The organism is Pseudomonas sp. PDM32 (assembly GCF_019219225.1).
Lineage (GTDB): Bacteria > Pseudomonadota > Gammaproteobacteria > Pseudomonadales > Pseudomonadaceae > Aquipseudomonas > Aquipseudomonas laurylsulfatiphila.
In genome coordinates this window covers 230,045-281,488 of record NZ_JAHUWE010000011.1, presented here as the reverse complement: position 1 = coordinate 281,488, position 51,444 = coordinate 230,045, and the positions used below count along the sequence as shown (strand labels likewise).

General features: G+C 60.3%; 35 protein-coding genes (1 of these 35 running past the window's edge). 9 read left to right on the top strand and 26 right to left on the bottom strand.

Going from position 1 to position 51,444, the window contains the following annotated elements:
- A partial coding sequence (locus tag KW846_RS21780) for an RHS repeat domain-containing protein (RefSeq protein WP_218485139.1) occupies positions 1–2,215 on the top strand: 2,215 nt, incomplete at its 5' end.
- Between the two features lie 16 nt (positions 2,216–2,231).
- Here KW846_RS21780 and mapR read toward each other — a convergent pair.
- From mapR to KW846_RS21765, 3 genes are all read right to left on the bottom strand, one after another.
- Positions 2,232–3,641 carry a GntR family transcriptional regulator MpaR gene (mapR, locus tag KW846_RS21775; RefSeq protein WP_218485137.1) on the bottom strand — a complete coding sequence of 470 codons (1,410 nt, stop codon included), beginning with the start codon at positions 3,639–3,641 and terminating at the stop codon, positions 2,232–2,234.
- A 219-nt stretch (positions 3,642–3,860) separates the two neighbouring features.
- Positions 3,861–5,273, bottom strand: a complete 1,413-nt coding sequence (ccoG, locus tag KW846_RS21770) for a cytochrome c oxidase accessory protein CcoG (RefSeq protein ID WP_218485136.1) — start codon at positions 5,271–5,273, stop codon at positions 3,861–3,863.
- Between the two features lie 195 nt (positions 5,274–5,468).
- A complete protein-coding gene (locus tag KW846_RS21765) occupies positions 5,469–5,702 on the bottom strand; it encodes a DUF3203 family protein (RefSeq protein ID WP_015095303.1) in 234 nt (77 codons plus the stop codon).
- 120 nt (positions 5,703–5,822) lie between these two features.
- Here KW846_RS21765 and KW846_RS21760 point away from each other — a divergent pair, with 120 nt between their 5' ends.
- A complete protein-coding gene (locus KW846_RS21760; protein WP_007974382.1) occupies positions 5,823–6,323 on the top strand; it encodes an MgtC/SapB family protein in 501 nt (166 codons plus the stop codon).
- A 6-nt stretch (positions 6,324–6,329) separates the two neighbouring features.
- On the opposite strand, the gene KW846_RS21755 is transcribed toward KW846_RS21760, so the two are convergent.
- Together KW846_RS21755 and KW846_RS21750 are read right to left on the bottom strand one after the other, a co-directional pair.
- A complete protein-coding gene (locus KW846_RS21755) occupies positions 6,330–6,566 on the bottom strand; it encodes a hypothetical protein (protein ID WP_218485133.1) in 237 nt (78 codons plus the stop codon).
- Between the two features lie 246 nt (positions 6,567–6,812).
- Complete coding sequence (locus KW846_RS21750) at positions 6,813–6,980, bottom strand: hypothetical protein (protein ID WP_218485131.1); 168 nt, start codon at positions 6,978–6,980, stop codon at positions 6,813–6,815.
- A 203-nt stretch (positions 6,981–7,183) separates the two neighbouring features.
- Between KW846_RS21750 and KW846_RS21745 the strand changes: the two genes are divergently transcribed.
- The 3 genes from KW846_RS21745 to glgB all read left to right on the top strand — a co-directional run bounded on the left by KW846_RS21745 (position 7,184) and on the right by glgB (position 14,975).
- Complete coding sequence (locus tag KW846_RS21745; RefSeq protein ID WP_218485128.1) at positions 7,184–9,181, top strand: alpha-1,4-glucan--maltose-1-phosphate maltosyltransferase; 1,998 nt, start codon at positions 7,184–7,186, stop codon at positions 9,179–9,181.
- Positions 9,182–9,399: 218 nt separating this feature from the next.
- On the top strand, positions 9,400–12,741 hold the full coding sequence (gene treS / locus KW846_RS21740; RefSeq protein ID WP_218485127.1) for a maltose alpha-D-glucosyltransferase: 3,342 nt from the start codon (positions 9,400–9,402) through the stop codon (positions 12,739–12,741).
- 2 nt (positions 12,742–12,743) lie between these two features.
- A complete protein-coding gene (gene glgB / locus KW846_RS21735) occupies positions 12,744–14,975 on the top strand; it encodes a 1,4-alpha-glucan branching protein GlgB (RefSeq protein ID WP_218485124.1) in 2,232 nt (743 codons plus the stop codon).
- Between the two features lie 122 nt (positions 14,976–15,097).
- On the opposite strand, the gene KW846_RS21730 is transcribed toward glgB, so the two are convergent.
- The 12 genes from KW846_RS21730 to glgA all read right to left on the bottom strand — a co-directional run bounded on the left by KW846_RS21730 (position 15,098) and on the right by glgA (position 38,505).
- Positions 15,098–17,908 (bottom strand): RHS repeat domain-containing protein, encoded by a 2,811-nt coding sequence (locus KW846_RS21730; protein ID WP_256356819.1) that lies wholly within the window; start codon positions 17,906–17,908, stop codon positions 15,098–15,100.
- 400 nt (positions 17,909–18,308) lie between these two features.
- Positions 18,309–21,188, bottom strand: a complete 2,880-nt coding sequence (locus KW846_RS21725; protein ID WP_256356818.1) for an RHS repeat-associated core domain-containing protein — start codon at positions 21,186–21,188, stop codon at positions 18,309–18,311.
- 81 nt (positions 21,189–21,269) lie between these two features.
- Positions 21,270–22,337, bottom strand: coding sequence for an autotransporter outer membrane beta-barrel domain-containing protein (locus KW846_RS21720; RefSeq protein WP_218485121.1), 1,068 nt, complete (start codon positions 22,335–22,337; stop codon positions 21,270–21,272).
- Positions 22,338–22,636: 299 nt separating this feature from the next.
- A complete protein-coding gene (locus tag KW846_RS21715; RefSeq protein ID WP_218485120.1) occupies positions 22,637–25,234 on the bottom strand; it encodes an autotransporter outer membrane beta-barrel domain-containing protein in 2,598 nt (865 codons plus the stop codon).
- Between the two features lie 273 nt (positions 25,235–25,507).
- Positions 25,508–26,308, bottom strand: coding sequence for an endonuclease/exonuclease/phosphatase family protein (locus tag KW846_RS21710; protein WP_218485118.1), 801 nt, complete (start codon positions 26,306–26,308; stop codon positions 25,508–25,510).
- A gap of 243 nt (positions 26,309–26,551) precedes the next feature.
- A complete protein-coding gene (locus tag KW846_RS21705; RefSeq protein WP_218474145.1) occupies positions 26,552–27,310 on the bottom strand; it encodes a PIG-L deacetylase family protein in 759 nt (252 codons plus the stop codon).
- A gap of 215 nt (positions 27,311–27,525) precedes the next feature.
- Positions 27,526–29,688: a glycogen debranching protein GlgX gene (gene glgX, locus KW846_RS21700; protein ID WP_218485116.1), complete on the bottom strand. Its 2,163-nt coding sequence runs from the start codon at positions 29,686–29,688 to the stop codon at positions 27,526–27,528.
- Positions 29,689–29,904: 216 nt separating this feature from the next.
- Complete coding sequence (locus tag KW846_RS21695; RefSeq protein WP_116579320.1) at positions 29,905–30,225, bottom strand: DUF2934 domain-containing protein; 321 nt, start codon at positions 30,223–30,225, stop codon at positions 29,905–29,907.
- A gap of 21 nt (positions 30,226–30,246) precedes the next feature.
- Complete coding sequence (locus KW846_RS21690) at positions 30,247–33,042, bottom strand: malto-oligosyltrehalose synthase (RefSeq protein ID WP_218485113.1); 2,796 nt, start codon at positions 33,040–33,042, stop codon at positions 30,247–30,249.
- Positions 33,039–35,117 (bottom strand): 4-alpha-glucanotransferase, encoded by a 2,079-nt coding sequence (gene malQ / locus KW846_RS21685; protein ID WP_218485111.1) that lies wholly within the window; start codon positions 35,115–35,117, stop codon positions 33,039–33,041. Before malQ ends, KW846_RS21690 begins: the two co-directional genes overlap by 4 nt.
- The gene (gene treZ / locus KW846_RS21680) at positions 35,110–36,909 is read right to left on the bottom strand and encodes a malto-oligosyltrehalose trehalohydrolase (RefSeq protein WP_218485109.1); all 1,800 of its coding nucleotides are present in this window, start codon (positions 36,907–36,909) and stop codon (positions 35,110–35,112) included. The genes malQ and treZ overlap by 8 nt, the downstream gene beginning before the upstream one ends.
- A gap of 12 nt (positions 36,910–36,921) precedes the next feature.
- Positions 36,922–38,505 (bottom strand): glycogen synthase GlgA, encoded by a 1,584-nt coding sequence (glgA, locus tag KW846_RS21675; RefSeq protein WP_095967073.1) that lies wholly within the window; start codon positions 38,503–38,505, stop codon positions 36,922–36,924.
- 559 nt (positions 38,506–39,064) lie between these two features.
- On the opposite strand from glgA, the gene KW846_RS21670 reads away from it, so the two are divergent.
- Both KW846_RS21670 and nudC read left to right on the top strand, forming a co-directional pair.
- Positions 39,065–39,877, top strand: coding sequence for a crotonase/enoyl-CoA hydratase family protein (locus KW846_RS21670; protein ID WP_007974277.1), 813 nt, complete (start codon positions 39,065–39,067; stop codon positions 39,875–39,877).
- Between the two features lie 6 nt (positions 39,878–39,883).
- A complete protein-coding gene (nudC, locus tag KW846_RS21665; protein WP_104448286.1) occupies positions 39,884–40,714 on the top strand; it encodes an NAD(+) diphosphatase in 831 nt (276 codons plus the stop codon).
- Here nudC and KW846_RS21660 read toward each other — a convergent pair.
- The 3 genes from KW846_RS21660 to KW846_RS21650 form a co-directional block, all read right to left on the bottom strand.
- A complete protein-coding gene (locus KW846_RS21660) occupies positions 40,682–41,461 on the bottom strand; it encodes a TSUP family transporter (protein ID WP_007974280.1) in 780 nt (259 codons plus the stop codon). The two genes, nudC and KW846_RS21660, sit on opposite strands and share 33 nt — an antisense overlap.
- Positions 41,462–41,666: 205 nt before the next feature.
- Positions 41,667–42,143 carry a nuclear transport factor 2 family protein gene (locus KW846_RS21655; RefSeq protein ID WP_218485108.1) on the bottom strand — a complete coding sequence of 159 codons (477 nt, stop codon included), beginning with the start codon at positions 42,141–42,143 and terminating at the stop codon, positions 41,667–41,669.
- A 55-nt stretch (positions 42,144–42,198) separates the two neighbouring features.
- Complete coding sequence (locus KW846_RS21650) at positions 42,199–42,762, bottom strand: TetR/AcrR family transcriptional regulator (protein WP_033047828.1); 564 nt, start codon at positions 42,760–42,762, stop codon at positions 42,199–42,201.
- 218 nt (positions 42,763–42,980) lie between these two features.
- Here KW846_RS21650 and pssA point away from each other — a divergent pair, with 218 nt between their 5' ends.
- Positions 42,981–44,324, top strand: coding sequence for a CDP-diacylglycerol--serine O-phosphatidyltransferase (gene pssA, locus KW846_RS21645; protein ID WP_218485105.1), 1,344 nt, complete (start codon positions 42,981–42,983; stop codon positions 44,322–44,324).
- Positions 44,325–44,487: 163 nt separating this feature from the next.
- The gene (locus KW846_RS21640) at positions 44,488–45,504 is read left to right on the top strand and encodes an AraC family transcriptional regulator (RefSeq protein ID WP_218485102.1); all 1,017 of its coding nucleotides are present in this window, start codon (positions 44,488–44,490) and stop codon (positions 45,502–45,504) included.
- 27 nt (positions 45,505–45,531) lie between these two features.
- On the opposite strand, the gene KW846_RS21635 is transcribed toward KW846_RS21640, so the two are convergent.
- The 6 genes from KW846_RS21635 to KW846_RS21610 form a co-directional block, all read right to left on the bottom strand.
- Positions 45,532–46,002, bottom strand: coding sequence for an LEA type 2 family protein (locus KW846_RS21635; protein WP_218485100.1), 471 nt, complete (start codon positions 46,000–46,002; stop codon positions 45,532–45,534).
- Between the two features lie 67 nt (positions 46,003–46,069).
- A complete protein-coding gene (locus KW846_RS21630) occupies positions 46,070–47,533 on the bottom strand; it encodes a nucleobase:cation symporter-2 family protein (protein WP_218485098.1) in 1,464 nt (487 codons plus the stop codon).
- A 97-nt stretch (positions 47,534–47,630) separates the two neighbouring features.
- Entirely contained in the window at positions 47,631–48,338 is a 708-nt protein-coding gene (locus KW846_RS21625) for an HPP family protein (protein WP_218485095.1), read from the bottom strand.
- 170 nt (positions 48,339–48,508) lie between these two features.
- Entirely contained in the window at positions 48,509–49,708 is a 1,200-nt protein-coding gene (locus tag KW846_RS21620; RefSeq protein WP_256356816.1) for an MFS transporter, read from the bottom strand.
- Positions 49,709–49,762: 54 nt separating this feature from the next.
- Positions 49,763–51,346 (bottom strand): ArnT family glycosyltransferase, encoded by a 1,584-nt coding sequence (locus KW846_RS21615; RefSeq protein WP_371321769.1) that lies wholly within the window; start codon positions 51,344–51,346, stop codon positions 49,763–49,765.
- Positions 51,347–51,351: 5 nt separating this feature from the next.
- Positions 51,352–51,444: the end of a UDP-glucose/GDP-mannose dehydrogenase family protein gene (locus tag KW846_RS21610; RefSeq protein WP_218485089.1), read on the bottom strand. Its footprint extends 1,287 nt past the window's final position; 93 of the gene's 1,380 nt are visible here — the last part of the coding sequence; the start codon falls outside the window, past its right edge; it ends in the stop codon at positions 51,352–51,354.

Sequence of the window (51,444 nt, the reverse complement as noted above, 5' to 3'; positions counted from 1 at the left end):
CTTTGCCCCTATCGACTGGCCAACCCAGGAAGCTGACCGCGACGGCTTGCTGGAGCCGGGCGACGGCGCGCAGTCGTTGTGGACCTACGCGCCCACCGGCGAAGTGCTTAAGCAAACCGACGCCAAAGGTCATACCCGACATTTCACCTATGACCGCGCCGGGCAACTGCATTCGGTCGGGCTGCAACGCTCCGGCCAATCCACCGCCGACACGCTGGTCAATGCCATCGAGTACAACGCCTTTGGCCAGATAGAACAGGAGCGGGCAGGCAATGGCATGCGCACCTCCAGCGGTTATGACCCGGCCAATGGACGCCTGACGAACCTCGATACCCACGGCCCCGCTCAGGGATTTTTGCAGAAACTCAGTTACGGCTACGACCCGGTTGGCAACATCAGCGAAATCGCCGATGCGGCGCTGCCCATTCAGTACTTTGCCAATCAGCGCATCGAGCCGGTGCGGCGCTTCGCCTACGACACGCTCTACCAGCTAATCAGCGCCACCGGCTGGGAAACCGCCAAGCCGTCGTTGGGGCCGGCATTGCCCGAGTGGCAGGGATTCGGCCCGCCGGACGCCAGTCGCTGGTGCAATTACACAGAGACCTATTATTACGATGAAGCGGGCAATCTGCTGCAGCGTCTGCATCACGGCGCGGTAGACGACACCTTGATCATGCGCGTGGCATCGCACAGCAATCGCAGCGTGAAATACCGAGCCGGCCAGCCGGCCATTGACGAACTGTTCGATGATCGCGGCAATCTGCTGGAGCTGCAACCTGGGCAGGCTTTGCAGTGGAATGGGCGTAATCAGTTGGCCCAAGTCACTCAAGTGGCACGGATTGAAGGCGCCGACGACATCGAGAGGTATGTCTACGACAGCGAAGGCGCTCGTCTGCGCAAATACCGGGAGGTTACCGCGAAATCCATCGTGCATACGCCCGAGGTGCGTTATTTGCCGGGCATCGAACTGCACGTCAATAGCGCCACCGGAGAACGGCTCCAGGTGATCAGCGTTCAGGCCGGGCGCTGCAGCGTGCGCCTGTTGCATTGGGACAGTCCGCCACCTGCGGGGCTGGACAACGATCAGTGGCGTTACTGTTTTGACGATCACTTGGGGTCGAGTGCATTTGAAGTCGATGCGCAGGCTAAAACCATCAGCCAGGAAGTGTATTACCCCTTCGGCGGAACGGCTTGGTTGGCGGGGCGGCACGAAGTGGAAACCAGTTACAAGACCATTCGTTATTCGGGTAAGGAACGGGATGTTTCAGGGCTCTATTACTATGGCGCGCGGTATTACGCGCCGTGGTTACAACGCTGGTTGAATCCGGATCCGGCGGGTGATGTGGATGGGTTGAATTTTTATCGGTTTGTTAGGAGTAGCCCGGTAAGTTATTTTGACGGTTTAGGTGACTGTTCGATTTTAGCTGATTTCAATGATTTTGTTATTGAACAATATGATGGAATTAGAGGGTTGGTTGTTGCGCGTGGATTTGAAGAGATAAGGTTGAGGCAACCGGAGGTGGCGAAAAATTTGGACTCGGCATTTTTCAGGGTTAACAATATTTTGGTAAATGCAGTTGCGGAAATCCAACATCCTTTATTTGAAAAAAATATTGTTGAAGAGTATGTTGGGGAGGTATCTTCGCAAGACATATTTATGCTGGAAAATGATTTGCTAAAGATGAAAGGCTTCATGAGTAGATATGAGTCCGACTCGCAAAAAGTGGTGCTTTTGGATGGGGGTAAATGGGCGGACTCTAATGCAAGAATGTTTAGAGGTGATAGAAGAAGTAAGATTTATTTAAATGATGATTCTGTAAGGGTAAAAACGGATGAAGCCAATGCTCTGATCTTAATTCATGAGATTTCGCACTTGGCTCTTGATACAAAAGATTATTGGTATCTTATGGACTTTGCGGAGAAAAGTGACTCTGACAATTATACCGATCAGTATGGCTTGACTCCTAACGATAAATTTGAGCAGTCAGAGTTTATCTATGAGTCGAAAAGAATGATGCGTGGGGATGTCGAGGCGGACGATGTGGAGCCTGAGTTTATGCGCGCCCTAAAAACTAAAAAAGTAGACAAGTCTATTTCTAAATTTAAGGCGAGTTCTGAAGTAAGGACAAAGATGGCACTGAAGAATGCAGACACTTTTGCATCAATTTCGAGCGCTCTAAGTAGAGTGTATTCCAAGAGGAGTATGGATGCATAATAGGTTAATATGTGTTTCAAAACGACCGCACAATCCGCCCCAACGTCTCCATCGCCTTCTCCGCAGCCTCATCCCACGGGCTCCCATAATTCAACCGAATACAATTCCTGAACCTTTGCGTCGGCGAAAAAATCGGCCCCGGCGCAATGCTGATCCCCTGCGCCAGCGCCATCTGAAACAACTTCAACGAATCCATCAGCTCCGGCAATTCCAGCCACAAAAAGTACCCGCCCGCTGGTTGGCTGACCCGCGTCTGCGCCGGGAAGTAGCGGGCGATGGCGGCGAGCATGGCGGCTTGCTGGTCTTCCAGCGCATGACGCAGTTTACGCAGGTGCCGGTCGTAGCCGCCGTGTTGCAGGTAATCGGCGATCGCGGCCTGCGCCGGCATGGACGCGCACAGAGAGGTCATGAGTTTCAGGCGTTCGATTTTCTGTGCGTAGCGCCCGGCGGCGACCCAGCCGATGCGGTAGCCGGGGGCCAGGCTTTTGGCGAACGAGCCGCAATGCATCACCAGGCCTTCGGTATCAAAGGCCTTGGCCGGTTTCGGGGCTTGTTGACCGTAATACAGTTCGGCGTAGACATCGTCTTCGATCAGCGGCACCTGGTGGCGACGCAGCAGTTCGACGAGCTGCTGTTTCTTGGCTTCGGGCACGGTGGCGCCCATGGGGTTCTGGAAGCTGGTCATGCACCAGCAGGCCTTGATCGGATGACGCTCCAGGGTTTGCTCGAGCACGCCGAGGTCGATGCCGTCGCGCGGGTGCACGGGGATTTCCACGGCTTTGAGTTTCAGGCGTTCTAGCACTTGCAGGCAGGCGTAGAACGCAGGGGCTTCGATGGCCACCAGGTCGCCAGGCTGCGTCACCGCTTGCAGGCACAGGTTGAGGGCTTCCAGGGCGCCGTTGGTGATCAGCAGTTCTTCCATGGGCAGCATCAGTCCGCCGACCATGTAGCGCAGGGCGATTTGCCGGCGCAGCTGCGGGTTGCCCGGCGACAGGTCAGTGACCACCATGCGCGGGTCCATCTCGCGGGTGGCGCTGGCCAGGGAGCGGGACAAGCGTTGCAGGGGGAACAGCGTCGGGCTGGGGAATGCCGAGCCGAAGGCCACGGTGTTTGGGTCCTTGATCGAATCGAGTACCGAAAACACCAGTTCGCTGACGTCGACTTCCGTGGATTCGTTGACCTGGCTGCTGATCACCGGCTCGGAAAACGGTCGCGGCGCATGGGCATTGACGAAATAGCCGGAGCGCGGACGGGCGCGGATCAGCCCGCGACGCTCCAGCAGGTAGTAGGCCTGGAACACCGTCGACGGGCTGACGCCGTAGGTCTGGCTGGCGTAGCGCACTGACGGCACACGCTGGCCGGGTCCGAGGACGCCGGAGCGGATCAGTTCTGCGATGTCGTCGGCGAATTTTTCGTAGCGTTTCATCGGTGTCCCGTCATGGAAATCATTCAATCAGCTTTTGTGGCGAGGGAGCTTATCTGTGGCAAGGGGCTGGCCTGTGGCGAGGGAGCTTGCTCCCGCTGGACTGCACAGCAGTCCCATTTTGGGGCCGCTTCGCGACCCAGCGGGAGCAAGCTCCCTCGCCACTTTGGATTGCATTGCCAATCCAAGTCCGCATCCCACAAAGGTCAACATCTTAAAGGCTCAGCGATTCATTGGCGCAACAAACCGGCTCTTCGCCACGCTGTAGACGCCGGGCTCATCGCTGTCGACCACTTCAAAGCCGATGCTCTGCGAACCGCTGGCCGGACGCTCCTTGAGCATCACCACCGACACCGGCACGTCGACAATCTCGCCCGGCGCCAGGCTTAGCAGGGTCTTGCCCTGCAACTCGAAATCATCGGCATCGACCAGACTAAATTGATAGTCCTGACGCTGCTGGGTCTTGTTGATCACCTTCAGGCTGTAGATGTTTTCGATCTGCCCCTGGCTGTTTTCGCGGAACAGGCCCCGGTCCTTGCTGACGTCGAGCGAGACCATCGGCCGTTCCACCAATGCCACCACCAGGGCGGTGATCATCACCAGCAGCACGGCGGTGTAGCCGATCAGGCGCGGACGCAGCAGGTGCGTCTTGCCACCTTGCAACTGATGCTCGGAGGTATAGCTGATCAATCCTCGGGCGTAGCCCATTTTGTCCATGATCGAATCGCAGGCGTCGATGCACGCGGCGCAACCGATGCATTCCATCTGCAAGCCATCGCGGATGTCGATGCCGGTCGGGCAGACCTGTACGCAGAGCTGGCAATCGATGCAATCGCCCAAACCGACCTCGGCGGGTTTGACCTCGCGCTTGCGCGGGCCACGGTTTTCGCCACGGGCCACGTCGTAGGAAATGGTCAGGGTGTCTTTGTCGAACATCACGCTCTGGAACCGCGCGTAAGGGCACATGTGCATGCACACCGCTTCACGCAGCCAGCCGGCATTGATGTAGGTGGCACCGGTGAAAAACAGCACCCAGAACAGGCTGACGCCGCTCATTTGCAACGTCAGCAGTTCTTCGGCCAGTGGCCGGATCGGGGTGAAGTAGCCGACGAAGGTCAGGCCGGTCAATAGACTGATGGCCAGCCACAAGGTGTGTTTGGCCGAGCGACGCATCAGCTTGTTGATGCCCCACGGCGCGGCTTGCAGCTTGATCCGCTGGTTGCGCTCGCCCTCGGTGATTTTCTCGCACCACATGAAGATCCAGGTCCACGAACTTTGTGGGCAGGTGTAGCCGCACCAGACCCGGCCGGCAAACACGGTGATCGCGAACAGGCCGAACGCGGCGATGATCAACAGCGCCGACAGCAGGATGAAGTCCTGCGGCCAGAAAGTTGCGCCGAAGATATGGAATTTACTTTCGGAAAGATCCCAGAGCACCGCCTGGCGGCCACCCCAGTTCAACCACACGGTGCCGAAAAACAGCAAAAACAGAAAACCCGCGCCGCTGATGCGCAGGTTGCGGAAAAGCCCGGTGAAGCTGCGGGTGTGGATCAGGTTATCACTGGTTTTGGCCTTCGTCTTTGGACGCGCAGGCTCGAATGTTTCTACGGTTCGGACGGGGATTCTCTCGCTCATGGTCTTTCGCTCATCAGCCTCCATCAGGCATGAGCACTATGAGCGGCGATCTGTTTGCATAACAGACTCAGGTATTGCATTAAAAAGCGGATCAGATGGCCGTGTTCGCCCGGACTGCGACAACTTGAAGCAGCCATCGCACAAAGGTGCAAGCGCCTATGCACAACAGCTGCGGCGGGTGTTGATCAGCATCAGTCAAATCACCGAATCACTGTCGCTGGCTTTCAGGTGTCGGCGTCCATCCACCGCGCCTGCGACGGTCAAGGCGTCGGCTTCCGCTTCGGTGATGTAGATGCGTTGGCCCTCGATGTCCACCGCAGACATGGCTTTGCGCCCATCGGTGACGATGGTCACGTCAGGACACAGACGAATCTGTTCGCCATTTTCAGTGGTGAAAAAACAGGTCTGGTTCTCGATGCGAACGGTCATGGCGGCATCCTTTTTCAGGGGTATCTGAAGTTTCAGGCCGCAACTGCCGGTCATCGTTCTGTGCGACCGATTAATGGTCGCTGCGGTCCACTCTCCATGGCTCCTCACAAGGACAACACTATGAACGCCTGGTGGCATGAAGTCTGGGTGACCCTGCAAGCCGAGTTCGCCGACATCACCGATGCCTCGCAATTGACGCGGATGACCGTGCGTCTGCTGATGGCCGCCGTGCTGGGCGGAATTCTCGGGTTCGAACGTGAACACCAGGGCAAGGCTGCTGGCGTGCGCACCCACATGCTGGTGGCGATGGGGGCGGCGCTGTTCGTGCTGGTGCCGCAGATGTCCGGTTCACAGGCCGATGCCATGAGTCGGGTCGTGCAGGGCGTGATTGCCGGTATCGGTTTTCTCGGGGCCGGCACCATCCTGAAAAACCGCGACGGCGACGAAAGCGACGTCAAGGGCCTGACCACCGCCGCCGGCCTGTGGATGACCGCCGCCATCGGCGTCGCCACCGGGCTGGGCCGGGAGGCGACGGCAGTGCTCAGCACGCTGTTGGCGCTGGGGGTGTTCAGTGTGATGCCGAGGATTGTGAAGCTGATTGACAAGGATCATCGACCCTAGGAGCTGTCAGGGATTCACCCTGTCTGCGCAAGTCGCTTCACAGTCTGAATCCTGCTCGTCGCTCTGCGTTTCCGAGAGTTCGTGCTGGCTGTAGTCCATATCGCTGTGCAGCAGATGTTTCTCCAGTTCCCTGATGATCGAGCTTTTGGTTGATTGTTCAGAGAGATTGCGTTCGGCTTTGAAGCAAAGAAATTCGTAGTTGAATATTTTCACGGAATGGCCAGCCGTCGAGTGGTCGTTCACGGTTTAGCGCGTGGTGCTGGGCGCTACCTCTGTTTGTGAATTCGCTGACGCTGGAAAAAAACGTTTTCATGGCTAACCACCCTCAAGGCTGAAGAAGTGGTGGCTATATAAGGCGCGAGATGTAAGTTTCGTAAAGTGTCGGACGGGCAGAATTGGCGCTTTAGGATCGGTACTACAGGTACTTGGGAAGTGTCATTCATTTTTGATGATCGTTCCTGGTGTCGAGGCAGGAACGATCAACTGTCTTCATTCAGGATTCACAATCACCGGCGGCATCGTCGCTGACGGTTCTTCCCTTGGCGGCGGGGTTGTGCCAGGTGGGTCCTGTTCGGGCACCGGTTGTGGCTCGCTCGGCGGTATCACCGGGTTATCGATGTTTGGATCGGGGGTTTCTGCCGGGAATGGATTGGTCATGGTTCAAGCCTCCAGTGGCACATGGCGTGAGTCGTGCTTAAGTAGGTGGACTGCTGCGCGAACGATTTGATTCCGCAAATTGCTGATGAACTTTTCCCGCCAGCCATCGCTCGGAACCTAAGTGAGTACGTCCCGGGGCGGATGGCCCGTTGGGGTAGCGACCAGACACAAGCGCGTCCATGGGGCGTAAGGAGAGAGGCTCGATGACGGCTGAAAAACCGACTGAGTTGAGCTACAACCCGCACATGCCGCTGTCGCAGGCGCTGTTGCTGCCGCGCATTGTCATAGAAAACATCATGCCGACCCTTGAAGGCGGGCAGTTCGCGGTCAAGGCGGTGGTGGGGCAGGATGTGGTGGTGACGGCCAAGGTCTTTGCCGACGGGCATGACAAGCTGGCGGTACGCGTACGTTGGCGGGCCGAGGACGAGGACGTCTGGCAAAGCGGGGTCATGCAGGATCTGGGCAACAACGGCTGGCAGGGGCAGTTCCGGGTGAACAGTCAGGGCCGTTACCTGTTCTGTATCGAAGCCTGGATCGATCAGTTCGCCAGTTTTCGCTACGAACTGGAAAAGAAGCATTTGGCAGCGGTGCCCGTCAGCCTCGAATTGCAGGAAGGGCGGATCCAGGTGCAGCAAGCCGCCGAGCGCAGTGAAGGGCAACTCAGCGAGCAATTGGCGGCATTGCACCATGAACTGGCAGGACTGCTCGAAACCGAGCAGGTCGCACTGTTTTTGCACCCGCGTAGCGTCGACCTCATGGCCCGCGTTGATCATCGTGCCTACCTGAGCCTGAGCCCGGAGTACCCGGTGGATGTGGAGCGCGAGCTGGCGCAGTTCGCCAGTTGGTATGAGTTGTTTCCGCGTTCGATCACCGACAGCCCGGAACGCCACGGTACTTTCAACGACGTGCATTCACGGCTGGCGATGATCCACGACATGGGCTTCGACGTGCTGTATTTCCCGCCGATCCACCCAATCGGGCGCAGCTACCGCAAAGGCCCGAACAACTCACTGACGGCAGGTCCCGATGATCCGGGCAGTCCTTATGCGATCGGTAGCGAGGAGGGCGGGCACGAGGCGATTCACAAACAGTTGGGGACTCGCGAAGACTTCCGCCGACTGGTCTCGGCCGCTGCGGCCCATGGCCTGGAAATCGCCCTCGACTTCGCCATCCAGTGCTCCCAGGACCACCCGTGGCTCAAGCAACACCCCGGCTGGTTCAACTGGCGGCCCGACGGCACGATCAAGTACGCGGAGAACCCGCCGAAGAAATACCAGGACATCGTCAACGTTGACTTCTATGCCCCCGAGGCGATTCCGAGCCTGTGGGTGGAGCTGCGCGACATCGTGGTGGGCTGGGTCGAGGAGGGCGTGAAGATCTTTCGCGTCGATAACCCGCACACCAAGCCGCTGCCGTTCTGGCAATGGCTGATCGCCGATGTACGGGCGCTGTACCCCGAAGTGATCTTCCTGGCCGAGGCCTTTACTACTCCGGCGATGATGGCGCGCCTGGGCAAGGTCGGTTACTCCCAGAGCTACACCTACTTCACCTGGCGCAACACCAAGGCCGAACTGGCGACCTACTTCAGCGAACTCAACGAGTCGCCGTGGCGCGAGTGCTACCGGCCGAATTTTTTCGTCAATACACCGGACATCAACCCGGCGTTCCTGCATGAATCCGGGCGTCCCGGGTTTCTCATCCGTGCTGTGCTGGCGACCATGGGTTCGGGCCTGTGGGGCATGTATTCGGGTTTCGAGTTGTGCGAGTCGGCACCGGTGCCGGGCAAGGAGGAGTACCTCGACTCCGAGAAGTACGAGATCCGCCCCAGGGACTTCAATGCGCCGGGCAACATCATTGCCGAGATTGCCCAGCTCAACCGCATCCGCCGGCAGAACCCGGCGCTGCACACGCATCTGGGCCTGAAGGTCTACAACGCCTGGAACGACAACATCCTGTACTTCGGCAAACGCAGCTTTGACGGCAGCAACTTTATTCTGGTGGCGGTCAGCCTTGATCCGCACAACGTGCAGGAGGCGAATTTCGAGTTGCCGCTGTGGGAAATGGGTTTGCCTGACGACGCCAGCACCCAGGGCGAAGACCTGATGAATGGCCATCGCTGGACCTGGCATGGCAAGCATCAGTTCATGCGGATCGACCCGGCGTACCAGCCGTTCGGGATCTGGCGCATTACCGCCTCTTGAGCACACCACAACCTCTGTGGCGAGGGAGCTTGTCTGTGGCGAGGGGGCTTGCCCCCGTTGGGTCGCGAAGCGACCCCCGCTTTTTCTTTCAACAACACCGAGTCGCTGTATTGACGACTGCTTCGCAGCCGAACGGGGGCAAGCCCCCTCGCCACAGGTAAGCCCTTCACCACTGGGGTTCAACCTGTGGCCAAAGTTGAATTCACCAGGAGTTTCACATGGCGAAGAAACCCAAGGCAGCCACGTTCATCAAGGACCCGCTCTGGTACAAGGATGCGGTGATCTATCAAGTACACGTCAAATCGTATTTCGACTCCAACAACGACGGAATCGGCGACTTTCCCGGTCTCATCGCCAAGCTCGACTACATCGCCGACCTGGGCGTCAACACCATCTGGCTGTTGCCCTTCTATCCCTCGCCACGGCGCGACGACGGGTATGACATCGCCGAGTACCGCGGCGTGCACAGTGACTACGGGACCATGGCCGATGCCAGGCGTTTCATTGCCGAGGCTCACAAACGCGGCCTGCGGGTGATCACCGAACTGGTCATCAACCACACCTCCGACCAGCATCCGTGGTTCCAGCGCGCACGCAAGGCCAAACCCGGGTCGGCGGCGCGGGACTTCTACGTGTGGTCCGACGACGATCAGAAATACGACGGCACCCGCATCATCTTTCTCGATACAGAGAAGTCCAACTGGACCTGGGACCCGGTCGCCGGCCAATACTTCTGGCACCGTTTCTACTCCCACCAGCCGGACCTGAATTTCGATAACCCGCAAGTCATGAAAGCGGTGCTGTCGGTGATGCGTTACTGGCTCGACATGGGCATCGACGGCTTGCGCCTGGATGCGATTCCCTACTTGATCGAGCGCGACGGCACCAACAACGAAAACCTGCCGGAAACCCACGATGTCCTGAAACAGATCCGCGCCGAAATCGATGCCAATTACCCCGACCGCATGCTGCTGGCGGAAGCCAATCAGTGGCCGGAGGACACCCAGCTGTACTTCGGTGACACCGACAGGAAAGGCCTGAACGGCGACGAATGCCACATGGCCTTTCACTTCCCGTTGATGCCGCGCATGTACATGGCGCTGGCCCAGGAAGATCGCTTTCCGATCACCGACATTCTGCGCCAGACTCCGGATATCCCCGCCAACTGCCAATGGGCGATCTTCCTGCGCAACCACGATGAACTGACCCTGGAGATGGTCACCGACAAGGAGCGCGATTACCTGTGGAATTACTACGCCGCCGACCGCCGGGCGCGGATCAACCTGGGGATTCGCCGGCGCCTGGCGCCGCTGGTGGAGCGTGATCGACGCCGGGTCGAACTGCTCAACAGCCTGTTGCTGTCGATGCCCGGCACGCCGACCCTGTATTACGGCGACGAGATCGGCATGGGTGACAACATCTACCTCGGCGACCGCGATGGCGTGCGCACGCCGATGCAATGGTCCATCGACCGCAACGGCGGTTTCTCCCGCGCCGACCCGGCCAGCCTGGTGCTGCCACCGATCATGGACCCGCAATACGGCTATCTGTCGGTCAACGTCGAAACCCAGGCTGGCGACCCGCATTCGCTGTTGAACTGGACCCGGCGCATGCTCGCCGTGCGCAAGCAATCCAAGGCCTTCGGGCGCGGTACATTGAAGATGCTGTCGCCGAGCAACCGGCGAATTCTGGCCTACACCCGTGAATACACCGGGGCGGACGGCAGACACGAAATCATCCTGTGCGTGGCCAACGTCTCGCGCAGTGCCCAGGCCGCCGAGCTCGATTTGTCGGCCTACGTCGGCATGGTGCCGGTGGAGATGCTCGGGGGTAACGCGTTCCCGCCCATCGGCCAGTTGAATTTCCTCCTGACCCTCGCGCCCTACGGCTTTTACTGGTTCGGCCTCGCCGCGGAAAACCAGATGCCCAGCTGGCATGTGGAACCCGCACAAAGCCTGCCGGACTTCACCACGCTGGTGCTGAAAAAGCGCATGGAGGAACTGCTCGAAGCGCCGTCACGCCACACCCTTGAGCAGAGCATCCTGCCAAGCTGGCTGCAGAATCGTCGCTGGTTCGCCGGCAAGGATGCCGCCATCGAGCAGGTCGATCTGGCCTACGGCGTGCGCTTCGGCGATGCGCAACATCCGGTGCTGTTCAGTGAGATCAATGTCACCAGCGCTGGCCAGAGCAGTCGCTATCAGTTGCCGTTCGGCTTTATCTCCGAGGATCAGGTCGGTACGCCGTTGCCGCAGCAACTGGCGCTGTCGCGGGTACGGCGCGGACGCCAGGTCGGCCTGATCACCGATGCCTTCAGCCTGGAATCCTTCGTGCATGCCGTATTGCAAGGGATTCAGGCCGGTACCGTATTGGCCTGCAGCGATGGCGACATTCGTTTCGAGGCCACCGCCGAACTGGAAAAACTCGGCCTCAATGCCGAGTCACCGGTGCGCTACCTGTCGGCGGAGCAGTCCAACAGCTCGGTGGTGATCGGCAACAGCATGGTACTCAAGCTGATCCGCAAGGTCGCCAGTGGCGTGCATCCTGAGCTGGAAATGAGCGCCTGTCTGACCGCAGCCGGGTTCAGCAATATCTCGCCACTGCTGGGGGCCGTGGTGCGCCGGGACGGGGCGGGTGAAGACAACCTGCTGATGATCGCCCAGGGCTACCTGAACAATCAGGGCGATGCCTGGGAATGGACGCAAAACAACCTCGAACGGGCGCTGCGCGATGAACTGGCCGACGCCATGTCCGAGCAGGAGCAACACTACAACGCGCTCGGCGAACTGAAAGATTTTGCCGGTATGCTGGGCCGGCGCCTGGGGGAAATGCATCAGGTGCTGGCGGCGCCCAATGCCAACCCGGACTTCTTGCCGCAGGTCACCACGAAGAAGGACGCGCTGGCCTCGGCCAAGGATGTCGCAACGCAAATCGAGCACGCGCTGAACTTGCTCAAGCAGCATCAACATCAACTGACCTCGGCGGACCAGACCCTGGTCAGCCATTTACTGGACAACAAAAAAGCCATTCTCGGACATGTACAAGCGTTGGGTAAAAAGACTGCGGGCGGCTTGCGCATTCGCGTGCATGGCGACCTGCATCTGGGCCAGGTGCTGGTGATCAAGGGCGATGCGTACTTGATCGACTTCGAAGGGGAACCGGCGCGGCCCTTGCATGAACGTCGGGGCAAACACAGCCCGTACAAGGATGTCAGTGGCGTGCTGCGTTCCTTCGACTATGCGGCGGCAATGGCGATCAACGTGCACAACGTCGATAACACGGCGGCGGCCGATGCCGCGCGTGTGCGGGTCACCGAGCGCTATTTGAGTGAAGCGCGAACAGCATTTGTCGACGCCTATCGGCTGGCGGCAGCTAGTCTTGCCCATGCATGGCAAGATCCCGAAGGCGAGGACGCTGCGCTGGCGTTGTTCGGTCTGGAGAAGGCGGCGTATGAAGTGGCCTATGAGGCGGAAAATCGCCCCACCTGGTTGCCCGTGCCGTTGCACGGTTTATATGGATTATTGAGTGGGCTTAAACCCTTTTCCGATCTTGGTGGAGAGTAGTCATGAGTGTCTCGAACAAGGAACAGGGTCATCACAAAGAAGCGCTGCTGCCCGGCGCACGGGATATCGATGCCTTGGTGCGTGCCGAGCATATCGATCCCTTTGCCATACTTGGCCCCCACGGTGATGGTGCCGGTGGACAGTTCATCCGCGCCTATCTGCCAGGCGCCCTGAGTGTGGAAGTTCTGGCCAGGGACTCGGGCGAAGCGCTTGGGAGTCTTCAAGCCACAGAAACGCCGGGGTTGTTTGTCGGGCATTTCGACCGCGCACAAGCGTATCTGCTGCGCACCCGTTGGGCCGGTGGTGAGCAGACGGCCGAAGACCCTTACAGCTTCGGCCCGTTGCTGGGCGACATGGATTTGTACCTGTTTGCCGAAGGCAATCACCGCGACCTCAGTGCGTGCCTCGGTGCCCAGTTCAAGACGGTGGACGGCGTCGACGGTGTGCGTTTCGCGGTGTGGGCGCCGAATGCCCGGCGGGTGTCGGTGGTGGGTGATTTCAACGTCTGGGACGGGCGCCGCCATCCGATGCGCCTGCGGCATCCCACCGGTGTCTGGGAGTTGTTCATCCCGCGCCTGCAAGCGGGGGACGCCTATAAATACGAAATTCTCGGTGCCCACGGCATTCTGCCGCTGAAGGCCGACCCGATGGCGCTGGCCACCAGCCTGCCACCGGACACCGCCTCGAAAGTCGCCTCGCCGCTGAAAATCGACTGGCAGGACCAGGACTGGATGCTGTCCCGTGGCGACCATCAGCGGGTGACGGCGCCCTTGTCGATCTACGAATTGCACGCCGGTTCGTGGCAATGTGAGCTGGACGACCTGGGTGAAGTGGCCCGCCAGTACACCTGGCCGGAACTGACCGAGCGACTGATTCCCTATGTCAAAGACTTGGGCTTCACCCACATCGAACTGATGCCGATCATGGAACACCCGTTCGGCGGTTCGTGGGGTTATCAGTTGCTGTCGCAATTCGCGCCGAGTGCGCGTTATGGCACGCCGGACCAGTTCGCCGCGTTCGTCAACGCCTGCCACCAGGCCGGCATCGGGGTGATTCTCGACTGGGTGCCGGCGCATTTCCCCACCGATACCCACGGCCTCGCCCAGTTCGACGGTACGGCCCTGTACGAGTACGGCAACCCGCAGGAAGGTTTCCACCAGGATTGGGACACGCTGATCTACAACCTGGGGCGCACCGAAGTGCACGGCTACATGCTGGCGTCGGCGCTGCACTGGCTCAAGCATTTCCACGTCGATGGCCTGCGCGTCGATGCCGTGGCCTCGATGCTGTACCGCGACTACTCGCGCAAAGCCGGCGAGTGGGTGCCGAACCGCCATGGCGGGCGGGAGAACCTGGAAGCCATCGACTTCCTGCGCCACCTCAACGATGTGGTCGCCCTGGAAGCACCCGGTGCCCTGGTGATCGCCGAGGAATCCACCGCATGGCCAGGCGTCAGCCAGGGCACGCAACAGGGTGGCCTGGGCTTTGCCTACAAATGGAACATGGGCTGGATGCACGATTCGCTGCATTACATTCAACAGGACCCGGTGTACCGCGCCCATCACCACAACGAGCTGAGTTTTGGCCTGGTGTACGCCTGGTCCGAGCGCTTCATCCTGCCGATCTCCCACGACGAAGTGGTACACGGCAAGCACTCGCTGATCGACAAAATGCCCGGAGACCGCTGGCAGAAATTCGCCAACCTGCGGGCCTACCTGAGTTTCATGTGGGCGCATCCGGGCAAGAAGCTGCTGTTCATGGGCTGTGAATTCGGCCAATGGCGCGAGTGGAACCACGACCAGCAACTGGACTGGTACTTGCTGCAGTACTCCGAGCACAAGGGCGTGCAGAAACTGGTCGGCGACCTCAATCGCCTGTACCGCGAAGAACCGGCGCTGCATGAGCAGGACGATGTGCCGCAGGGTTTCCAATGGCTGATCGGCGATGATGCGATCAATAGCGTTTATGCCTGGCTGCGCTGGAGCAAGGACGGCCGGCCAGTGTTGGTGGTGGCGAACTTTACGCCGGTGCCGCGTGAGGCTTATCGGGTTGGGGTGCCGTTTGCCGGGCAGTGGAGCGAGGTGCTCAACAGTGATTCGTCGATCTATGCGGGGTCCAATTACGGCAATAGCGGTGGGGCGATGGCCGAGGAAACGCCGAGCCATGGGCAGGCGTTGTCGCTGGTGTTGAATTTGCCGCCGTTGGCGGTGTTGGTGTTGAGGCCGGAGGGGTGAACAAGTCATAGGCTTTATAGTAAGTACCGACTTATTCCCAAATTAACTTTGAGCTGCTAGTAGGCGCTAGCAGCTCAGTTTTTTGGTTGATATGAAATAACTAAATTTAATATGTGCTGCTTTTAATAGTCTGGCGGTGGGCTTGGCGGTCCGCTTCTCGCTGCAGGAGAGGGAGAGCGAGTACGGTGATCTTGAGGGGATGACCAATTGGAGAATAATTGGAACGCTTGGGTAGCAGCAGCGGCCACTTCTGGAGTGCCATCAAGCGTAAGCTTATCTGGGTGTATGAGACGAACGACTTGCAAGTAAGTTATTCTTTTTTCGGCTGCGTCTTTCGTGGGGAATATGTCATCCAGATTTTTTTGGTTGTTGATGATTTTTATAGCTAGTTGATAACCCTCGACAATCACACTGTCGGTACCTTGTGGAAGTGTTAGGGGGTGGATGGTGGCAAATGACTGCTCAGTGCGACTCCTTCTACTTGAGCGGGAGTGCCTGGCACCCTCGCTCCTAGCGCCGTGATGGGGTTTTTCTGAGCTTTGTGGGTTTTCACTTCTATAAGTAAAACCAGACCTATTTGTACTTCCGTGCCTCGGATCCGGATTCAGTGGAGGCACTGGAATTTCATCAAATGAATGGAAGTTTTTGGCGGTCGTTAAAATGTCATGAAGCCTTATAAATGCCTTTCTGTGTGCGTAAAATATTCTTGACTCCGCAGAGCGAGGAAATAATTTTTCAGTTAGATTTTGAATTGTGGCCTGAAAATTCCACTGATCCTGGCTAGTGGATAGGTTTTCGAAGTTTTCTAATTCTTCGAGATAGTAAGAAACTGCCTGCCTATTGGCGTCACGGTAGAAAAAATGGTTGCGATTAAGGTCTTCTTTCATGACGTATTTGAAGTTTTCTAGGTATTGTTGTGGGTTGAAGTTCTCTGGAATTTTTCCTTTTTTATCAAAGTAAGTAATTGGGTTGTTTTTGACCATTCTGAATAAATTCATCCCATCTACATTCCCCGCCGGATCCGGATTGATCCACCGCTGCAACCACGGCACGTAATACCTGAACCCATAGTAATAAAGCCCCGTCGCGTCCCGCTCCTTACCCGAATAACGCACGGTCTTGTACTTGGCTTCGGTGTCCGATCGGGCAGCAAAACACGCCGTACCACCAAACGGGTAATACCATTCCTGGCTGATCAGGTCGGCGTTCTGGTCCAGTTCCAGGGCGCTGGACTGCAAGTGGTCGTTGAGGCTGTAGCGCACTTGATTGTTGGCGATGTCCTTGGGCTGTCCGGCGACCCAATGCAGCACCTGCACGCTGTTGCTACCGGCGCTGGCAGTGATCACATGAAGGATTTCACCCGTGCCGCCATGACTACGGATCTCCACGCCGGGCAGGTAGCGCACTTCGCTGATTAGCGTGCGGGCATTGGTCTGGTTCGCGCGGAGCTTGCGTACACGTTGTCCGCCGCCGTCGTAGACATAGCGTTCGTAGTCGTCCTCAGCTTCCTCGCGCACCACCGGGCGCACGACGGTCAGTTGATTGCGCAAGTCCCACTCCATCACCTGGCCAGCTTGCAGTTCCCGCAGGTTGCCATTGGCATCGAACCCGGCAGCGATTTCCGCTTCAGTCGGTGGCCGGCCGTTGCGTTCGGGCAGGCAGCGGTTGCTGTATTTGGCGCGAGTCAAAAGGCGGCCGGGGGCCTGGGCGCCGACGTGCACCAGATCCAGCAGATTGCCGCCAGCGTCGTAGTGGTAGGTCTGGGTGTAGTTGGCGATTTGGTTGGGGTCGGGGGGCAGGGGTTGCAGGTCGGGCAGGGCGGGGCCGCCGTGGCCGGTTTTGGCTTCCCAGCCGCGGGCTTCGATCAGTTGATCGAGGGTGTCGTAGCGGTAGGTCTTGAGCGGTTCGATGCGCTGGTTGTTGAAGTAGCGGATCGGTTGAGCGGCGTCTTCGAGGCTTAGCACGTTGCCGACGGCGTCGTAGCTGTAGCTCAAGTCTTGAAGGGGCGTGCCATCGGCTTTGTGCGCGCTCAAGCCAATCAGGCGTCCGTCCGCGAGGTCGTAGCGATGGCGGGTGATGACGCGGTTGCCGGCGGTTTCCGACTCGATCTGGCCGGAGGCGTTGTAATGGAGAGCGCTGACCAGCGTGATCTCGTCCTCACCGACCAGGGTCAATCGAGTGTTTTTCAATTGGCCGGCGACGGTGTAGGCAAAGCGCTGGCGGTTGCCTAACGCATCCGTTTGCTGGAGGGGTTCGGCGCCTGGCGAGTAGACATGGGACGTGGTGGCGCCATCGCCGGTTTCGAGCAGGGCGTCGCGGGCGGCTTCGCTCGCAGGCCAATCCGGTGTGTCGGCATCGCGCAAGAAGTGCCGGGTCTGTTGCAGCACCGCGCCGCCGAGCCCCAGCTCCTTCAGGTGCAGCGTGCCGGCCGGATCGTCATGGCGGATCAGTTGACCGCAGAGGTTGTGCACGGCTGTGTCAGCATCAACCCCTGCATAGGTAAAACGCTCAACGACCAGTTCAGCGCTATCGTCGCCACGTTCTCGCACCGCCACGGGGCGCAACAGCGCATCGAACTCAGTCAGCGTGCAGCTACCACGACCATCCCAACGCTCAACGATTTGCCCGGCAGCACCGTGCAACGCGACCCGCCACCCGGCGTCGACGCTGTCACTCGCCAACGGCACGCCGGACAGGCTGAACACCTGGCTGAGGTTCACCGGCACCGACACATCGTTCTGCGCCAGGGCAAACAGATACGGATCACGACTGGCCACGGGCCGTCCGGCGGCATTGAAGCGTTGATGCGTGACCCGCGCCTCAGCCGGGTCGGTCGCCTGCCGCCGATGGAACTGCACCGCCCTGAGCGCCAGAGCACGCGGGTCGATGACTGCAAGGGTGGAGGTGCCGCTATGCACATAATCCAAAGGCATGGGTGATGGCCTTGATCAGGGAGGCTGCCATCACAATGCATCACCACCAGAGTCTTGGATACTGTAAGAAATACCAGTTTTAACCAACATATCCATGGGGTGCCTCGCTGGAGCGAAGAAGGCTAACCGGCGCCAGTGGTGGCTAAATTCACACCGGTGTCGCGCTAGACGTATCGCGTCGAGGGTGCCGTTTACCGGATAGTGGAGCGAGGTGCTCAACAGCGATTCGTCCATCTATATCAGGTTCTATTACGGCAACAGTGGTGAGGTGATTTCCGAATAGACGCCGAGCGATGGCAGGACTCGGTGTAGTGACTTCTACCGGATCGAACCATAGCAATTGCGGTGAGGAGTTTACCTAGAGAGAGTCGAGTCTGCGGGTCTAACGGGGGTGGTTCGATTATGGCGCGTAGTAACTGAATTGTCCTTTGGTCAACGGCAACCGTCCCGGGACCACGATCTGGGGGCGATAGAAGGTGTTGATTACCTCACCGATATTTTCGACGGGGCGATCAGCGGCGGTCCATTCGATCACGGCCTCTTGGGTGGCGTCGTTCAGGCTCGGTAGGTCCGCGGCAATTCTAAGTCCCAGGCCAGCCAGCATTTGCTGGCCATAAAACACGGCGTTCACGGCGGTCAGTTCCTCAAGACCTTCTCTGTCTTTAAAATCTTGTGTGTTCCGCGTACCGGTCCGGGAGTTAACATCTTCTTTGTACCAGGATAAATTTTGCACCCGATTAGTCTGTCGATAGTTGGGGTTGACTAGGTCCGTCAGTTCCAGGTGACTATACTGGTAGCGTTCGCCCAAGACCCCCAGGGGCACTTCGTAGCGATGTGCACCAAACTTTGACGTCTGTTTCTTACCAGCTTGGGTATCCATCGAGAAGAATACAAATTGATCAGTCGCCAGGTCGTTGAGATCCTCCTCTGCCGAATGGGTCAAAAGGTTATAGGCATCAACGCCGTCAATGATTTTACCCAGCACATTTTGCCGCGATAAAAACTCCACGCCGTGCTCGTCCACGAAATGTGTCTGACTGAAATGCGTCAGGATGTAATTGTCGCGCGAGAGGTTCTGGATGCGAGTCGCGAGCTGGCGCTGGCCTTCTGTCTCCAATTCACCTTCGAGCTTTCGTACATTGTGCTTGGATAGGCGCTCAATCGCCTGCAAACTACTTTCCCCTGAATGGGGTGTCCACGGCTCCTTCCACTGTTCTTGCCATACTCGGCCGTGCCCCAACATATGGGTGTAGGCTTGGTTGGCTTCTTCGTGTGCTTCGGGATGCAATCCCCATCTATCGATATAGGTCACGGGATTGTTACGCACAAACCGATAGCGCTGGAGCCCGTCGACGTCGCCGGCCGGATCTGGATTAATCCACCGCTGCAACCACGGCGCGTAATACCTGAACCCATAGTAATAAAGCCCCGTCGCGTCCCGCTCCTTACCCGAATAACGCACGGTCTTGTACTTGGCTTCGGTGTCCGATCGGGCAGCAAAACACGCCGTACCACCAAACGGGTAATACCATTCCTGGCTGATCAGGTCGGCGTTCTGGTCCAGTTCCAGGGCGCTGGACTGCAAGTGGTCGTTGAGGCTGTAGCGCACTTGATTGTTGGCGATGTCCTTGGGCTGTCCGGCGACCCAATGCAGCACCTGCACGCTGTTGCTACCGGCGCTGGCAGTGATCACATGAAGGATTTCACCCGTGCCGCCATGACTACGGATCTCCACGCCGGGCAGGTAGCGCACTTCGCTGATCAGCGTGCGGGCATTGGTCTGGTTCGCGCGGAGCTTGCGTACACGTTGGCCTCCGCCATCGTAGATATAGCGTTCGTAGTCATCCTCCGCGTTGTCGCGCACCACCGGGCGCACGACGGTCAGTTGATTGCGCAAGTCCCACTCCAGCGTCTGGCCGGCTTGCAGTTCCCGTAGATTGCCATTGGCATCGAAGCTTGCAGCGATTTCCGCTTCAGTCGGTGGCCGGCCGTTGCGCTCGGGCAGGCAGCGGTTGCTGTATTTGGCGCGGGTCAAAGTGCGGCCGTGGGGCTGGGCGCCGACGTGCACCAGGTCCAGCAGGTTGCCGCCAGCGTCGTAGTGGTAGGTCTGGGTGTAGTTGGCGACTTGGCTGGGGTCGGGGGGCAGGGGATGCAGGTCGGGCAGGGCGGGGCCGCCGTGGCCGGTTTTGGCTTCCCGGCCGCTGGCTTCGATCAGTTGATCGAGGGTGTCGTAGCGGTAGGTCTTGAGCGGTTCGATGCGCTGGTTGTTGAAGTAGCGAATCGGTTGGGCGGCGTCTTCGAGGCTTAGTACGTTGCCGGTGGCGTCGTAGCTGTAGCGCAAGTCTTGAAGGGGGGTGCCATCGGCTTTGTGCGCGCTCAAGCCAAGGAGGCGTCCGTCCGCGAGGTCGTAGCGATGACGGGTGATGACGCGGTTGCCGGCGGTTTCCGCCTCGATCTGGCCGGAGGCGTTGTAACGGAGATCGCTGACCAGCGTTATCTCGTCCTCACCGACCAAGGTCAACCGGGTGTCTTTCAATTCGCCGGCGGCGGTGTAGGCAAAGCGCTGGCGGTTGCCCAACGCATCCGTTTGCTGGAGTGGTTCGGCGCCTGGCGAGTAGACATGGGACGTGGTGGCGCCATCGCCGGTTTCGAGCAGGGCGTCGCGGGCGGCTTCGCTCGCAGGCCAATCCGGTGTGTCGGCATCGCGCAAGAAGTGCCGAACCTGTTGCAGCACTGCACCGCCGAGCCCCAATTCCTTCAGGTGCAGCGTGCCGGCCGGATCGTCATGGCGGATCAGATGGCCGCAGAGGTTGTGCACGGCTGATTCGGCATCAACCCCTGCATAGGTAAAGCGCTCAATCACGTGTTCAGCGCTATCGTCGCCACGCTCTCGCACCGCCACGGGGCGCAACAGTGCATCGAACTCAGTCAGCGTGCAGCTGCCACGACCGTCCCAACGCTCAACGGTTTGCCCGGCAGCACCTTGCAACGCGACTCGCCACCCGGCGTCGACGCTGTCACTCGCCAACGGCACGCCGGACAGGCTGAACACCTGGCTGAGGTTCACCGGCACCGACACATCGTTCTGCGCCAGGGCAAACAGATACGGATCACGACTGGCTACGGGCCGTCCGGCGGCATTGAAGCGTTGATGCGTGACCCGTGTCTCAGCCGGGTCGGTCGCTAGCCGCCGGTGGTATTGAACGGCCCTGACCGCCAGCCCGCGCGCGTCTGAAACCGCAAGGGTGGGCGTGCCGTGATGCGCATGGTCCACAGACATCCGTGACGGCCTCGATCAGGGGGACTTGTCCATTACGATGCACCGCCGTCAATGCCGTGGATACTGTAAGAAATACCAGTTTTACCAGCGCATCCGCACACCCAGGCTGCCAATCAATCCATTCAAATCATTGTCGTCCACGTCGCTGCTGTAGTCAGCGCTAACATACAGACTCACGGTCGGAGTGACCCTGGCGACCAGACCCAGGCCCAGTTCGACGGTCGAGGACTTGCGGCTGCTGCTGATCTTGTCGACCTGATCGAGGGTCACGGTGTTGCCGGTGTACACGGTGTGCCACAAGTTGGTCCGCACGTAGGGTTCGACCGGCATCCCGCTGATGTCGTAACTGCCTTTCAAGTGCGCACCGACTCGACCGCTCCACGAAGTCAGGTCACTGGAAGAGGCGTTGCCCGAGCCTGCATACGGGGTGTCCAGGGTGATGCGCTGATTGATCAATTGCGCCTGGGGTTCAATCACCCAGTTTTCACCCAGACCGATAGGGAAGCCGCCTTCCACCGACAGCGTCATCGCGCTGCCCTCGGTGGCCCTTCGGGTCCCTTGTTCGTTGCGGCTGACGCCGCTGACCCGGCCGCCGCTGGCGGTCAGGTCGACGTGCCAGCCTTGTGGACCGGTCAGGCTCCAATAGGCGCCGAGGTTTTGCCCCTGGAGGTTGAGCGTGTCGTGGTTGGGGTCGGACATGGCCGGGGTGATCGGCGCGCCCTTGTTGTTGAGCTGGTACTGACTCGTACCGCCGACCAGACCGACCCTTTGCGTATGGCCGCTGGCACTTTGCAGGGTGAGGAACGCCGGACCTTTGAGTTCGTGGGTGCCGGGAACGGCCAGTCCCTGGGAAAGGTAATCGGCTTGTGCCTGGCGGGAGGGCTGGCCGTAGAGTTGGTCCCAGGCCGAGGGCGCGGCGTCTTCGGTGGTCAGGCTGGAACTGCGCAGATCGGGATGAGCGCTGAATTGACCGGGCCAGGTTGTTGCAAGGGTAGTCAGACCGATAGTCGGGATGTCCTGGCGATACCACGGCGCTGTTTCCTGTTCGGCAGTGGCAGCGAGCAGTTCAATGGAGGAACACAGCAGAAGTGAACTCGATACAGTGCAAAAAGTGACTTTGATCTCTTGTGAAGTGAGTGAAGTTTTCATGGAGGTCTACCTTGCAGTCGCATGCGGTATCTCGTTCTGGCGTCTCTCCTACCCCGAATGAGGGGCGACCGAATGGATTAGGCGGCGTCACGGGCTGCCCGTTTTTACGGGAGCCCGCGGCGGGTCCTGGTAGTGTTTTCGGGGGTAGTAACGTGAAGTCAAGAAGACCGAAACAGTCGAGTCAAGAAGATGGCCGATCAGTGGTAATGGTTTAAAAGGGCCTGTTCAATGGTGTGTCTCCAGGTTCTTGTTTATTCGAGCAATCGTCAAGAACCTCGGGATAGAGCAGTTTCAATTCCTCACCACCTGACTCGAATCCCCACGTTACCGAACGTTCCCCGTTGTTGGTTGCTGTCGATATTGCTGGTGTAGTCAAGTCCTGCGTACACACTGACCGAGGCGGCAACGCTCAGTACCATGCCGATTCCAAGGTCGGCGGACGAGGTTCGTTGTTGGGTTTCGACCTGATCGACATGGTCAAAGGTGACCGTATCGGTACCGGTGAAGGTGTGCCAGATATTGGCCCGCAGATAGGGTTCCAGCGGCCGGCCACTGACTTCGTAGCGACCCTTGAGGCGTGCGCCGACGCGGCCGGTCCAGGCACTGTCGGAATCGAACGAGACATGGGAGATTCCGTCGTCCTGGCTGTCGAGTTTGACCTTTTGATAAATGGCCTGGGCCTGGGGTTCGACCACCCAGTTGCCAGCCACGACGATCGGGTATCCGACTTCTGCCGATAACGTCGTGACGTGGCCGTCATTGTCGATCTTCAGTCCACTGTCGGAATGGTTGTCGCCGTTGAGCCGGGTGTACATGGCCACGGCATCGAAATAGGCGCCGGCGGGATCGGTGAGGGTCCAGTACACGCCAAGGCTGTCGCCTTTCAGCTCGACGTTGCCGGAGCGTTTGCCTTCGAAGCCCTGATTGAAACCGTCGACATCCCCTTGCAGGCGACTGTGGCCGATGAAGAAACCGCTGCGCTGGGTTTGCCCTCCCGCCAATTGTGAACTGAACAGGTCATTGCCGACCTGGAAGCCATTGAGCGAGCCGTCCAGTCTTGGTGTGACGGTGCCGGCCCAGGTCTGCTCGAGGTTCTTGCCGTAGACCCGGCCCCAACCGGCACCCAGGGCCCCGGTTTCCGTGAGCAGGCGCTGATCGCCTTGACGGTCATGAAAGGTACCCAGTGCTGTCAGGGTCAATTGTGCTGCAGCCGGTGGCACCACCGACCAGGTAGGCACCGCCTCGCGATACAGGGGGATAGGTTCTGCGCCGGGTACGGCGGCCGGTAACACAGGCGCTTCGAGCGTCACGACGCCTTCAGATCCTTGAACCCCGGTCGCCACGACCACAGGCGCGGCGACCGGCACTGCCACGATAGGCACCAGCGTCGGCGGCAAGGCGGGATCCGGGTTGGCGACGGCAACCACGGGCGGCGCCACCACCGAGGAGCGCAAATACCAGCTGTTTTCGCTGCCCGGTGTGATACCGCCTTTGAACAGGCGGTAATCGAAGGCGCCAACCGACACCCGGGCTTTGAGGGCGAACGCGGTGTTGTCGCTGACCGCCGTGCCTTGGGCCTGAACCAGCTGGATGCCGTTTTGCCGGGTCAGGGCACCCGCGCCGCCAATGTTTGTGACGCTGATCAGGGTGCTGCCGGTCAGTGTTCCGTTGTTGATCACCAGCTTGTCGCTGGGTGAACTGTCATCGCCCACGGTGCTTTGCAAGAGCAACTGACCGCCGTTACCCACGTAATTGCCTTCTACCGTCAGGGTGTCGTTGGTACGCGAGTTACCGCCGGCAAGGTCGATGACCCCACTGTTGTTCAAGGTCGCGAGGCGGCCCGCGGTCGAAGATGAGATGCTGCCCTGGATTGACGTCAGCGTACTGCTGCCGTCGATGTTGAACACGCCGGTGCCCGTGGTGCTGTCCCCCAATTGAAGATTGCCATCGAGATCCAGGCGCGAGCCCTTGACCAGATTGAGGGTTTCCCAATTGATATACCGGGCGGCGCCCGATGAAGTGGTGTCGTCGAAGGTCAGCAGGTCATTGCCATTGCCGCCATTGATGCTCGGGGTCTGGGCGAGGGTGCTTTCGGTCAGATTGCGCAAAGTGGCGCGGTCGTTGCCTGCCCCCAGCAGGACTTGCGAGCGGATGATCCCGCCGCCGTCCCACACCAGCGTGTCATCACCGTTGCCGGCGCGAATCTCGCCGACGATTTCTCCGCCGGTAACGGTGATGCTGTCGTTGCCGTTGCTGACACTGATGTTACCGCCGATACGCCCCCCGGAAACGATGATCTCATCGGTGCCCAAACCGGTCACCAGGTTGCGGAGGATCTGCCCACCGGACATATCGAAGATATTGTTATCGAGTTTCATGTCGACCCGGTCGATGATGCCGTCGGTCATCCTGGCCACGTCGCCATCTTCGAAGGCGCCAAGGATGGTGCCGCCGGTCATCAGGAAGGTATCGCGGCCGTCCCCTTGGGCCAGGGACTGAATGGTTCCACCGGACATGATGAAGTCATCGATGCCATTGCCTTGGCTGACCGCCCCGCTGACTTGCCCGGCGCTGATCATAAAGCTGTCCGCCCCGTCGCCCAGATCCACGGCACCGGCCACGGTGCCTGAGGCCATGTTCACAGCGTCGGCGCCAGCACCGAAGGTCACGTTGCCGTTGATCCTGCCGGTGCCATTGGCGGGGAAGGTCAGGGTGTTATTGCCCGACAAATCGGTTAACGGCCCGCTGGTGGCGCTGTCGCAGACGAAGTTGTCGTTGCCGACGGTAGGGGTGAGTGTGCAGGCTGCGTAGGTGGGTTGGGACCAGTTCGCACATAACCAGATCGAGAACAGGCAGGCGCCATGACGGTACTTGGACAGATCTGTCGAAAACTCCATGTTGCCTCCGCGATGGGATCAACTTCCGTTCCTTTGGCCGTCATCGATGACCAGGAACCAGACATGCTTGGCAGCGCGAGTTGCAAGGCAATATCGGGAGCAACTATGACCGGCAAGTACCTTCGGCAACCAAGGCGCTACGTGTGTGTCGCAAGCCCCTGCGGATTTCCGTCAGGGCGGCAACAACGTAGCAGGCACCGATCCAACATGGCTACTGTCAGAAATAACAGGTGGGGGACGATTTCTCGGTACTTCACACTCAATCGCCGCGATTCAAAGATGCACTTCCACCGCCAACGGCAAATGGTCGGAAAGGTGCGTCCACGGCTTGTTGCCGAGTATCTGCGGCTCATGGCTGCTGGCATTGCGCAGGTAGATGCGATCCAGGCGCAACAGGGGGAACCGCGCGGGGTAGGTTTTGGCCGGGCGGCCATGGTGGCGTTCGAAGGCTTCGTGCAGGTAGTCGCGGCGGGCAAGGGCGGCATTGCCCTGCATCTGCCAGTCGTTGAAGTCGCCGGCAATGATCACCGGCGCATCATCCGGCAAAGACTCTAGGAGCTGGCAGAGCAGTTGCAATTGCAGCTGACGATGGCTTTCCAGCAGGCTGAGGTGCACGCAGATGGCATGCACTTCGCTGTGCCCCGGCACGTCCAGCACGCAGTGCAGCAAGCCGCGGCGTTCCGGGCCGGTAATGGAGACATCCAGGTTGCGGTATTCGCGGATCGGGTATTTCGACAGCAGGGCATTGCCATGGTGACCGTCGGGATACACGGCATTGCGCCCATAGGCGAAGTCGCTCCACATGCTGTCGGCAAGGAATTCGTATTGCGAGGTCTGTGGCCAATCGTTGTAGCGTGAGGAGTGGCGGTCGTGCTCGCCGACCACTTCCTGCAGAAACACCAGGTCCGCCGACGTACTGCGCACGGCTTCACGCAGTTCGGGGAGGATGAAGCGCCGGTTGAGCGCGGTAAATCCCTTGTGGGTGTTGACCGTCAGCACGCGCAGTCGGTGGATGTCCGGGGGAGTACTCAACGGCACCGATTCAGCTGTTTGCCGCTTGGAATGACTGGCCACGTTCGCTCCTGTGATTGGGGGCTGCCTATGCATGCGACTGATGCATGGACGGGCAGTTCAGTTTGCCTTTAACGCCGACGCGCCAGATCTGACACTCTGCGTTTAACATCGGCGACCAATGCCCCCTGTAGGAGCGAGCTTGCTCGCGAAAAACCTGAGAGCACCGCGGGGTGTCAGGCTCCCCGCATCATCATTGACCTCCATCGCGAGCCAGCTCGCTCCTACAGAAAAGCACAGGGGGGCTTAGACGAAGACGATTTCATAAGGCAAACGGATGCGCTCCAGCAGCGTGCGCGGCATCAACGGCGCAAGGCCGATGGCGGGTTCACCGTCGAGTTGGCTGGCGTAGGCGTGGGTGGCGTGGCTCTTGCGGGCGACGGTCCAGGCATCGAGGCGCACCTTGCGCGCACGGTGCCAGGGGATCAGCTCCCGGTCCCGCGCCGGCCAGTGCCAGGCCCTGAACGGCACGTCGTTGTAGGTGGCTCCCACACTGGCCGCCGCCCTGGCACTGGCACGGCCGACGGTGTCGTGGTCGACGTTGCCGTCTTCGCACCAGGTGCTGAACACCACATCACCCGGGCGCAGGTAGCGCGCGATGAACTGGGCGATCCGTTCTTCGTGTTCCACCAGGGCGTTGTCGGTAAACCCGCCACGGATCCACTTCAGGCTGTGCATCGGCAACCCGAGTCGGCGGATGGCTTCCACGCTTTCCTGGGGACGAAACACACTGAGGCGTTTTTCCGACCACTGCCGAGAGCCGGGATGGCTGGCGCTGCCGTCGGTGATCGAGATCAATTGCAGCGGGTGGCCCAGGTTGCTGAGCAATTGCAGCAGGCCGCCGCAGGTCACGACTTCATCGCCGGGGTGCGGGGCAATGAGCACTGCGCGAGCACCGGCAGGCACCAGGGATTGGGTGTTGATGACCGCAATGCTGTCCAGTTGCGGGGCACTGTTCCAGATCTGGGAGGGCAGGCTGGCTTCGCTGAGGGAAACGGATTTCATGGGTATACGTCCTTGTGCTGCTTCGCCTTCAGTCGTGCGCGGGACAAGCCCGGCCGACCCGTGAGGGCTGGTGGATAGCGAGGTGCGACAACCCCAACCCTGGATCGCCGCGAATCGAGTATTGCTCATGCAACGCTATTCGTCGCGTCGCGAACCCGGCCAAAATGATTTTTCCGCTCTGCGGCAGTGGCGCGCTGAATGCCTGAGCCTCGTTGTCACTCCTCTTCCTCATGCTGCAACTCGAACAGCAGCAATGAACGACCGGTCACCGAGTACTCGTGGCCGAACTCGAAGCGTTCCTGGCCTCGGATCGACGGCTGGTTGGTGTCGATCATGCACGTCCAGAAACCGCCGTCAGGCACTTCCGGCAGGCGGAAATTGACGATGTCGTGATGCGCATTGACCACCAGCATCAGCGTCGCGTCGGCGCCTTTGCGGCGAATGCCGGTTTCCTGGGCGCGGCCATCGAGCAGCATGCCCAGGCAGCGGTTGTGCGCATCGTGCCAATGCTCGGTGGTCATTTCCGTGCCGTCCGGCGCCAACCAGGTCACGTCCTTGACGCCGATGTCTTCGTTGTAGTTGCCCACCAGAAAACGCCCGCGGCGCAGGATCGGGTAGGTCAGGCGCAACTTGATCAGGCGCTTGACGAACTTGAGCAGAGCCTTGCCGTCTTCGCTGAGGTCCCAGTTGACCCAGCCGATCTCGCTGTCCTGGCAATACGCATTGTTGTTGCCCTCCTGGGTGCGGGCGAACTCGTCGCCGGCCACCAGCATCGGCGTGCCCTGGGCCAGCAGCAGGGTGGCGAAGAAATTGCGCATCTGCCGATGGCGCAGCGCGTTGATCTCGGGATCATCGGTGGGGCCTTCGACGCCGTGGTTCCAGGACAGGTTGTTGTTGCTGCCGTCCTGATTGTTTTCGTCGTTGGCCTCGTTGTGCTTGTCGTTGTAAGAGACAAGGTCGTTGAGGGTGAAGCCGTCATGGGCCGTGACGAAGTTCAGCGATGAGTAGGGGCGGCGACCCCGTTCATTGAACATATCGCCCGAAGCGGTCAGGCGGCTGGCGAAGTCCGCCAGTTGACCGTCGTCGCCCTTCCAGAATGCGCGCACGGTGTCGCGGAATTTGTCGTTCCACTCGACCCAGCCTGGTGGAAAATTGCCGACCTGATAACCGCCAGGGCCACAGTCCCAGGGTTCGGAGATCAGCTTGACCTGGCGCAACACCGGGTCCTGGCGGCAGGCGACGAGGAAACTGTGGCGCTCATCAAAACCGTCGTGATAGCGCCCGAGTATGGTCGCCAGGTCGAAACGGAACCCGTCCACGTGCATTTCCGAAGCCCAGTAGCGCAGGGAGTCGGTGACCATCTGCAGCACGCACGGATGACTCAGGTCCAGGGTGTTGCCGGTGCCGGAGTCGTTGATATAGAAGCGCTTGTCATCGGGCTTGAGGCGGTAGTAGGACGCGTTGTCGATGCCGCGCATGGACAGGGTCGGGCCTTGCTCGTTGCCTTCGGCGGTGTGGTTGTAGACCACGTCGAGGATCACTTCCAGATTCGCTTCGTGCAGGTGCGCGACCATTTCCTTGAACTCGGCAATCTTGCCACTGGCCAGGTAACGCGGGTCGGGGGCGAAGAACGCGATGCTGTTGTAGCCCCAGTAATTGGTCATGCCCTTGTGCAGCAAATGCTGGTCGTTGACGAACGCGTGGATCGGCAGCAACTCCACGGTTGACACGCCGAGCTTGCGGATGTGCTCCAACACGTCATCGACCATCAGCCCGGCAAAGGTTCCGCGCAGGTTTTCCGGGACCGAAGGGTGACGCATGCTGAAGCCGCGCACATGGGTTTCATAAATGATCGTCTTGTCCCACGGTACGCTGACGCGGTGGTCGTGGCCCCAGGTGTGCGCCGGGTCGATGACCTTGCACTTGGGTACGAAGGGCGCGCTGTCACGTTCATCGAAGCTGAGGTCGGCGTCGGGGTGGCCGATGGTGTAGCCGAACAGCGCTTCGGACCATTTCAACTTGCCGACCAGTTGTTTGGCGTAGGGGTCGATCAGCAGTTTGTTGGGGTTGAAGCGATGACCGTTGGCCGGGTCGTACGGACCGTAGACGCGATAACCGTAAATCAGCCCGGGATGAGCATCGGGCAGGTAGCCGTGGAAGATCTCGTCGGTGTATTCGGGCAGTTCGATGCGTTCGAGCTCAACCTCGCCGCTGTCGTCGAACAGGCACAGTTCAACCCGAGTGGCGTGGGCGGAAAACAGGGCGAAGTTGACTCCCAGTCCGTCCCAGGTGGCACCCAGCGGGAAGGGCAGGCCTTCACGGATTCGCGTGGCTTCAGCGCGGGGGGCTGGCGCGGGGGCTTTCTTTGGGCTGGTCATAAGTGCTCCTGGCTACAAATACTCGCTGATCAGCATTGCAACCTGTGGGAGCGAGCTTGCTCGCGAAGGCGGTGTGTCAGGCAACATCAATGCTGGATGTGATGGCCTCTTCGCGGGCAAGCCCGCTCCCACAGTGTTTGGTGGTGTGGCTGCAAGTTCCCTGTGGGAGCGGCGGTGCGACGATTCGACTTGCCCGCGAAGGGGCCTCAAGACAAATCAAACCGCGGGCGGTTTTCGTGGTGCTCGAGGCTTTTTCTCGACGGCCTTTTCTCCCGGCGGGATCACTTTCGAGGCCGCTGCGGGCTTGGCCTTGGTTTTGGGCGCAACGACTTTGCTTTCACCGGCCTTGCCATTGGCCGTTTTGCTGACCGGGGTTTTGCTCGCCGCTGCCTTGGCAGGTTTCTTTGGTGCCAGGGCTTCGGCTTCCGCCAGTTTGCATGCCATCTCCCAGTGGCGGGCTTCCTGACCTTCTGGTTTTCCTTCGGACTCCCAGATCTGATAGGCGAATTCGCGGATGCGTTTATCGTCGGTACTCATCGCTATGCTCCTGAACTGAACTCAAGTGTGGTTAGTTTGAATAATGAGATTGACCGGGAAATCCCCCAGAGCGGCGCTGATCAGCAGCTCTCTGTGTTGTGTGACTGTGATGCCGGTGAAAAGTCCCTTTAGATGTTCGTCCGCAACGGTGAACGGCAGTTTGACCCGGGTATCGCCCCACAGCGGCGCGTGGACCTGGGGTACGGCACTGTTTTCCAGCAGTTCGGCACAGCGTATCGGCACAATCACGATGGCGCGTTCTTCCTCCCGTTCGCGGACAAAAGCCAGCACTCGATGGGCCTCGCTGCCCAGCACGTCCAGGGCCTGGTAGGTACCACGCCGAAACAGCTCGGCATGTTCGGCGCGCAGGCCCAGGGTACGCGCAACCAGGGCTTGCTTGATGCGCCCGTCCTGCCAGTTCGATAACAGGTCCGGCAGGTCTACCCTGTGCTGCAGTGCCTGCTGGCGACTGGCGTAATCCACGGGGCGACGGTTGTCCGGGTCGACCAGGCTGAAGTCCCAGAAATCGTTGCCCTGATACAAATCCGGCACGCCGGGCACCGTCATGCGCAGCAAGGTTTGCGCCAAACCGTTAAGGGCACCGGGGGCGGCAATCGATCGGGCCGCCCTGGCGAGGGCCGCACGCAGCAGCTCACCTTCGGGGCTGAGCAACAGGCGCTGGATAAAGTCCTCGATCGCTTGCTCGTAAGCGTCATTGGGCGCGCTCCAGCTGGTTTGCAGCTTGGCTTCGCGCAGGGCCTTGCGCTGCCATTGCCAGAGGCGTTTGGCGTAGTCCTCGAGCGCCGACGGATTATCGATAGCCAACTCCAGCGGCCAACTGCCGAGGATCGCCTGATACAGAATCAACTCATCGCCCGCCGACGGCACTTGATCGTCCTGGCGCAATGGCCGGGCGAGGGCGCGCCACAGGCCGATCTGCTCGCTGTACCAGCCGCTGCGTTCACTCAGTACCGCCAGCCGCGCGCGTGAGTCTTCGCCACGCTTGTGGTCGTGGGTAGCGCTGGCCAGCAGATTGTCCGGGAAGTTTTCAAGGCGCTCGATGCAGGCCCGATGAAAGTCGGCAAACGGCGCACTGAACTGCTCGGTGCTGAACCCCACGTCATTGCGCGAGAGCAGGACGGCCGAACGATAGAACGCAGTGTCTTCCACCGCTTTTGCCGCGGCAGGCGAGGTCAGTTGCTGGAAGCGCACGCAGGCGTGCTTGAGGCGTTTGCGCTGGCGACCGACCGGGCGTTGCCGCCAGGGCTCGCCACCGAGCCAGCCGGCCAGGCAATCGAGCACCGGCCAGTCTGCCTCGCCCAGGGTTTGGCGGGCGCCGGCCATGGCCTTCTGGAAAAACACCTCGTCCTGGCCTGTCCGGCCGAGGGGGCCGATGTAGGTGCGGTACACCGGGAAATGCACGATCAGCGCCTGCAAGGCCCGGCGAATCGCACCGAGGGTCAAGTCGCGGGTCATGAGATTGTCTCGGGCCACTTGCAGCAAGGCCTGGGCGACGCTTTCGAAATCACCGGCCAGGGAACCGTTGAGGATTTGCTGGCGGGCCAGTTGTGCTTCCTGGGAGAAATCAGCGGGCCGCTCACTGTGGCGCTGCCAGAGTTTGGCCAGTGTCTGCTCGCCCCGTGGGTCGTGTTGCAGCAGTGACAGCTGGTTCATGAATTCATAACCGGTGGTGCCGTCCACTGACCAGTCGAGGTGCAGAGGCTCGCCTTCGCCGAGGATTTTTTCGACAAAGATCGGCAGATGGCGGCCTGTGGACAGGCTGTCGACCCGACGCCGCAGCTTTCGGCAGTAGCCTCGCGGGTCGGCGAGGCCGTCGATGTGGTCGATGCGCAACCCGTCGATCAGCCCCTCGGCCACCAGTTGGAAGATCTTCGCGTGGGTGGCTTCGAACACCGCGGGACGCTCGACGCGCAATCCGCCCAGTTCGTTGATATCAAAGAAGCGCCGCCAGTTGATGTCATCGGCGGCCGTGCGCCAGCTGGCGAGGCGATAGCTCTGGCGCTCCAGCAGGTTATGCAGGCGCTGGAAGCCTTCGTGGGTCAGTGAGTCGTAGTGCTTCAGGTGCCGGTCAATGGCTTGAGCAATAAGCGGATCGCTGACCAGATCGCGCAGTTCCGCTTTCAGCGGTATGGCCAAACTGTGGGCGTCGGTCTGGTAGCTCAGGGTGCTGAAGCGATCGGCCAGGTTTTTCAGTTGTTCGGCCTGCTCCGTATCGAGCGCTGCATCGGTCTTGAGCAGTTCGCCGTAATCCCAGGGGCAAATGGGAAAGCGATGTTCGTAGTGCTCGACATGGAAGCTGCCGTGCCAGGCATCGAAGCGCAAGGGCAGGGTGCCGTCCTGCAACGCCACGCCGTAATCGCTGCCCAGGAACGGCAGGAGCAACTGGCCTTCCATCAACGGATCGGGAGAGTGCCACTGGATGTCGAAAAACTCGCCGTAGGGGCTCAGGCGTCCCCACTCCAACAGGTCCAGCCACCAGGGATTGTCAGCGCCGCCGACCGCCATGTGGTTGGAGACAATGTCGAGGATCAACCCCATGTTCTGCTCGTGCAAGGCGTTGACCAGGTTGCGCAGCGCCACTTCGCCACCCAGTTCCGGGTTGACCCTGGTCGGGTCCACCACGTCATAGCCATGCATCGATCCGGCTCGGGCACGCAACAGCGGGGAGGCGTAGACATGGCTGATGCCCAGGCGCGCGAAATACGGCACCAGCGGCACTGCGTCTTCCAGCGTGAAGCCTTTATGAAATTGCAGGCGCAGCGTCGCGCGCAGCGGGCGGGTAGGCTGTCGGGTCATCGGTCACGCTCGGCCGCCTGCAGTCGCGCACAGGCAAGCAGTTCCAGGCGCCGCGCGGCATCCGGTCCATCGAGCAGGGCTTCGCTGTAACCCGGCAGGCGGCGCGACCAGTTTGGGTGGGTGTCGATGGTGCCGGGCAGGTTGGCCTGTTGTTCCACGCCAAGGGCATCTTCCAGCGGCAGCAGCACCAAGGGGGCCCGGGTATGACCGAGAAAACGCACGCTGGCATCGAGCACCTGGTCGGTTTCGTGGGATTCTTCACGGAAGTTCTGCGGGTCCTGGCTCAGTGCCCGGCGCAGGCCCTCGCGCTCGCGCTCGCGATGCTGGCGCCATTCGATCTCACCGCTGGCGTCGACCATGCCGAGCCGGGCGTTCCAGTCGATGTCGCGACCATGCCACCAGCCGTTGAGGGTGGGCAGGTCATGGGTACTGGTGGTCGCCAGGGCGTTGTCCGGCCAGTCGAGGATCGGCTTGAAGTGCGTGTTGTCCTGCTCGAACAGCAGCACCCGCATGCCGAGCATCGAACGGGCGATGAGTTTTTCCCGCAGGCCGTCCGGCACGGTGCCGAGGTCTTCGCCGAGGACGATGGCCTGGTGCCGATGGGATTCCAGGGTCAACAAGCGCAGCAGGTCGTCCACCGGGTAATACAGGTAGGCGCCGTCGGCTGGCGGTGAGCCGTTGGGGATCACCCACAGCCGCTGCAGTCCCATGACGTGATCGATACGCAAGCCACCACAATGGGCGAAATTGGCCCGCAGCATTTCGATGAATGCCCGGAAACCATTGCGTACCAGCCCTTCAGGGGAGAACGCGGAAATTCCCCAGCCCTGGCCCGTGCGGTTGAGTATGTCCGGTGGTGCGCCGACGGTGAGGGACGCGAGCAGTTCGTCCTGACGGCTCCACGCCTGGCTGCCGCCGCCATCGGCGCCAACGGCCAAGTCAGCGATCAGGCCGATGCTCATGCCGCTGGCACGGGCGGCGGTTTGCGCGCGTTCCAGGCAGCGAGTGATCAGCCACTGGCAGAAGGCGAAGAAGCCGATGCGCCCGGCATTCTCTTCGGCAAAAGCCGCGAGTTCGGCGCTGCGCGGATTACGCCAGGGTTCGGGCCACAGTCGCCAGTCGAGGCCTTCACCGCGGGCGGCGCGTGCCTCCTGTATGGCTTCGAAGCGACAGTGGTTTTCCAGCGCTTCGCCGGCAGCGTGACGAAAACTGCTGAAGTCTTCGTGCAAGGGGTGTTCACCCTGGACAAAACCTTCGTACAGCGACTGCAACAGCCGATGCTTGGCTTCGGCGGCGGCCGGCCAGTCAATCAGCGCACGCTCCTCCAGCGCCTTGAGCTCAATGGCCAGCCCGGTTGCATCGATCGCGGTGCGCAGGGCGCGCTCGCCGAGAATGGTGCCGGGGGCGCAGTAAAGGCTGTTGAGAAACAGACGGCTGGACGGCGAATACGGGCTGTAGCGTTGGGTGTCATTGGAAAACATTGCATGCAAGGGGCTGATCGCCAGCGCCTCGGCGCCACGTTCACCGGCCACCCGGGCGAGGTCCTCCAGCGCCTGGGTGTCACCAAACCCGCCATCGCCAGGGCGGCGCAAGGCATACAATTGCACGCTCAGGCCCCAGGCACGCGGGATCGGGTTATCCACGGCATCGGCGACGCTGTAACAACGGGGTGGGGCCACCGCCAGGGTGAAGGTTTGTCCGTCGATACTGACCTGTTGATAGCCGACCGGTACCAGCCCCGGCAGTTTTGCGTTGGCGTCCAGCTTGAGGTTGAGCCGCGAACCGTCTTCGAGGTGGATTTCGCAAGGGGTTTCAGGTGCAAAGAAACGCGCCAGATCCAGGCCAACTCCAACATCGGCGGTGATCAATGGCGGCAAGTGATGGGTCTGTTGCGCCGCTTGCAATTCCAGCAGGCTGGCGTCGATTTCCTGGGCGCTGCCTGCCGGGTGGCCAAGGCCGGTCAGCACATTGCGCAACACGGAGGGTGCGACTTTTTGCGGGCGGCCGTTGGCGTCGATCCAGTCGACCGCGAGGCCGGCACGGCTGGCCAGAATTTCCAGTTGCGCATCACTCATGGACGCTCTCCATACGAAGTGGCATAGGGGCTGCGGCGGCGAGACTGACGAGCGCGCAATACGGGGCAAGGGTGCCCTGGTCCAGCAGATCGGCGCTCTGTGGCGGGTATTCGAACAACCGCGTGGCACCGGTCTGTGAGGAGTGGACTACGGGCTTGTCGCTGAGGTTCAGGTCAATGCGCAGCTCGCTGCCATCGCCCAGGCGCCAGGCGGCACTGACCGCGCCTTCGCCCAGCTCGTCAGCCCCCAGTGCCTGGGTGCCCGGCAAACGGGGGATGAGGAGCCGGTGACGGATCTGCAACAGCCGGCAATACAGGTCGTGCATCTCAGTATGGCCGGTCGAAGGCAGGACAGGGCGGGACGCTGAAAATGTCTGCGGATCGTTCGGGTCAGGAATGTGCTCGCGCAGGAGTGGATCGGCAAACACGCTGAACGCCGCGAACTCGTTGCGCCGGCCGTCCCGTACCAACTTGGCCAACTCACCGTGATGGCTGGTGAAATACAGGAAGGGTTGCTCGACGGCGAACTCGTCGCCCATGAACAGCAGCGGAATCATCGGCGACAACAGCAGCAACACCGTGGCGGCCCGCAGCGCTTGCGGGTGGGCGAGTTGATGCAGGCGCTCGCCGAAGGCCCGGTTGCCGATCTGGTCATGGTTCTGCAGGAACAGGATGAAAGCGCCGGGTGGCAAGTGCCCGCTGGGTTCACCGCGTGCCACGCCATGGCGATTGACATGACCCTGGAACACGAAACCCTGGCTCAGGCAGCGCGCCAGTTGTTCGGTGGGGTTGTGCGCGTAGTCGGCGTAATAGGCCTCGGTTTCGCCGGTCAGTAACACATGCAGGGCATTGTGGCCGTCATCGTTCCACTGCGCGTCGTAACCCTGCTCGAGCAGGCCGGCCTGGTTGTGTTCGTTCTCCACCATCAGCCACACATGCCGCGCCGATCCCGTCTGCTGGCGCACCCGTTGTGCCAGTTCCTGGAGGAAATCCGGGTCTTCGATGGCGTGCACCGCGTCCAGACGCAAACCGTCGAAACGGTATTCGAGCAGCCACATCAAGGCGTTTTCGATGAAAAAGTCCCGGACTTCGCGGCGGCGAAAATCGATGGCCGCGCCCCACGGCGTCTGTTTGTCTTCGCGAAAGAAGCCCTTGGCATAATGATGCAGGTAATTGCCGTGCGGACCGAAGTGGTTGTAGACCACGTCGAGAATCACCGCCAGACCATGACCGTGGGCGGTGTCGATCAAGTGTTTGAGCTGCTCGGGTGACCCGTATGAAGCCTGGGGCGCGTAGGGCAGGACGCCGTCATAGCCCCAATTGCGCTCCCCGGGAAACTGCGCGATGGGCATCAGTTCGATCGCGGTGACGCCCAGCTCGACCAGGCGTGCCAGATGCTGCTCGACGGCACTGAAGCCGCCGAGGGCACCGACGTGCAACTCGTAGATCACCGCTTCGTTCCACGGCCGTCCCGGCCAGGCACTGTGTTGCCAGGCATAGGCCAGCGGATCGACCACCACACTGTGCCGGTCGATATCGCCGTCCTGAGCGCGGGAAGCCGGGTCGGGCACTTCCAGTTCGCCGTCGATGCTGTAGCGGTAACGCGTGCCCGCCGCGCATCGGGTATTGCTCACGAACCAGCCGTCGGCCTGGGGCAGCAACGGCAAGGACTGTCCATGTTCCAGTTCGACACTGACGTAAAACGCATCTGGCGCCCACAACGCGAATTGCGTGTGCTCTGCGTCCAGCATGATTGCGCCGTGGGGCCAGGTCTCAAGGGTCCGTAACGGCATCTTGAAAGCCTCTTACTGTTTGTTCGATTTCCCCAACGCTTTCGCCACAAGCTGTTCATAGAGTTCGGCGTAGGGTTCGACCGCCTTGCACCAGTTGAATGGCGCTGCCATGGCCCGGCAGCGCATGGCGTGCAGCAGGTCGGGGAAGGCGAACACCTTGAACGCGCGGCTCAGGGCTTCCTGGTAGCTCTGCACCGTTGATTCATCGAACAGGAAGCCGGTCACGCCGTTTTCGATGGTGTCGGCCAGGCCGCCGGTATTGCGCGCCACCGGCAACGAGCCGAAGCGCTGGGCGTACATCTGGCTCAGACCGCAGGGCTCGTAACGCGAAGGCATCAGCAGGAAGTCGCTGCCGGCGAACATGCGCCGGGCATCGGTTTCGTTAAAGCCGATGCGCACGCCGATCTGGCCGGGGAAACGCAGGGCCAGTTCGCGCATCGATTGCTCTTCTTCCGGCTCGCCACGACCGATGATCGCGATCTGCCCACCGGATTTGACGATGTATTCGGAAACCGCTTCGGTCAGGTCCAGGCCTTTCTGATAGACCAGGCGCGACACCACGGCGAACAGCGGCCCTTCGGAGTCTTGCAGGCCGAACAGCTCGCGCACATGGGCGGCGTTCACCGCCTTGCCATCCCAGTCGCCAATTTCGAACGGGCAGAACAGGTGCGGGTCGGTCGCCGCATCCCAGCTTTCATCGATGCCGTTGGGAATCCCGCTGAGCAGGCCTTGCTGGGTCTTGGCAGCGAGGAAACCGTCGAGTCCGCAGCCGAAATCCGGGGTGGTGATTTCCTGGGCGTAGGTCGCGCTGACGGTGGTGATGTGGCTCGAGTAGGCCATGCCGGCCTTGAGGAACGACATCTTGCCGTAGAACTCCATGCCTTCCTGTTGTAGCGCGTGATGAGGAATGCCCAGTTCGGGGCACGAGCCCAGGCTGGTCACGCCTTGATAGGCCAGGTTGTGAATGGTGAACAGTGTTGGTGTGCGCTGTCCGCGCCAGTGCATGTAGGCCGGGGCCAGGCCGGCCGGCCAGTCGTGGGCGTGCACCAGGTCCGGGCACCAGTGGATTTGCGCGAGGTTGGCGGCGATGTCGGCCGCCGCCAGGCCCAGGCGGGCGAAACGGATATGGTTGTCCGGCCAGTCGCGGCCGTTGTTGGCGCCGTAGGGTGAACCTTCGCGCTCGTAGAGTTCGGGGCAGATCAGTACGTAGATGACCAGACCATCGGGCATGTCCATGCGCCCGATCTTGCACGGTGGCAACGCGGCATGACCGCCGAGTTCACCGATGATATGGATGGGGTTCTCGCTGTGCAGCACCTGCGGGTAACCCGGGATCAACACTCGCACATCGTGCAGATGGGCCATGGCCCGTGGCAGCGCCGCGGAAACGTCGCCCAGGCCACCGGTTTTCACCAGGTCGGCAATTTCCGAGGTCACGAACAACACTTTCTTACGGTTCGGATTCTGCTGGGCTGCCGGAGTCAGCGTCCTGGTGCCGGGCACGCTGACGGGTTGGGTGTTCGCGGCAGTTACGGCGCTCGATTCGCCGACCTGATGAGCACGTTCTCCCTGTATTTCCAAAGCCGTACTGATCATATGAATCTCCCGTGCTGTTGATCTAATTCTTAGGTCTGGCAAACGGTGTTTCATGGCCAATTCCCGTGGCCGGGCGCAAAAGCGCTGCGCATCAGTGAGCAAGCGCTGCCCGATGCGTCGAAGCAAAAGGGGTGAATGGGCCGTTGCAAAGATTGCACCAGTCGCAACGCACCTTCTTGTCAGAGGACCGATCGGGAATGGAAAAAGTTTCGACTGTTTTTCCACTTTGTGACCGACCGGTTTCGCTTTGAGAAAATGAGTCTAGGCCAGAACTTAGAGCGGTAAAGGGCCAATGGCAAAATTGTTCGACAATCGGTTTGTAGCGGTACGGACGTGCCTGATCGAGGTGCAAACGCCCCGACGAAGTGCATGTTTTTTTGCGTTTTTGCCGCAAAAAGTCACCGGGCAGTCACATGAATGTGCGACGTGATCGAGCGGTCGCGCACCAATGCGGTGCGTGCGTTAAGTCCCGGATTTGGCTGAACCACTGCCTTACTGCCGGTCGCGATGCCTTGTTATAGTTCGGGCCTCGTTTTTTGCCCGCAAAAGGATCAATGGAATGTCTCAGTACAGCGCGTTCAACGTCGAACTGGTTGATAAAATCGCCCATGTGCAGATCAACCGGCCGGAGAAGATCAACTCGATGAACGCTGCGTTCTGGAGCGAGATCGTCGAGATCTTCCAGTGGATCGACGACACCGATGAAGTGCGCGTGGTGGTCCTCAGCGGGGCAGGCAAGCATTTCTCCTCGGGTATCGACCTGATGATGCTGGCCGGTGTGGCCAATGAACTGGGCAAGGACGTCGGCCGCAATGCGCGCCTGCTGCGGCGCAAAATCCTTACCCTGCAAGCGTCGTTCAATGCCGTCGACAACTGCCGCAAACCGGTGCTTGCAGCGATTCAGGGCTACTGCCTGGGTGGCGCCATCGACCTGATTGCCGCGTGCGACATGCGTTATGCCGCCGAGGACGCACAGTTCTCGATCAAGGAAATCGACATCGGCATGGCCGCCGACGTGGGCACGCTGCAACGCTTGCCGCGGATCATCGGTGACGGCATGCTGCGCGAACTGGCTTACACTGGTCGCACCTTTGGCGCCGACGAAGCGCGCAGCATGGGCCTGGTCAATCGCGTCTACAGCGACAACGCCAGCCTGCTCGACGGCGTCATGGGGATTGCCCGCGAAATTGCCGGCAAGTCGCCGATCGCCGTCACCGGCACCAAGGAGATGATCAGCTACATGCGTGACCATCGCATCGATGACGGCCTCGAATACATTGCCACCTGGAACGCCGCCATGTTGCAATCCACCGATCTGCGCGTGGCCATGGCCGCCCATATGAGCAAACAGAAACCCGAATTTCTGGATTGATTAACCATGATTCCTCGCTGGACCACTGCAGTACTGGATACCGATCAACCCGGCGGCTGGGCCGTCGCACGCAGCCCCGAAGGCTTTCTGTTCGATGACAATGGCGCCCTGTTTCCACGTGAATGGTTGAAGCGTCAGGACCTGTCGATTCTCGCCGAGCACGGCATCGGTCATCTCGATGGCGAGCCGGTCTATCTGCTGGAGCTGCGCAGTCAAAGCGAAGTGCCGGGCTGCAACTGGAAAGGCTTGCGGGCGTTCATGCTCGAAGGCGATCACACGGTCTACAAGGTGCTCGGTTACGCCGCACAGATCGGCACCTGGGCCCGTGAACACCGCTTTTGCGGCAATTGCGGCCAGGCGACCCATCAGGTGGTGCGTGAGCGGGCGATGTACTGCGAGCCGTGTGACTTGCGCTATTACCCGCGGATTTCACCGAGCATGATCGTACTGGTGACCCGTGGCGACGAGATTCTGTTGGGGCGTTCGCCACGTTTTGTGCCGGGGGTCTACAGCACCCTGGCCGGGTTTGCCGAGCCGGGCGAGTCGGCCGAGGACTGCCTGATTCGCGAGGTTCGCGAAGAGGTGAGCATCGAGGTCAGGAACATCCAGTACATGGGCAGCCAGTGCTGGCCGTTCCCGCACTCGATGATGCTCGGCTTCCATGCCGAATACGCCAGTGGCGAGATCGTCTGCCAGGAAGACGAGATCGAGGACGCCCAGTGGTTCAACGTGCACGCGCTGCCGCCGTTGCCGGCGTCGCGCTCGATTGCCCGTTACCTGATCGACGTCTACGTGGCGCGGCGTTTAGGCCACGCTGAACCAGTGCTGCCAGGCTAGGCGCACGGTCAGGCCCAACACCACGGTGATGAACACCGGACGAATGAATTTCGCGCCGCCGCTGATGGCGGTGCGGGCGCCGAAGAAGGCGCCGACCATCAATGACGAGCCCATGCACAGGCCGATGATCCAGTCCACCTGACCGGAAAAGATGAAGATCGACAGCGCCGCCGCGTTGCTGACGAAGTTCATGCTGCGCGCCACGCCGCTGGCTTTCACCAGGTCGATGGGGTAGAGCAACAGGCTGCTCACGGTCCAGAACGCGCCCGTGCCGGGACCGGCGACGCCGTCATAGAAACCGAGGCTGAAGCCCTGGGTCGACTGCCACGTTTTCTTGATCGGTGCATCGCTGTCCGTCGGCGCTTTCGGCGTGCCGCCAAACAATAGATAGACACCGCAGGCGAAGACGATCACCGGCAGCATTTTGTTCAGCCATTCCGCCGGCAAGTAGTGCGCGACCACGGCACCGGTCAGCGCGCCGACCAGTGTACCGACGATGGCGTGCACCCATTGCGCGGGGTGGAACAGCTTGCGTCGGTAGAAGGTGAAACTGGCAATCGCCGAGCCGAAGGTCGAACTGAGCTTGTTGGTGCCCAGCACCAGATGCGGCGGCAGGCCGGCGGTCAACAGGGCCGGGGTGGTCAACAGCCCACCGCCACCGGCGATGGCGTCGATGAAACCGGCAACAAAAGCGACAAGGGCCAGGATGGCCAGGGTGGAGAGGTCAACGCTGAGTTCGAAAGGCATGGGATCGGCTTATTCGGCGGGTGCAGAAAGAGGCTGCGGGGAAGGGGCGGTATGTTACCTGTAACCTTTGCATGATGCTTTGTGAACAACACAAAAACCTGTGGGAGCGGGCTTGCTCGCGAAGGGGCCATCAGATCCAACATTGATGTTGGCTGACACACCGCTTTCGCGAGCAAGCCCGCTCCCACAGGTGGTATCGGTGAGTTTACAGACCCAGATCCGACAGGCTCGGATGATCGTCAGGACGACGCCCCAGCGGCCAGTGGAACTTGCGCTCGCTTTCCTTGATCGGCATGTCGTTGATACAGGCAAAGCGATGGGCCATCAGGCCGTCCTCGTTGAACTCCCAGTTTTCGTTGCCGTAGGAACGGAACCAGTTGCCCGAGTCGTCGTGCCATTCATAGGCATAACGCACGGCGATGCGGTTGTCGGTAAAGGCCCAGAGTTCCTTGATCAGTCGATAATCCAGCTCCTTGGCCCATTTGCGGGTCAGGAAGCCTTTGGCTTCTTCGCGGTTATGGGCGAACTCGGCGCGGTTTCGCCACTGGGTGTCCAGGGTGTAGGCCAGGGACACGCGCTCCGGATCGCGGGAGTTCCAGCCATCCTCAGCCAGGCGAACTTTTTCAATGGCCGATTCACGGGTGAAAGGGGGCAATGGCGGACGAACTTCGGCATTAGACATTTCAAGTCTCCGTATCAAGTTAAAGTTAAAACAATTGTCGAGCTTGATCAGGTTGCTACAGGTCCAATAACTTTCGCGCCATGCATTGCGCATTATCGGCGGCACTGTGATCACCCGTTACAAGCGCCACGGTAATGGCACCATCGATCAGGATCAGCAGCTGTCTGGCCAGCGTCTGCGGATCCTCGGCACCATGTTCGGTACACAGCTCGCACACGTAGTCGAGCAGTTTCTGTTTATGTTCTTTGGCGACCAGGCGCACCGGGTCTTGCGGGTCGCCGGTTTCGCCACTGGTGTTGATGAAGGCGCAGCCGCGGAAACCTTCGGAGGCGAACCACGACTTGAGTACGGTAAACAGGTTCAGCAGCCGCCCGGCCGGCGTCTGTGCCTGGCCGACTTCGCTGCGGTACCAGTGCATCCAGCGCTGATCGCGGCGTTGCAGGGCGGCCACGACCAGTTCGTCCTTGTTGGCGAAGTAGCGGTAGATGCTTTTTCTGGAGACACCGGCGGTTTTCACCAGGAGATCCATGCCAGTGGCGGCTATGCCACTTTTGTAGATCAACTTTTCGGTGACATCCAGAATGATGTCGCGTGTGTCGTTGCTATTGATTTCGTTCATGTGGCTAACAGTAGAACGATCGTTCTCCTTGGTCAATCGATATTTTTGCAGTGCCTGATAAATGGTCTTCGCGAGCAAGCCCGCTCCCACATTTGAAATGCATTCCCCCTGTGGGAGCGGGCTTGCTCGCGAAGGGGACATTACAGACGGTAACAAGACCCGAACCTTTGCATGGTGTAAGCTCTCAGGTTCTTCGGATTCGACCCATTGCGAGCCCTATGCCGTCGCTTTTCAAACGTTCCCTGCTGCCCAAGCTGCGCAGTTTTCCGTTGACGGCCGATGCCGTCGGCATCCTTTCCGGCGCTGCCGAATTCCGTCGTTGCCTGCTTGAGCAAATCGCCAGCGCGACCCGGCGCATTTACATCGTTGCGCTGTACCTGCAACAGGATGAAGCCGGCCAGGAAATTCTCGATGCCTTGCACGCGGCCAAACTGGCGCGTCCGGAACTGGACGTGGTGGTGGTCGTCGACTGGCTGCGCGCCCAGCGCGGCCTGATCGGTGCCGGCAAGCAACCGGGCAACTCGGCCTGGTACCAGGAGATGACCCGCACCCACGAAAGCGTGGTGCCGATCTATGGCGTCCCGGTACAAACCCGCGAACTGTTCGGTGTGCTGCACCTCAAAGGCTTCGTGATCGATGATTGCGTGATCTACAGCGGCGCGAGCCTGAACAACGTCTACCTGCACAAGTTCGACAAGTACCGCTACGACCGTTATCACGTGCTGCACAATCGCAAACTGGCCGATTCGATGCAGCACCTGGTGCAGCACGGCCTGGTGGCTTCCAAAGCGGTGCACCGCCTTGACCTGCCGAACCTGCCGACGACCCGCAGCCTGCGCAATGACATCGGTGACCTGCGCAGCCGGCTCAAGCACGCGGCGTACGACACCACGCGAGGCACCACCGACCGGACCGGTCTGTCCGTCAGCCCGTTGCTCGGCGTCGGCAAGAATAATCCGCTGAACCGGGTGATCTGCGAGCTGATCGCCAGCGCCCAGCAGCAGCTGACCATTTGCACGCCGTACTTCAACCTGCCGCTGGCGATCATCCGCGAGATCAACCGCGCGCTGGCCCGTGGAGTGAAGATCGACATTGTGGTCGGTGACAAGACGGCCAATGACTTCTACATTCCGCCGAGCGAACCGTTCCGGGTCATTTCGGCGCTGCCGTACCTGTACGAAATCAGCTTGCGCCGGTTTGCCAAGCGTCATCAGCGCAACATCGACAGCGGTCAGTTGAACCTGCACCTGTGGCTTGATGGTGACAACACCTATCACCTCAAGGGCATGTGGATCGATCGGCGCTATACCTTGCTGACCGGCAACAACCTCAACCCGCGGGCGTTCCGGCTCGATCTGGAAAACGCCTTGTTGATCGATGATCCGCACGGCGAATGGCTAGAGCCGCGCCGTCAGGAACTGGCGGAGATTTTCCAGCACACCCGGCGAATCGAGCACTTCCAGAACCTGGAAACCCTCGCCGAATACCCGATGGGCGTGGCCAAGTTCCTCAAGCGCGTGAGTCGTGTGCGGATCGAGCGGCTGCTGTACCGGATTCTCTAAAAGATCGCAGCCTGCGGCAGCTCCTACAGGGATTTTGTCCGTTCGCGGCACTTGCGGCGTGTAGGAGCTGCCGCAGGCTGCGATCTTTTGATCTTGCTCGTTTTGGCTTTTGATCTTGTTAATATGCCCCCCACTCGAACAAGCACAGGGCTTGCCGCAATCCATGTCGGAAAAAGACACCATCTCCATCCAACTGGTGCGTGAAGCACTGTTGCAAAGCTGCGCGCCAGGCATCGACAAGGACGAGGTGTTGATCAAGGTCGGCATCGACCCTCAGCTGTTGGGCAATTCCGACGCCCGGGTTCCAGCCACCGCTTATGCGCGCCTGTGGCGATTGCTGGCACGGCGCGGGGATGACGAGTTTTTTGGCATGGACCCACGCAAACTCAAATCCGGCAGCTTCGCATTCCTGTGTCGCAGCGCCATGCTCCAACCCAACGTGGCGGCGGGACTGGCTGGCGGCCTGGCGTTTCTGTCGTTGATCCTCGAACACCTGCCGGCGCAGTTGGTGCGTCAGCAAAGCCTGGCGGAAATCGTCCTGCTCGAAGACGACAAAAAGCCACGCCGGGCCTTCACCTATTTCACCTACTGGATGATCGTCCACGGCGTTGCCTGCTGGCTGGCAGGGCGGCGGATTCCGATTCTGGCCATTGAACTGCGCTGTTCGAAACCGGATTTCTGCGATGACTATCAGGTGATGTTTTCCGAGAACCTGCGTTTCGACCGGCCGCGTACGCGGATGATTTTCTCCGCCGATTGCCTGGATCTGCCGATCAAGCGCAGCCCCGAAGAGCTCAAGCGATTCCTGGCCCTCGCGCCGGCGAACATTCTGGTGAAATACCGTGATCCGCAGAGCCTGGCCAGCCGGATCAAACACGATCTGCGTCACCTGCCGGCCGAGCACTGGCCGGAAACCGAGGCACTGGCGCAACGCCTGTGCATGTCGGCATCGACCTTGCGCCGCCGGCTCGCCGAAGAAGGGCAAACCTATCAAGGTCTCAAGGACAGCGTGCGCAAGGAGCTGGCGATCGTCTGGCTGGCCGAGCCGGCAATCAGCTTCAGCGAAATCGCCACGCGGCTGGGGTTTGCTGATGTCAGTTCGTTCTACAAGGCCTTTCGCAAGTGGTCAGGGTCAAATCCGGGGCATTACCGCAGCCTGATTCTCAATGACGTCGAGTAGATTCAGCGCCAGCCTGACCCTCTCTCGCTAGCGACTGCCAGTGGTCGACCCCGGCAGATTGAGGGTGCCGCTGTCGACGAAACGCATCGTGTTGAACAGCCCGCCCGAGAGCTTGCCGCGCAGGATATAAGGCATGTTGTTGAGGGTTTTCATCTGGCTGATGCCGTAAGTCTGGCGGATGAACGAAAATGCCGAAACGCTGACCGGCACGCTCACGACGGTGTCGGAAAAACGCCCGATCTCGCCCCTCTGATCGCTGACGCCCGAGGCGAATGGCTGGCCGTTGATGTCCAGATCCAGGGCGACGCCGCTGTAGGTGAGGTTGTAGTCATTGGGGTTTTGCACGCGGATTGTCACGGCAAAGCGTACTTCCATACCCTCGCCCTGCAGGGGCTCGATACCCACGACGTTGATTTTCAGCGGGTCTCGATTGGGCAGCGAGGAACAGGCGCTCAGGCAGAGCAGAATGGAAATCAGGACTGCGTGAACGCTGCGCATGGACGTGCTCTCATCTGAAAAAGGGCTGTACCGCCACCGGCTCAGCCCCTGAGCCCGTCCGGCGGTTTTACGGTGCGACCACCGCAGCCTTTGCGGGTTCATCCATGGTGGTCACATCGGGGTTCTGCATCACCTGAAGCACGGAGGCCTCCGGATCGAATTCGTCCTCTTCCAGCTCGATGAACTCCTCAGGCAGGAAGATATTAAGAACGATAGCGCACAGCGCGCCGACGGTGATGGGCGATTCGAAAATGTTGTGCAGGGCCTTGGGCAGTTCACGCAAGACTTCCGGCACGGCGGCCACCCCCAGGCCCATGCCGATGGAAATCGCCACGATCAGCATGTTGCGCCGATGCAGGCCGGCCTCGGCGAGAATCTTGATCCCGGCCACGGCGACGGTGCCGAACATCACCAGCTCCGCGCCGCCCAGCACCGGTTTGGGCATCAGTTGCAGTACCGCGCCGATCATCGGGAACAGGCCCAGCACCACCAGCAAACCGGCAATGAAAAACGCTACGTAACGACTGGCCACGCCCGTGAGCTGGATCACCCCGTTGTTCTGGGCGAAGGTCACCATTGGCATGCTGTTGAACACCGCCGCCATGGCCGAGTTGAGGCCATCGGCGAGCAGGCCGGACTTGATCCGGCGTATGTACACCGGGCCTTTGACCGGTTGCCGGGAAATCATCGAGTTGGCCGTGAGGTCACCGGCGGCTTCCAATGGCGAAACGAGGAAGATCACCGCCACCGGAATGAACGCCACCCAATCAAAGGAAAAACCGTACTTGAAAGGCACCGGTACGCTCATCAGCGGGACTTCGGGCAGGCCGTTGAAATCCACCTGGCCTGTGAGCCAGGCCACCCCGTAACCGAGAGTCAGACCGATGACAATCGCCCCCAGGCGCAGAAACGGCACATCGACCCGGTTCAACACCACGATGGTTCCCAGCACCAGCGCCGCCAGGGCCAGGTGACTGGCGGCCCCCAGGTCCTGGGCACCGAAGCCGCCGGCGATGTCGGTCATGGCCACCTTGATCAGCGACAAACCCATCAGCGTGATGATCGTCCCGGTCACCACCGGGGTGATCAGCATGCGCAGTTTGCCGATGAACTGGCTCAACACCACTTCAATGAACGCGGCAAAAAAACACACGCCGAAGATGGTCGAGAGAATCTCGTCGGTACCACCGCCCCGGGCCTTGACCATGAAGCCGGCGCTGAGAATCACACTGATGAACGAGAAACTGGTGCCTTGCAGGCACAACAGGCCCGAACCCACCGGGCCGAAGCGCCGCGCCTGGACGAAGGTGCCCAGGCCCGAGACGAACAACGCCATGCTGATCAGATAGGGAATTTCGCTTTGCAGGCCGAGCGCGCTGCCCATGATCAGCGTCGGGGTGATGATGCCGACGAAACTCGCCAGCACGTGTTGCAGGGCGGCGAAGACAGTGGCGGTCAGGTGCGGACGGTCATCGAGGCCGTAGATCAGGTCATTGTTACGTGGCGCGGGGGCTTTTTCGGAGGCGGTCATGGTGGTTTGCGTGCCAGAAGGCGGGCCGGGTCAGAAAATGGAGGCGCAGGATGCCAGAACCGCCCGGCCACGGCAAAAGATCCTCCAGAACAGGGGCTTACGGACGCGGGGCGAACACCTCGGTGACGCTGCGTCGTTTGGCGTGCAATTGGCTGGCCTGGATCAGCTGTTCGAGGTCCTCGGGCGTGACGTCATAGAAGGCTTCCATGTCCGCCAGCGCCAGTTTCAGGTCTTCAGCGGTGATGGCCTGACTGTCGACGGGCGGGTGATCGGCCGGGATCATGACGGTCGGTTCGCTGCTGCCCTTGGGGTAACGCACGCGGGTCAGGTTGTTGTAGGCGAGGGCGCAGAACAGCATCATCGCTGCGCTGAGCATGACCGGCTCAATGGCTTTCCAGTCCATGGCAATGGTCACCGGGTCGGCCAGCACCAGGGTCAGGGCCAATGCCCCGGCCGGTGGATGCAGGCAGCGCAACCAACACATCAGCAACACCGCCATGCCCGCCGCCAGACAGGCGCTCTCGAGGGTTCGCCCCAACACATGGGCCACCAGCAGCGCAATCACTGCAGCACACAAGTAGCCACCCAGAATCGACCAGGGCTGTGCGAGCGCTCCCGAAGATACGGCAAACAACAGCACCGCCGAGGCCCCCAGCGGACCGATCAGGTGCTGGGCCACCTCAATCCCAAACACTTGGCTACAGAGCCAGACGCTGAGCAGCGTGCCCAAGGCCATGCCGATGGCGGCGCGGCTCCATTCGGTGGGGCGGGTGTTGATGGCGACGGGCAACCAGCGGGCAAGCATTACGAGAAAACTCCGGCAGAAAAAATTGAGGCAAAAAAAGGGCTTAGCTGGGAAACCCAGAAAGCCCTTGAAGCTGTTCCCACTGTTGGGGGAGGAACAGGCACAGTGTGCCGTTCAATCCAGCTACTGACAAATTCATATTAATGAGCTTTCAGTGCATTAATTTTGCCTTAAGTGGCCCGTCGTCCACTCATGTAGCAGAGCAGGCCGCCTAGCGCTGCGAGTGCACTCAAGGCATAAAACATCGTTGGCGCCGGGCTGTGCATCAGCATGAAGCCGCAAATTACCGGGCTCACCGCGCCGCCTAGCGCAGCAAGGTTTTGCGCGCCGTAGTAACTGCCGCGCAATTCTTCCGGAGCCAGGGTGTCGACAAAGAGAAACTCGGCCGGGTAAATAATGATTTCACCCAGGGTGAAGATGAACATGGCCACGCACCAGCTCACCAGGCTGTCCGCCAGGCTGAAGCCGATCAGGCCGAGGATGAACAGGCCGGTGCCGGCCACAATCCACTGGCGCAATTGTTCACGTTTGAGAAAACGCCCGACCTGGTATTGCAACAGGATCACGGTGATGGCGTTACAGGCGAGCAGGGCGGCCATGATTTCCATGGTGTGCCGGGGATTACTGGTCACCAGCAGGTACTGCGACAGGTAAAAGGTAAATCGCCCGTGCACCACGGTGCTGAGCAGGCAACCGGCGGTGAACAGGATCAGGGTGCGGTCGTTTTTCAGGGTGATCAGGGTTTTCAGAAAACTCTGCGCCTGACCGGCAAGAGGCGCCTTGGCCGGATCCGCGGGAATGCCGGTCATCAGGAAAATACTGAAAAAAGCGATGGCCGCCGCGATCAGGAATGGCGCACTCGCAAAGGCACCGGCAATCAGCACGCCAAGCATCGGCCCGACAGCGTAGCCAATGTTGGTCAGCGTATAGCTCAAGGAAAACGCCTTGGCTCGTTGGCCCACGGGCAGGTTGTCGCTGAGAATGGCTTTCGAACCGATCAGGAACAGCGCGGAGGCGGTTTCGGTGACGATCAGGGTGATCGTGGCCAGGTAGAGGTTTTCGGCAAAGGTCAGCAACACCAGGCCGACCGCGCTGGAGGCCATCGACAGCACAAGCAGTCGGCGTTTTTCGAAACGATCGATGATGTAGCCGCCGTAGAGGGAGAGCAGGGTGGCGACGAACACCGCAATGCCGAGCAGCAGACCAACGTCCTGTTGGTTGAGGCCAAGCTTGTCGCTGACGAACAACGTGAGTAACGGGCTGGTGATGGCGCGGCTGACGACGATGGTCAGCGAGCAGATCAGCAGGCGGCGGATGAGGGGGGAGTAACGGGTCACGGCGTGAATGTCCTTATTCGATCGGGCCGGCATCAGCCAAGGTCAGCGCTACTCTAGCAGTCGGACACCCACTCGTTGCTACGGGATTTACTTGAGGTGCAGCAGCACGAAATCATTCTTGTCGAACCGCCCGCTCAACACGGGTGGCAAGCCACCGATAGCCGTGCCTTGCAGTGCCTTGTAGACGTTCAGGTCCATCATTAGCCAAGCCGGCCCCTTGAGGGCATCAAGTTCCTGGGGGGAATCGGTGAACTCCGGTTGCAGGCCTTGATTGATGTTGACCATGAACTTGATGGCTTTGGCATCTTTGCCCATCGCGTGCATCACCAGGGGGGCGGGTTCTTTTTGCACGAGTTCAAACGCTTCGTGGCTGAAGGTCCGGGTGTCGTAAAGCTGTCGCTGGATGGGCTCGAACTGCAGGATATATAACGACCAGAGTGCCAGGACCGCGCAAAGGGCGAGAACCTGTGCACGCCAGCTGGGGTGCTTCAACGCTGCCACGGCGACTGTTTGCAGCACGCCGAGAATGATGAACAACGAAGTGAGGTGAGCGACGTCTTCGGGGAATCTGCGCTGTACCACCAGCAAGGTCACGATCAGCAGCCCCGGAATCAGCAGCCATAAGCCTTGCATCAATAGGCGCAGCCAACTGAACAACCGACCCTGCACGGCGTAGAACGGGTAAGCCGCAATGATCGCCGCCATGGGCAGCATCGGCAGCAGGTAACGGGCCTTTTTCGCCTGCGGGACGGAAAGGCCGACCATCACGATCAACCCGGCGGCTGCACAGTACAGTGTCAGGCGCAATGCCTGGCCTGACTGTTGTCGACCGGAAGCTGCGACCGCCACCAATGCCAGCACTGCCAACGGCCAGGCCAGTGCGTAGTTGCCCATCGAGCTGGTGAAGTAATACAACACTTCGTTGGAGCCTTCGCTACCGTCCATGCGCCCCATGAACTGCATGCGAATCACGTCCTGCAAGAAGGCCGGGCCGCCGCTGACGTCGGCCAGCCACAGCAACAGACCGACACACACCGCCAACAGTACCGATGCCAGCAATCCGAAGACAAACAGCCGCGGCCATTGGCGATTGACCAGAAAATAGCTGCAGAGCATCCCCGCAGGAATCACCAGGCCGATGGGGCCGCGAATCCAGAAGCCTAGCATCAGCAAGGCAAAGATCAGGCCCCGGCGGCTCGGTGCCGCGAAGTGATCGGCGGCATAATCCAGGTAGAACACGCTGAACGCAACGGCCGCCAGCATCAGGTCGAGGGAAACGGCGCGGGTTTCGGTGATGAAGGTGTTGGTCAACAGCATCAGGGCGATGCTCAGCAGCGCCCAACGCGTGGAGTAGGGTGCCAGCAGGCGGTACATCAAGGTGACGATGACCGCTGCGGCGATGGCGCTCGGCAGCCACGCGGTCAGGCTGGTGACCTGGCCGAGCGGCAGTGAAAGCAGCCAGATGAATACCGTTGAAAGGCCCGAATAGTCTGCGTAGGGCTGGCCGTAGGTCGTCGGAAAAAACGACGGTCCGTTGCGCAGCATTTCCTGGGCGAACAGCACGAAGCGCGAATCGAAGCCGATGGCCGGCTGCTGGTACATCCCGGCGCAGAACAACACCAGCGCCAACAGACCCAGCGCGAGGGACTGTCGGTGGAAGTGGGGGAGCATGACGTTTAAGCGACCACTGATTCGGTCAGCCATTGCTGGTAAGGCATCGGCAACTTGCGCGACTCACCCCGACCGATCGGAAAGTAGGTAAAGCCGAT

Excerpts from the sequence above, each read along its gene's own strand:
- KW846_RS21720 (WP_218485121.1), bottom strand. The coding sequence starts at position 22,337 with ATGAAAACTTCACTCACTTCACAAGAGATCAAAGTCACTTTTTGCACT.
- KW846_RS21655 (WP_218485108.1), bottom strand. The coding sequence starts at position 42,143 with ATGTCTAATGCCGAAGTTCGTCCGCCATTGCCCCCTTTCACCCGTGAA.
- KW846_RS21625 (WP_218485095.1), bottom strand. The coding sequence starts at position 48,338 with ATGCTTGCCCGCTGGTTGCCCGTCGCCATCAACACCCGCCCCACCGAA.
- KW846_RS21695 (WP_116579320.1), bottom strand. The coding sequence starts at position 30,225 with ATGAGTACCGACGATAAACGCATCCGCGAATTCGCCTATCAGATCTGG.
- treS (WP_218485127.1), top strand. The coding sequence starts at position 9,400 with ATGGCGAAGAAACCCAAGGCAGCCACGTTCATCAAGGACCCGCTCTGG.
- glgA (WP_095967073.1), bottom strand. The coding sequence starts at position 38,505 with ATGATCAGTACGGCTTTGGAAATACAGGGAGAACGTGCTCATCAGGTC.
- KW846_RS21650 (WP_033047828.1), bottom strand. The coding sequence starts at position 42,762 with ATGAACGAAATCAATAGCAACGACACACGCGACATCATTCTGGATGTC.
- KW846_RS21725 (WP_256356818.1), bottom strand. The coding sequence starts at position 21,188 with ATGTCTGTGGACCATGCGCATCACGGCACGCCCACCCTTGCGGTTTCA.
- KW846_RS21640 (WP_218485102.1), top strand. The coding sequence starts at position 44,488 with ATGTCGGAAAAAGACACCATCTCCATCCAACTGGTGCGTGAAGCACTG.
- malQ (WP_218485111.1), bottom strand. The coding sequence starts at position 35,117 with ATGAGTGATGCGCAACTGGAAATTCTGGCCAGCCGTGCCGGCCTCGCG.
- KW846_RS21705 (WP_218474145.1), bottom strand. The coding sequence starts at position 27,310 with ATGAAATCCGTTTCCCTCAGCGAAGCCAGCCTGCCCTCCCAGATCTGG.
- KW846_RS21670 (WP_007974277.1), top strand. The coding sequence starts at position 39,065 with ATGTCTCAGTACAGCGCGTTCAACGTCGAACTGGTTGATAAAATCGCC.
- KW846_RS21635 (WP_218485100.1), bottom strand. The coding sequence starts at position 46,002 with ATGCGCAGCGTTCACGCAGTCCTGATTTCCATTCTGCTCTGCCTGAGC.
- KW846_RS21615 (WP_371321769.1), bottom strand. The coding sequence starts at position 51,346 with ATGCTCCCCCACTTCCACCGACAGTCCCTCGCGCTGGGTCTGTTGGCG.
- KW846_RS21715 (WP_218485120.1), bottom strand. The coding sequence starts at position 25,234 with ATGGAGTTTTCGACAGATCTGTCCAAGTACCGTCATGGCGCCTGCCTG.
- glgB (WP_218485124.1), top strand. The coding sequence starts at position 12,744 with ATGAGTGTCTCGAACAAGGAACAGGGTCATCACAAAGAAGCGCTGCTG.
- KW846_RS21620 (WP_256356816.1), bottom strand. The coding sequence starts at position 49,708 with ATGCCGGCCCGATCGAATAAGGACATTCACGCCGTGACCCGTTACTCC.
- KW846_RS21730 (WP_256356819.1), bottom strand. The coding sequence starts at position 17,908 with ATGCCTTTGGATTATGTGCATAGCGGCACCTCCACCCTTGCAGTCATC.
- treZ (WP_218485109.1), bottom strand. The coding sequence starts at position 36,909 with ATGCCGTTACGGACCCTTGAGACCTGGCCCCACGGCGCAATCATGCTG.
- KW846_RS21630 (WP_218485098.1), bottom strand. The coding sequence starts at position 47,533 with ATGACCGCCTCCGAAAAAGCCCCCGCGCCACGTAACAATGACCTGATC.
- ccoG (WP_218485136.1), bottom strand. The coding sequence starts at position 5,273 with ATGAGCGAGAGAATCCCCGTCCGAACCGTAGAAACATTCGAGCCTGCG.
- KW846_RS21750 (WP_218485131.1), bottom strand. The coding sequence starts at position 6,980 with ATGACCAATCCATTCCCGGCAGAAACCCCCGATCCAAACATCGATAAC.
- KW846_RS21760 (WP_007974382.1), top strand. The coding sequence starts at position 5,823 with ATGAACGCCTGGTGGCATGAAGTCTGGGTGACCCTGCAAGCCGAGTTC.
- KW846_RS21690 (WP_218485113.1), bottom strand. The coding sequence starts at position 33,042 with ATGACCCGACAGCCTACCCGCCCGCTGCGCGCGACGCTGCGCCTGCAA.
- nudC (WP_104448286.1), top strand. The coding sequence starts at position 39,884 with ATGATTCCTCGCTGGACCACTGCAGTACTGGATACCGATCAACCCGGC.
- mapR (WP_218485137.1), bottom strand. The coding sequence starts at position 3,641 with ATGAAACGCTACGAAAAATTCGCCGACGACATCGCAGAACTGATCCGC.
- pssA (WP_218485105.1), top strand. The coding sequence starts at position 42,981 with ATGCCGTCGCTTTTCAAACGTTCCCTGCTGCCCAAGCTGCGCAGTTTT.
- KW846_RS21745 (WP_218485128.1), top strand. The coding sequence starts at position 7,184 with ATGACGGCTGAAAAACCGACTGAGTTGAGCTACAACCCGCACATGCCG.
- KW846_RS21660 (WP_007974280.1), bottom strand. The coding sequence starts at position 41,461 with ATGCCTTTCGAACTCAGCGTTGACCTCTCCACCCTGGCCATCCTGGCC.
- glgX (WP_218485116.1), bottom strand. The coding sequence starts at position 29,688 with ATGACCAGCCCAAAGAAAGCCCCCGCGCCAGCCCCCCGCGCTGAAGCC.
- KW846_RS21765 (WP_015095303.1), bottom strand. The coding sequence starts at position 5,702 with ATGACCGTTCGCATCGAGAACCAGACCTGTTTTTTCACCACTGAAAAT.